This window comes from Pseudomonas tritici, from assembly GCF_014268275.3.
In the GTDB taxonomy this organism is placed as follows: domain Bacteria; phylum Pseudomonadota; class Gammaproteobacteria; order Pseudomonadales; family Pseudomonadaceae; genus Aquipseudomonas; species Aquipseudomonas tritici.
The window spans coordinates 3,735,239-3,792,725 of the sequence record NZ_CP077084.1; the positions used below are offsets into that span (position 1 = coordinate 3,735,239).

General features: G+C 59.6%; 53 protein-coding genes (2 of these 53 cut by a window edge). 24 read left to right on the forward strand and 29 right to left on the reverse strand.

The window, feature by feature from the left end:
* The 8 genes from HU722_RS16700 to HU722_RS16735 form a co-directional block, all read right to left on the reverse strand.
* Positions 1-618, reverse strand: partial view of an acyl-CoA dehydrogenase gene (locus tag HU722_RS16700; RefSeq protein ID WP_065871999.1) — the start only. It extends 1,908 nt beyond the left edge of the window; the window shows 618 of its 2,526 coding nt (coding positions 1-618); it begins with the start codon at positions 616-618; its stop codon lies off the left edge, out of view.
* Positions 619-816: 198 nt separating this feature from the next.
* Entirely contained in the window at positions 817-2,271 is a 1,455-nt protein-coding gene (locus HU722_RS16705; RefSeq protein ID WP_065890864.1) for an outer membrane protein transport protein, read from the reverse strand.
* Between the two features lie 101 nt (positions 2,272-2,372).
* Positions 2,373-2,867 (reverse strand): alkane oxidation protein activator PraB, encoded by a 495-nt coding sequence (praB, locus tag HU722_RS16710; RefSeq protein WP_065872001.1) that lies wholly within the window; start codon positions 2,865-2,867, stop codon positions 2,373-2,375.
* Between the two features lie 641 nt (positions 2,868-3,508).
* Positions 3,509-4,963 carry an outer membrane protein transport protein gene (locus HU722_RS16715; RefSeq protein WP_065872002.1) on the reverse strand — a complete coding sequence of 485 codons (1,455 nt, stop codon included), beginning with the start codon at positions 4,961-4,963 and terminating at the stop codon, positions 3,509-3,511.
* Between the two features lie 128 nt (positions 4,964-5,091).
* The gene (gene praB, locus HU722_RS16720; RefSeq protein WP_065872003.1) at positions 5,092-5,586 is read right to left on the reverse strand and encodes an alkane oxidation protein activator PraB; all 495 of its coding nucleotides are present in this window, start codon (positions 5,584-5,586) and stop codon (positions 5,092-5,094) included.
* A 131-nt stretch (positions 5,587-5,717) separates the two neighbouring features.
* A complete protein-coding gene (gene praA, locus HU722_RS16725) occupies positions 5,718-6,212 on the reverse strand; it encodes an alkane oxidation protein activator PraA (protein ID WP_065872004.1) in 495 nt (164 codons plus the stop codon).
* Between the two features lie 136 nt (positions 6,213-6,348).
* On the reverse strand, positions 6,349-7,629 hold the full coding sequence (locus HU722_RS16730) for an alkane 1-monooxygenase (protein ID WP_065890863.1): 1,281 nt from the start codon (positions 7,627-7,629) through the stop codon (positions 6,349-6,351).
* A 294-nt stretch (positions 7,630-7,923) separates the two neighbouring features.
* Entirely contained in the window at positions 7,924-8,922 is a 999-nt protein-coding gene (locus tag HU722_RS16735) for an alpha/beta fold hydrolase (RefSeq protein ID WP_065890862.1), read from the reverse strand.
* Between the two features lie 267 nt (positions 8,923-9,189).
* Here HU722_RS16735 and HU722_RS16740 point away from each other — a divergent pair, with 267 nt between their 5' ends.
* From HU722_RS16740 to HU722_RS16750, 3 genes are read left to right on the forward strand one after another with little or no spacing between them, the layout of a single operon-like run.
* Positions 9,190-10,728, forward strand: coding sequence for a flavin-containing monooxygenase (locus HU722_RS16740; RefSeq protein WP_065880702.1), 1,539 nt, complete (start codon positions 9,190-9,192; stop codon positions 10,726-10,728).
* Positions 10,725-11,615 carry an SDR family NAD(P)-dependent oxidoreductase gene (locus tag HU722_RS16745; protein ID WP_065890861.1) on the forward strand — a complete coding sequence of 297 codons (891 nt, stop codon included), beginning with the start codon at positions 10,725-10,727 and terminating at the stop codon, positions 11,613-11,615. Before HU722_RS16740 ends, HU722_RS16745 begins: the two co-directional genes overlap by 4 nt.
* Positions 11,616-11,630: 15 nt before the next feature.
* Positions 11,631-12,464 carry a metal-dependent hydrolase gene (locus HU722_RS16750; RefSeq protein WP_065890860.1) on the forward strand — a complete coding sequence of 278 codons (834 nt, stop codon included), beginning with the start codon at positions 11,631-11,633 and terminating at the stop codon, positions 12,462-12,464.
* Here the strand turns inward: HU722_RS16750 and HU722_RS16755 are convergent.
* Positions 12,461-14,536: an EAL domain-containing protein gene (locus HU722_RS16755; protein WP_065890859.1), complete on the reverse strand. Its 2,076-nt coding sequence runs from the start codon at positions 14,534-14,536 to the stop codon at positions 12,461-12,463. The genes HU722_RS16750 and HU722_RS16755 overlap by 4 nt on opposite strands.
* A gap of 308 nt (positions 14,537-14,844) precedes the next feature.
* Between HU722_RS16755 and HU722_RS16760 the strand changes: the two genes are divergently transcribed.
* Together HU722_RS16760 and HU722_RS16765 are read left to right on the forward strand one after the other, a co-directional pair.
* Positions 14,845-15,111 (forward strand): hypothetical protein, encoded by a 267-nt coding sequence (locus HU722_RS16760; RefSeq protein ID WP_065880700.1) that lies wholly within the window; start codon positions 14,845-14,847, stop codon positions 15,109-15,111.
* A 13-nt stretch (positions 15,112-15,124) separates the two neighbouring features.
* A complete protein-coding gene (locus HU722_RS16765) occupies positions 15,125-15,454 on the forward strand; it encodes a DUF6388 family protein (RefSeq protein ID WP_065872012.1) in 330 nt (109 codons plus the stop codon).
* Positions 15,455-15,458: 4 nt separating this feature from the next.
* Here the strand turns inward: HU722_RS16765 and HU722_RS16770 are convergent, their stop codons facing one another.
* From HU722_RS16770 to tssA, 7 genes are read right to left on the reverse strand one after another with little or no spacing between them, the layout of a single operon-like run.
* Positions 15,459-16,304: a serine/threonine-protein kinase gene (locus HU722_RS16770; protein ID WP_065872013.1), complete on the reverse strand. Its 846-nt coding sequence runs from the start codon at positions 16,302-16,304 to the stop codon at positions 15,459-15,461.
* Positions 16,301-17,014 (reverse strand): PP2C family protein-serine/threonine phosphatase, encoded by a 714-nt coding sequence (locus HU722_RS16775; protein ID WP_139113176.1) that lies wholly within the window; start codon positions 17,012-17,014, stop codon positions 16,301-16,303. The genes HU722_RS16770 and HU722_RS16775 overlap by 4 nt, the downstream gene beginning before the upstream one ends.
* Positions 17,011-17,511, reverse strand: a complete 501-nt coding sequence (locus HU722_RS28895; RefSeq protein WP_083213975.1) for a type VI secretion IcmF C-terminal domain-containing protein — start codon at positions 17,509-17,511, stop codon at positions 17,011-17,013. The genes HU722_RS16775 and HU722_RS28895 overlap by 4 nt, the downstream gene beginning before the upstream one ends.
* On the reverse strand, positions 17,454-17,960 hold the full coding sequence (gene tssE / locus HU722_RS16780; protein ID WP_083213974.1) for a type VI secretion system baseplate subunit TssE: 507 nt from the start codon (positions 17,958-17,960) through the stop codon (positions 17,454-17,456). The genes HU722_RS28895 and tssE overlap by 58 nt, the downstream gene beginning before the upstream one ends.
* Before the next feature lie 14 nt (positions 17,961-17,974).
* Positions 17,975-19,450 (reverse strand): type VI secretion system contractile sheath large subunit, encoded by a 1,476-nt coding sequence (gene tssC, locus HU722_RS16785; protein WP_065872016.1) that lies wholly within the window; start codon positions 19,448-19,450, stop codon positions 17,975-17,977.
* Between the two features lie 28 nt (positions 19,451-19,478).
* Entirely contained in the window at positions 19,479-19,976 is a 498-nt protein-coding gene (tssB, locus tag HU722_RS16790) for a type VI secretion system contractile sheath small subunit (protein WP_065890856.1), read from the reverse strand.
* A gap of 31 nt (positions 19,977-20,007) precedes the next feature.
* Complete coding sequence (gene tssA, locus HU722_RS16795; protein ID WP_083213973.1) at positions 20,008-21,561, reverse strand: type VI secretion system protein TssA; 1,554 nt, start codon at positions 21,559-21,561, stop codon at positions 20,008-20,010.
* 477 nt (positions 21,562-22,038) lie between these two features.
* Between tssA and HU722_RS16800 the strand changes: the two genes are divergently transcribed.
* Positions 22,039-22,554: an Hcp family type VI secretion system effector gene (locus HU722_RS16800; protein ID WP_012724698.1), complete on the forward strand. Its 516-nt coding sequence runs from the start codon at positions 22,039-22,041 to the stop codon at positions 22,552-22,554.
* A 52-nt stretch (positions 22,555-22,606) separates the two neighbouring features.
* Here the strand turns inward: HU722_RS16800 and HU722_RS16805 are convergent, their stop codons facing one another.
* Positions 22,607-23,428 carry an aldo/keto reductase gene (locus HU722_RS16805; RefSeq protein ID WP_065872019.1) on the reverse strand — a complete coding sequence of 274 codons (822 nt, stop codon included), beginning with the start codon at positions 23,426-23,428 and terminating at the stop codon, positions 22,607-22,609.
* A 106-nt stretch (positions 23,429-23,534) separates the two neighbouring features.
* Between HU722_RS16805 and HU722_RS16810 the strand changes: the two genes are divergently transcribed.
* The 12 genes from HU722_RS16810 to HU722_RS16865 all read left to right on the forward strand — a co-directional run bounded on the left by HU722_RS16810 (position 23,535) and on the right by HU722_RS16865 (position 39,165).
* On the forward strand, positions 23,535-24,029 hold the full coding sequence (locus tag HU722_RS16810; RefSeq protein WP_049712951.1) for a DUF1543 domain-containing protein: 495 nt from the start codon (positions 23,535-23,537) through the stop codon (positions 24,027-24,029).
* 149 nt (positions 24,030-24,178) lie between these two features.
* The gene (locus HU722_RS16815) at positions 24,179-24,460 is read left to right on the forward strand and encodes a peptidylprolyl isomerase (protein ID WP_010210937.1); all 282 of its coding nucleotides are present in this window, start codon (positions 24,179-24,181) and stop codon (positions 24,458-24,460) included.
* Positions 24,461-24,590: 130 nt separating this feature from the next.
* Entirely contained in the window at positions 24,591-26,450 is a 1,860-nt protein-coding gene (locus HU722_RS16820) for an extracellular solute-binding protein (protein WP_065890855.1), read from the forward strand.
* The gene (locus HU722_RS16825; RefSeq protein WP_065890854.1) at positions 26,450-27,511 is read left to right on the forward strand and encodes a microcin C ABC transporter permease YejB; all 1,062 of its coding nucleotides are present in this window, start codon (positions 26,450-26,452) and stop codon (positions 27,509-27,511) included. The genes HU722_RS16820 and HU722_RS16825 overlap by 1 nt, the downstream gene beginning before the upstream one ends.
* Positions 27,511-28,533, forward strand: a complete 1,023-nt coding sequence (locus tag HU722_RS16830) for an ABC transporter permease (RefSeq protein WP_049712947.1) — start codon at positions 27,511-27,513, stop codon at positions 28,531-28,533. Before HU722_RS16825 ends, HU722_RS16830 begins: the two co-directional genes overlap by 1 nt.
* 10 nt (positions 28,534-28,543) lie before the next feature.
* On the forward strand, positions 28,544-30,115 hold the full coding sequence (locus HU722_RS16835) for an ABC transporter ATP-binding protein (RefSeq protein WP_065890853.1): 1,572 nt from the start codon (positions 28,544-28,546) through the stop codon (positions 30,113-30,115).
* Between the two features lie 101 nt (positions 30,116-30,216).
* Entirely contained in the window at positions 30,217-31,626 is a 1,410-nt protein-coding gene (locus HU722_RS16840) for a sigma-54 interaction domain-containing protein (RefSeq protein ID WP_065872039.1), read from the forward strand.
* Between the two features lie 286 nt (positions 31,627-31,912).
* On the forward strand, positions 31,913-33,304 hold the full coding sequence (locus HU722_RS16845) for a GntP family permease (RefSeq protein ID WP_065880685.1): 1,392 nt from the start codon (positions 31,913-31,915) through the stop codon (positions 33,302-33,304).
* A gap of 7 nt (positions 33,305-33,311) precedes the next feature.
* On the forward strand, positions 33,312-34,085 hold the full coding sequence (locus HU722_RS16850; RefSeq protein ID WP_065880684.1) for a 3-hydroxybutyrate dehydrogenase: 774 nt from the start codon (positions 33,312-33,314) through the stop codon (positions 34,083-34,085).
* Between the two features lie 168 nt (positions 34,086-34,253).
* Positions 34,254-36,212 (forward strand): acetoacetate--CoA ligase, encoded by a 1,959-nt coding sequence (locus tag HU722_RS16855; protein ID WP_065890852.1) that lies wholly within the window; start codon positions 34,254-34,256, stop codon positions 36,210-36,212.
* Between the two features lie 138 nt (positions 36,213-36,350).
* The gene (locus HU722_RS16860) at positions 36,351-38,846 is read left to right on the forward strand and encodes a PAS domain-containing hybrid sensor histidine kinase/response regulator family protein (RefSeq protein WP_065872026.1); all 2,496 of its coding nucleotides are present in this window, start codon (positions 36,351-36,353) and stop codon (positions 38,844-38,846) included.
* 43 nt (positions 38,847-38,889) lie between these two features.
* Positions 38,890-39,165, forward strand: coding sequence for a peptidylprolyl isomerase (locus HU722_RS16865; protein WP_003174397.1), 276 nt, complete (start codon positions 38,890-38,892; stop codon positions 39,163-39,165).
* 120 nt (positions 39,166-39,285) lie between these two features.
* On the opposite strand, the gene HU722_RS16870 is transcribed toward HU722_RS16865, so the two are convergent.
* The 8 genes from HU722_RS16870 to HU722_RS16905 form a co-directional block, all read right to left on the reverse strand.
* Complete coding sequence (locus HU722_RS16870; RefSeq protein WP_065890851.1) at positions 39,286-40,191, reverse strand: sugar kinase; 906 nt, start codon at positions 40,189-40,191, stop codon at positions 39,286-39,288.
* Between the two features lie 116 nt (positions 40,192-40,307).
* On the reverse strand, positions 40,308-41,516 hold the full coding sequence (locus tag HU722_RS16875; RefSeq protein WP_065872028.1) for an amino acid deaminase: 1,209 nt from the start codon (positions 41,514-41,516) through the stop codon (positions 40,308-40,310).
* A 9-nt stretch (positions 41,517-41,525) separates the two neighbouring features.
* The gene (locus HU722_RS16880; protein ID WP_186755046.1) at positions 41,526-42,290 is read right to left on the reverse strand and encodes an IclR family transcriptional regulator; all 765 of its coding nucleotides are present in this window, start codon (positions 42,288-42,290) and stop codon (positions 41,526-41,528) included.
* Between the two features lie 169 nt (positions 42,291-42,459).
* Entirely contained in the window at positions 42,460-42,849 is a 390-nt protein-coding gene (locus tag HU722_RS16885; RefSeq protein WP_010210958.1) for a RidA family protein, read from the reverse strand.
* A 16-nt stretch (positions 42,850-42,865) separates the two neighbouring features.
* Positions 42,866-43,648, reverse strand: coding sequence for an amino acid ABC transporter ATP-binding protein (locus HU722_RS16890; protein ID WP_065872030.1), 783 nt, complete (start codon positions 43,646-43,648; stop codon positions 42,866-42,868).
* Positions 43,645-44,307 carry an amino acid ABC transporter permease gene (locus HU722_RS16895; protein WP_065872031.1) on the reverse strand — a complete coding sequence of 221 codons (663 nt, stop codon included), beginning with the start codon at positions 44,305-44,307 and terminating at the stop codon, positions 43,645-43,647. The genes HU722_RS16890 and HU722_RS16895 overlap by 4 nt, the downstream gene beginning before the upstream one ends.
* Before the next feature lie 11 nt (positions 44,308-44,318).
* Complete coding sequence (locus HU722_RS16900; RefSeq protein ID WP_065872032.1) at positions 44,319-44,981, reverse strand: amino acid ABC transporter permease; 663 nt, start codon at positions 44,979-44,981, stop codon at positions 44,319-44,321.
* A gap of 52 nt (positions 44,982-45,033) precedes the next feature.
* Positions 45,034-45,882: a transporter substrate-binding protein gene (locus tag HU722_RS16905; protein WP_049712935.1), complete on the reverse strand. Its 849-nt coding sequence runs from the start codon at positions 45,880-45,882 to the stop codon at positions 45,034-45,036.
* Positions 45,883-46,214: 332 nt separating this feature from the next.
* On the opposite strand from HU722_RS16905, the gene HU722_RS16910 reads away from it, so the two are divergent.
* Positions 46,215-46,463, forward strand: a complete 249-nt coding sequence (locus HU722_RS16910; RefSeq protein WP_065872033.1) for a hypothetical protein — start codon at positions 46,215-46,217, stop codon at positions 46,461-46,463.
* A gap of 72 nt (positions 46,464-46,535) precedes the next feature.
* Positions 46,536-46,895: a thioredoxin domain-containing protein gene (locus HU722_RS16915; RefSeq protein ID WP_065880679.1), complete on the forward strand. Its 360-nt coding sequence runs from the start codon at positions 46,536-46,538 to the stop codon at positions 46,893-46,895.
* On the opposite strand, the gene HU722_RS16920 is transcribed toward HU722_RS16915, so the two are convergent.
* Positions 46,852-48,420, reverse strand: coding sequence for a TerC family protein (locus HU722_RS16920; RefSeq protein WP_065872035.1), 1,569 nt, complete (start codon positions 48,418-48,420; stop codon positions 46,852-46,854). The genes HU722_RS16915 and HU722_RS16920 overlap by 44 nt on opposite strands.
* A 476-nt stretch (positions 48,421-48,896) precedes the next feature.
* On the opposite strand from HU722_RS16920, the gene HU722_RS16925 reads away from it, so the two are divergent.
* Positions 48,897-49,904: a substrate-binding domain-containing protein gene (locus HU722_RS16925; protein WP_065890849.1), complete on the forward strand. Its 1,008-nt coding sequence runs from the start codon at positions 48,897-48,899 to the stop codon at positions 49,902-49,904.
* A 69-nt stretch (positions 49,905-49,973) separates the two neighbouring features.
* Positions 49,974-51,089 (forward strand): MDR/zinc-dependent alcohol dehydrogenase-like family protein, encoded by a 1,116-nt coding sequence (locus HU722_RS16930; protein ID WP_065880677.1) that lies wholly within the window; start codon positions 49,974-49,976, stop codon positions 51,087-51,089.
* 203 nt (positions 51,090-51,292) lie between these two features.
* On the opposite strand, the gene sohB is transcribed toward HU722_RS16930, so the two are convergent.
* On the reverse strand, positions 51,293-52,318 hold the full coding sequence (gene sohB, locus HU722_RS16935; protein ID WP_049712929.1) for a protease SohB: 1,026 nt from the start codon (positions 52,316-52,318) through the stop codon (positions 51,293-51,295).
* Positions 52,319-52,511: 193 nt separating this feature from the next.
* On the opposite strand from sohB, the gene HU722_RS16940 reads away from it, so the two are divergent.
* Positions 52,512-53,222 carry a histidine phosphatase family protein gene (locus tag HU722_RS16940; RefSeq protein WP_065880675.1) on the forward strand — a complete coding sequence of 237 codons (711 nt, stop codon included), beginning with the start codon at positions 52,512-52,514 and terminating at the stop codon, positions 53,220-53,222.
* A 56-nt stretch (positions 53,223-53,278) separates the two neighbouring features.
* Positions 53,279-53,593, forward strand: a complete 315-nt coding sequence (locus HU722_RS16945; protein WP_065880674.1) for an SCP2 sterol-binding domain-containing protein — start codon at positions 53,279-53,281, stop codon at positions 53,591-53,593.
* A 130-nt stretch (positions 53,594-53,723) separates the two neighbouring features.
* Here the strand turns inward: HU722_RS16945 and HU722_RS16950 are convergent, their stop codons facing one another.
* Positions 53,724-56,360, reverse strand: a complete 2,637-nt coding sequence (locus HU722_RS16950) for an MGH1-like glycoside hydrolase domain-containing protein (protein WP_186755390.1) — start codon at positions 56,358-56,360, stop codon at positions 53,724-53,726.
* A gap of 69 nt (positions 56,361-56,429) precedes the next feature.
* Positions 56,430-57,487 carry the 3' portion of an OprD family outer membrane porin gene (locus HU722_RS16955; RefSeq protein ID WP_065890839.1) on the reverse strand. The gene runs 352 nt beyond the window's last position, so the window shows 1,058 of its 1,410 coding nt (coding positions 353-1,410); the start codon falls outside the window, past its right edge — the gene reads right to left on this strand; its stop codon occupies positions 56,430-56,432.

Genomic DNA, 57,487 nt, shown 5'->3' on the forward strand with positions numbered 1-57,487 from the left:
CACCATCACCGAAATCGCCGCCGCCGAGCAGCGCGTCGACAGCTTCATCACCACTTGCGAGTGCGCGTAGTGGGAGAACCCTTTGCCGCCGTATTGCTTGGGAATGATCATGCCGAGAAACCCGGCATCCTTGGTGTACTGCCAGCCTTCGGGTGACATGTCCTGCCACACCTGGGTGGTTTCCCAGTCATTGGCGATGTCGCACAGGGTTTCCACTTCGTTGTCGAGAAAGGCTTGTTCTTCGGCGCTCAGACTGGCTGGAGCAGCTTGCAACAGGCGCTGCCAGTTGGGCTTGCCGCTGAACAACTCGGCGTCCCACCACACAGTGCCAGACTCGATGGCGGCGCGCTCGGTGTCGGACATCGCCGGCATGATCGTACGAAACAGGCCTAGGGCCTTGCTGGTAAGCAAGGTGCGGCGCAGGGGCTTGATCGTCATCAGCAACGCGGGCAACACCACCAGCACGGCCGCGACGGTGGTACCGAATCCGGCAACCACGTTGAACAGGTAACCCGCCGCCAGCCAGACCAGGCCGGCACCCAACCACAGGGTGGCGGCAGCTTGTCGATATGCCAGGGCAATCGCTGCTGCGAAACCCACCAGTAACCAGATAACCATGGAGATACCTCTACTTGATTCAGGGTACGGCCTACGTGCGCCGGGCCGGATGACATGCGGCGTAACGTCACACTACAAAATTCGAAAACTATATTCAAATTTTGTTTTGAAATAATTATTTAACGCTAGGGCAAAAAAATGACGGCCGAGCGGGCCGCCTGGTCCATCAACACGCTGAGCGGATCACCCAGCGAAACATCAGAACGTGTAGGTCGCCGACAGGCTGATGACATCGCCGGACGCCTTGACCTTGCCATTGAGACTCGCGCCGCCCAGCCGGTCTACGTTTTGGGTCCTCAACTTCACCTGCTCAGCGAACTGATGGGAATAGGCAATATCAAGCGTCAGGCCCTCGATTGCCTTTACGTCGTACCCGGCGCCAACGGACAGAAAGGTGCGATCACCATCCGGGATCCGCGGGTCACGGGTCGAGTTACGGGTAGGCGTCTGGTCGACGGCCACGCCCGCACGCAAGGTCAGTTCATCGGTGGCACGAAAGTCTCCACCCAGGGAGTACATCCAGGTGTTCTGGTAGTTGTAGGGAATAGAGACGATCGTGAGGTCACCGGACTTGAGCGTCAGGTCCTTGAACGCCGACCACTGCGTCCAAACCACGCTTGCCCCCAGGGTGAATCGATCATTGAACCTGTGCACCCAGTCCAGGCCGGCGGTGGCAGGGATATCCAGCTGGGTACTGGCATGCGCACCGTTCGGAAACAGCTCAAGTCCCGGATAAGCCGTGCCCACCAGCGTACCGCTGCCGCCAAATGGGCTCGGTTGGGTCATAAGGTTGTAGGAAAACTGATCGGCATGAATGTTGTATTTGCCGGTCATCTTGTTCTTGATCCTGGCGTGGTAATTCAGACCCAGGGTGTCTTTCTCCGTAGGTTTCCAGACGACGCCGGTAAACCAGCCTGCTGAAATATTGTCGACTTTGACCCGTATCAACGCGCCGCCCACGTCCGATGGGAAAGGAGTGCCGCCGAGTATGGAATCGGACACCGCCGCTGCCGACAGCAAGTCGATGTTCTGGCTGACGAAGCCCTTGCTGTGCTGAACGATCACGCCGCCACCGATGGAAAACTCGTCGTTGACCTTGAACGATAATGACCCCGTCAAACCCACGGTTTCGATTTTGGTATCCACTGCAAAACCGCGCAGTTTCGAGTCTTCATCCCAGGTGGATCGCATGCCTTGGGGTACAACCTGGCTCAGCCCGAAGGCAAATTGGTCACCAAGCGGCATCACCATGAAACCCGTCGGCAGCCAAGCGGAAAAACCACCTTGGCCACCGTCGTTGTTGTTCACGGTAGTCGCTGTGGGATCAGGGAAACCGCTGTCATCCAGCGGGGTACTGGAAATTGGGTTGCCTGCGTAATCAGAGGCCGCGCCTGTGTATTTGATCTTGATGCGTGCGTAGTCGACCGTGAACTGCGCAACGTTACGGTCTGTGAACGCCATGGCAGCTGGGTTGTTGTACGCAGCGCTCGGATCGTTCTTGAACAGCGAACCACCGGCAAATGCCCTGCCCCAGCCAGGCGCACCATAAGTCGGGGTGGAGAAACCACCGGCGTGCACAGGTGCGGCAATCATCAGCCCGCCCATAAACGCCAACCCCAGGAGAACCTGTACCGGTCGTGTCTTGTCATTCATACGGTATTCCTAATGCCATCTCATATAGCTAAACCAACAGACGCCTGGTGAAAGGCGCCTGTCTTTTAACGGGCAATCAGCCCTGTGTGCTCAAGCCACCCTCAAGGCACAACGGTGAACGCTGGCGTTGGCTTGACACTCAGGCTCACTACCGTGCAGTTGCCGGCCAGCGGTTGATTGGTCGCCGTCAACACACCGCCGCTGTAGTTGCCTGTGATAGTGGAAGCACCGCAATTGGAGACCGGGTACAGAATAGAACCCGCGATGGTGTACCCGACATTTGTCACAGAACCCGCCGTGGCCCCCGTCGCCGTCAATGTCCAAGGCAAGCCGGTAATCTTGGGCAGGCTGCACAGACCACCACCGGTGATGGCTACAGCGGTAATTTTTGCAACGCCGGCGGCGTCGACATTGCCGGTAAAGGTGGCCCCGCAGTTAACAGCAGCTTGGTAGGAAGACGGGGATTTCACCGAGATCGTGCCGGGTGCAGTGAAGTTGGTGTTTACCGGGGTAATGCTGTACGCATTGGCCATGGAAGCGGTACCCATGCAAATAGCCAGGGCAGACAACGACACGAGGGTTTTAAAGTTCATCATTATATTCCTCACATATAAAGGCGAGTTATTCGCCGGGGTAATGACCAGGATCGAGAAGTTAAAGCAACATAGCGAAACCCCTTGATCCGGCCAAACTTCAAATCAATGATCTATACATAGCTAGAATCAATTCATTCGGTAATGGTGTGTGAGAGTGCAGTAGGCGCTGCCAAGCGGGCACGGCCTTGCGATAAGTGAACAGCCCCATGGGAACCTAGGCAGAGAGGGCAGAATACTTTAGGTAATTGCATCGCTAGCACTCTTCCCTCAAAATTATTTTTATTCGGACATAGCAACTTTCATACAACTAAGCATGCGCCGAAATAGGAAAAATCTGAGCGATGGAAATCAGCGTTTTATTCAGAGCGTGATTGCGTAACCCACTCCAGATACTTTGGCTTGCGTCACGGTAGGGAAGTTGTGGCGGCTCCTCAGAGCAGCGCTACGAAGGGTAATTGCGTGTCGGATTAGGATGGGCTCGGAGCAACACTGCAACAAGTTGCTAGCGATAAGATGCGAGAGGCATGGGGCAGCAGGAATGTTGATATGAGAAGAGTTCGCTGTCGCTGAATTGAGGACGAACCGCTGGTTGAAGGCAGCAAGATGCGCTTGATGCCTTCAACCAGCGGCCTCCGCAAACGTCAGAACGCGTAGGTTGCCGATAAGCTGACGACATCGCCCGACGACTCGGCTTTGCCGTTGAGGCTGGCGCCACCCAGGCGATCGACGTTCTGGGTCTTCAGCTTGACCTCCTGAACGAACTGGTGGGAGTACGCAACATCGAGACTCAAACCCTTGACCGCTTTGACATCGTACCCAGCGCCCAACGACAGAAAGGTGCGGTCCCCATCCGGGATCCGTGGGTCACGGGTGGAGTTGCGGGTGGGTGTCTGGTCGATGGCCACACCGGCACGCAGGGTCAATTCATCGGTGGCGCGGAAATCGCCGCCGACCGAGTACATCCAGGTGTCTTTATAGTTGTAGGGGATGGAGACGATCGTCGCGCCTCCCGACTTGAGCGTAAGGTCTTTAAACGACGACCACTGCGTCCAGGTCACGCTGGCGCCCAGGGTGAATCGGTCGTTGAACTGGTGCACCCAATCCAGGCCCGCAGTGGCAGGAATGTCCAGTTGGACACTGGCATGGGCACCGTCCGGCGCCAGTTCAAGGCCGGGATAAGCCGTATTAACCAGTGTGCCGCTACCGCCGAAAGGGCTCGGCTGGGTCATGAGGTTGTAGGAAAACTGATCGGCGTAAATATTGTATTTACCGGTCATTTTGTTTTTGATCTTGGCGTGGTAGTTCAAGCCCAACGTATCTCGGTCCGTGGGTTTCCACACGACGCCGGTAAACCAGCCAGCCGAGATATTGTCGACCTTGACACGCATCAATGCGCTACCGACATCCGATGGAAACGTGACCCCGCCCAGGACGGAATCCGACACGGCAGCGGCAGATAGCAAGTCGACGTTCTGGCTTACGAAGCCCTTGCTGTGCTGCACGATCACGCCACCACCGATGGAGAATTGATCATTGACCTTGAACGACAGGGACCCCGTCAAACCCACCGTTTCGATCTTGGTGTCCACGGCAAAGTCGCGCAGTTTCGAATCCTGATCCCAGGTGGAGCGCATGCCTTGGGGAACGACCTGGCTCAGGCCGAAAGCGAACCGATCCCCCAGGGGCATCACCATGAAACCGGTTGGCAACCAGGCCGTAAACCCGCCTTGCCCGCCGTCGTTGTTGTTAGCAGTGGTCGCCGCGAGGTCGGGAAACCCTCCTGCGTCCAACGGAGTACTGGAAATCGGGTTACCTGCATAATCAGAGGCATCGCCCTTGTACTTGATCTTGATACGCGCATAGTCGACGGTAAATTGCGCAACGTTATGCTCTACAAAAGCCATGGCAGCTGGGTTGTTGTACGCCGAGCTCGGGTCATTCTTGAACAGCGAGCCGCCCGCAAAAGCCCGACCCCAACCTGGCGCGCCGTAGGTCGGCGTTGAAAAACCGCCGGCTTGCACGGGTGCGATCACAATCGCCCCTCCTATCAGCGCCAGCCCCAGCAAAACCTGCACATGTTGTTTCTTATTATTCATGCGGCACTCCTTATTGTTATCTGAGCCGGTCCCGCCGGTTCGTCTTGCTGCCTGGCTATTCATGAACTGGCGCCTGGTTCAGGCGCCAGTTTTCAATGGGTGATCAACCCTGTGTGCTCAAGCGGCTCTCAAGGCACGATGGTCAGCGCAGGGCTTGGTGTCACGCTCAGGCTCACCACGGTGCAGCTGCCGCTCAGCGTCTGGTTGGCTGCCGACAGCACGCCGCCGCTGTAGCCCACGGTAATGGTGGACGGGCCGCAATTGGAGGCCGGGTACAGAATCGAGCTGGCGATGGTGTAACCGACGTTGGTCACAGAACCGGCAGCCGGGCCAGTGGCGGTCAAAGTCCAGGGCAAACCAGTGATCTTGGGCAGGGCGCACAGCCCGCCACCGGTCACCGCCACGCCCGTGATTTTTGCAACGCCCGTCGCATCAACATTGCCGGTGAACGTCGCACCGCAATTAACGGTGGCTTGGAAGGAGGATGGCGATTTCACCGAGATGGTGCCTGGCGCGGTGAAGCTGGTGTTAACCGGAGCGATGCTATAAGCGTTCGCCATGGAAGCAGCACCCATGCAAACAGCCAAAGCAGACAACGATACGAGGGTTTTCAAGCTTTTCATTGTTTTTCCTCACATGTTATGGCGAGTCATTCGCCAGGGGGTAATGGCCATGATCGAGAGGTCACGGTGAAACTGCAGAACTTCCCTTTCCAGCCAAATCTCAATTCAATTACCGCAACAACATTTAATGTTTATTCAACCACTTTGAAGTTCGGTGGCATCTTGATCGACACCGTCTTGATCGTGCAGTCTTCGCCAATCGGTACATTCGCGGCTTCCAACTTACCGGTGGCGTTATCCCATGTTCCCTCGGCGGTAGAAGGCCCGCACTTGCCGCCTAAACCAAAGGCATGAACATCCACGCTGATTTTCGACATAGAACCACTCTTGGTGTCTTTGGCAACTAATACCCAGGGCAGGTTAATGGCTTCGACTCGGCTGCATTTGAGGCCGCCATCGAATTCAACTTTGTCGACATTCACCGATGAGCCGTCGGCCGCCACTTTGCCGGCGACCTTGATGGTGCAGTCGGCGCTGATCAGCGCACCTTTGGAAAAACTGATGGGGCCCTGGGCGGTAAACGCACTGCCGGCAGGCTCAATGCGCGCAGCTTGAGCCTGGTGATAGACGATCAGGCCCAGCGCGGCCAATACGATATGGGTGGTGAACTTGGCAGGTGATTGCATAGTGTACGTCCTTCCCTTTAAATTATTTTTGTTCGGGTCAAACACTGTTTTTTTGCAACTCATTTGGAGAATCCTGGGCGATAGAGACCTGCGCGATGCACAGATCCCGAGCGCACAACACATGTTTTAATTCACCTCAGAACGGCTTGGCACTGCCGCTGTATTTCTCCAGATACTTCAAGCGTTGTGAAGGTTGAAGATTGGTCAGGGTGATATCCCCGGCATAATGGTTCAGCACTCGATGGTCCATGCGACGGCGCCACAAGTAAGGCACATAGGCCCAGACAATCATGCTCGCATAGCCGTAGGGAAGTTGCGGCGACTCATCAAAGTGGCGCAACGACTGATAACTACGGGTTGGGTTGGCATGGTGATCGGAGTGCCGCTGCAATTGGAACAGAAAGATATTGGTGACAATACGGTTGCTGTTCCATGAATGCCGTGGTGAGCAACGCTCATAACGACCATTGGGCAACTTCTGGCGTTTAAGCCCGTAATGCTCGACGTAGTTCACCACTTCCAGCAGCGAGAAGCCGTAGATGCCTTGGATGATCAGGAACGGGATCACTGACACGCCCAACCACGCGATCATCGCACCCCACAGCACCACGCTGTACATCCATGCGCTGAGTACGCCGTTCTGCCAATGCCAGGCGGGCAAGCCGAGCTTGCGCAGGCGTTCGCGCTCCAGGTTCCACGCCGAACGGGCACTGAGCCATACCGAGCGGGGCAGGAAGGCCCAGAAGCTCTCCCCCAGGCGCGAACTGGCTGGATCTTCCGGTGTAGCCACACGTACGTGATGGCCACGGTTGTGTTCGGTGTAGAAGTGGCCGTAGAAGGTCGGGGCCAGGGTGACCTTGGCCAGGAACACTTCCAACGCGTTGGGCTTGTGTCCCAGTTCGTGGGCCGTGTTGATCGCGATGCCGGTAGCGGCACCTGTCGACATGGCCATGCCCAGGTAGGTGAACCAGCTCGCTTCGCCATGCAGCTGAGTGCGCGCAGTGATGTAGCTGGCGGCGTGGGACAACCAGTTGGACGGTTCCAGGTTCGCGGCAGCTTGCAACAAACCACCCCGGATGATCCAGTCGATACCGCCGGCGGCCAGCCAACCGGTGATCACCACCGATGAAATGACGAACAGCACGCCCGTGTAGACGATCCAGCGGTAATAGCTTTGGGATTCGAGGTGGCTGACGGCGGATTCGGGCGGGTTGCTCACATCCTCACCAAGCAAGCCGTCGATCAGCGGGATCAGGCCGAAGATCACCAGCACGCCAACCCACCAGAGTTGCTGGATACCGGTGGAAATGGCCAGGGCACCGGAGAGCAATGGCGTGGCCAGGGGCATGATGCCCAGCCACCACAGGTGACGCTTGCCGTCGGTCCATACGCTTGGGGCTGCCAGAGTCTGATTCATGGCAACCTCCGTGGCAGGGAGGCAGAAAAAAGGTTCGGGGAGCGCTGAATGCTCCGAGAAATCAACCATGCGATAAAAGGCGTTTTTTTCATTTTTATTCGCTCTTAGGCATTTCAAAAATCATTTCAAAATAAACATTGAAATATTTTTTTAAAGAAATAGCGCGGAATCGATAGGTCGTCAACTACTTTTTCGAGGCCTTTTCCGCGTGACTGGGCAGTCTGTTTTTCTGCCGTTTGGTCAGGTCTCTAGGGCAAGCATTTCGGACCGTCCACCGCGCAGTGGAGGCCACGATTATTTGTTTGCCAAGGCAAATGGCGGATGCAGGATCGCGGCGGTTTCCGGCGGCCGGGCACGCTTGGCCAATTGCATTACCGCCTCGACCACCCGCGCCGTGGCGGTGATCGGCAACATATGGCCGCGCCCTTCCACCACCTGCAGCTTCAGGCCGGGGACCCTGTCAGCCAGGGCCTGCCCGTGTTTGCGAAAGTCCAGGACCTTGTCACGCGCGCCATAAATCAGGCTGATCGGCAGCGTCAGTTGCGGGTAGCGCTTGACCATGTCCGGTAGGTAATCGTTGACCAGCGCGATCTCGCTGGACGCCGCATAGAAGTTGTCGGGCCGCATGCCCAGCAGCCCGCCGCCCCGGGTAGCAAAATCCTCTGGGGCAGTGTCCGGAGCGAACACGCCCTTGACCACCGAGCGGCGTGTGAGCAGGCCCATTGGCACGGTCAGGGTGTGCGAAACCCAACGCCGCAGCAGGGCCGGTCGTACCGCCAGTGACCAGAACACCAGGGGCAATGTGGGTTGGGGATGGGTCAGGGGTGCCACCAACACCAGGCCAGACACGGCATGGGGATGGTCCAGGGCCAGCGCCAGTGAAATCGCGCCACCGAGGGAATGCCCCAGCACCAGCGGTTTGTCCAGGCCCAACGTGCCGATAAAGGCTGCCACTTGCCGCGCCTGAGCCGGCAAGTCTGCGGCGGTGCCTTTATGGCGCGTGGAATAGCCCGACCCCGGACGGTCAAGCGTGATCACTCGAAAGTGCTCGCGCAACTGGCCGGACAAGGCATAGGTGAGGTTGCGACTGCTGCCCATCAGCCCGTGAATCATCAACAGCGGTGGGCCCTTGCCCTCCTCGTAATAGTGAAAGCGCTCGCCATTCACTTCCACATAGCGCCCGTTGCTCGGAACGGCAGCTTCGATACGCCGCGTCATCCAGGCACTGAACCCCCACAAAGCAGCGCTCACGCCTATAAACACAGCCGCAGCGATAACCCATTCAACAGCCATAGCTCGGTCCTCTGCATCCCTACTGCTGGCGACCCGACCGGAATTGATCAAGGCCTCAGCCATCGTCCACACCCTGGACCTAAACTTCGTGCCTGTCCGTCGGACAACTCGCACATGAGGAACCTGGGACTAGCGTAGGCGATATTTTCAGGTAGATTATTTAAAATCTTTTTTAAAATAAGTAATTCAATTTTTCTTTGCAATGGTGTTCTATCTAAAAGACAAAACAAGAAAGCGAGCACACCCGATGCCCACGAAGGACTGCTTATGAATGCCCAGAGTGATTCAATCGACATTGCCATCATCGGCTCAGGCTTTGCCGGCCTGTGCATGGCGATCAAGCTCAAGGAGGCCGGGTTCACCGACTTCTTTATTGCCGAACAGGCCGACACCCTCGGCGGCACGTGGCGGGACAACCACTACCCAGGCTGCGCCTGCGATGTGCAGTCCCATGTGTATTCGTTTTCCTTTGCGCCCAACCCGGACTGGACGCGACAGTTCGCGCCGCAGGCAGAGATCCGCGCTTACCTGGAACAATGCGCCACGCGCTTTGGGTTGGCGCCCTACCTGCGCTTCGGCATGGGCCTCAAACGCGCGGTGTTCGACGACCAACAGCAACGCTGGCAGTTGAGCTTCAGCGATGGCCGTCAGGTCAGTGCGCGGGTGCTGGTGTCGGGTATGGGCGGCTTGTCGCGCCCGGCGCTGCCGGATATTTCAGGGCTCGACAGCTTCAAGGGCAAACGCTTTCACTCCCAACAGTGGGATCACGATTATTCCTTGAAGGGCAAACGCGTGGCGGTGATCGGCACCGGCGCCAGTGCCATTCAGTTCGTGCCGCAGATCGCGCCGCAGGTGGCTCACCTGGACCTGTTCCAACGCACCCCGCCGTGGATCATGCCCAAGCCCGACCGCGCGGTTTCGCCCTTCGAACGCTGGCTGTTCAAGCACCTGCCCTTCACTCAGCGCCTGGTGCGCGGCGCCTTCTACTGGGCGCTGGAAGGCCGCGTGGTCGGATTTGCCCTGCACCCACGGCTGATGAAGATGGTGCAGAAAATCGCCTTGCGCCACCTGCATAAACAAGTGGCTCGCCCTTCCCTGCGCAAAACGCTGACCCCGGACTACACCATCGGCTGCAAGCGCGTGCTGATTTCCAATGACTACTACCCAGCGTTGTCGCGCAGCAATGTGGAGGTGGTCACCCACAACGTGCTGCGCATTGAAGCTGACGGTGTGATCACCGCCGACGGCATCAAGCACCCGGCCGATTGCCTGATCTTCGGTACCGGCTTCCAGGCCACCGATCCCCTGCCCCGCGATTGCATCATCGGGCGCGGTGGTGTGGACCTGATGGACACCTGGCAGGACGGCGCCCACGCCTACAAGGGCACCACCGTGCCGGGCTATCCCAACCTGTTCCTGATCGTCGGGCCCAACACCGGCCTGGGGCATAACTCGATGATCCTGATGATCGAAGCCCAGGTCACCTACATCCTCGACGCACTCCAGCACATGCAGCGGCATCGCATCGCCACTGTCGACGTCAAACCCAGTGTCGAAAGCGCCTACAACCAACAGTTGCAAGACAAGCTCAAGCGCACCATCTGGAACACCGGCGGTTGCCAAAGCTGGTACCTCGACCCGCGCACAGGCAAGAACACCACCCTATGGCCCGGCTCGACCTGGCGCTTCAAGCAGGTCACCCGGCAGTTTGCGCTCAAGGACTATGTGGCCGACCTGCTACCGGTCAACGCGCCCAGCCGTCCAGTGCCGGCGCCCCACTCCACCGCAGAAGGCAGCCTGTCATGAAGTCATTCAACGGTCGCGTAGCGGCCATTACCGGCGCGGCATCCGGCATGGGTCGCGCCCTCGCCCTGGCCCTGGCTCGGGAAGGCTGCCACCTGGCGCTGGCGGACAAAAACAGCCAGGGCTTGGAACAGACCGAGGCGTTGATCAAGACCTCGACCCTGGCCCCCGTGTTGATCACCACCCAGGTGCTGGATGTTTCCGACCGCCAGGCCATGCTGGATTGGGCCGCGCGCTGCGTTGCCGAACACGGCCAGGTCAACCTGGTGTTCAACAATGCCGGGGTGGCGCTGTCGAGCACGGTGGAAGGTGTGGACTACGCCGACCTGGAATGGATTGTCGGCATCAACTTCTGGGGTGTGGTCCACGGCACCAAGGCGTTCCTGCCGTATCTGAAAGCCTCGGGTGACGGCCATATCGTCAACACCTCCAGCGTATTCGGCCTGTTTGCCCAACCCGGCATGAGTGGCTACAACGCTACCAAGTTTGCCGTGCGCGGCTTTACCGAATCCCTGCGCCAAGAGCTGGATATGCAGCGCTGCGGCGTCTCTGCCACCTGCGTACACCCGGGAGGCATTCGTACCGATATCTGTCGCAGCAGCCGTATCGACGCGAACATGACCGGTTTCCTGATCCACAGCGAACAGCAGGCCCGCGCCGACTTCGAGAAGCTGTTCATCACCGACGCCGACCAGGCCGCCAAAGTGATCCTGCAAGGCGTGCGCAAAAACAAGCGTCGTGTGCTGATCGGCCGTGACGCGTATTTCCTCGACCTGCTCGCCCGGTGCTTGCCGGCGGCCTATCAAGCCTTAGTGGTATTCGCCAGCCAGCGCATGGCCCCAAAAGCCCGCACGCCGGTGTTTGAAACCAACGACGAGCCCCGTCTCTGAACAGGAGCATGCACTATGTTACCGATCCGCCGTGACATCCATTTTGACCTGCCCGCCGAGCGCATCAAGGACTGGCATGAACAGGGTCCGTTCATCACGCATTTTTTCAACGCCTTGTCGCTGTTGTTCCCCCAGGGCGAGCTGTTTTTCATGGACAGCGTGCGCCACTACCGCCAGCACATCGATAACCCTGAACTGAAGAAAGAGGTCCAGGGTTTTATCGGCCAGGAGGCCATGCACAGCCGTGAGCACGTGGCCTACAACAACCTGCTGCAAGAGGCAGGATTGCCGGCACACACCCTGGACCGACGGCTTAAATTCATCCTCGACCTGCAGAAAAAACACCTGCCGCCGTCCTTCAACCTCGCGGTGACCATTGCGCTTGAACACTACACCGCGATGCTGGCGGAAATACTCCTGAGCGACCCGACACGTTTCGGCCATTCACTCAAAGGCTACCAGCAGATGTGGTACTGGCACGCCCTGGAGGAAACCGAACACAAGGCCGTAGCCTTCGACGTGTGGAATCGCGTGATCAAGCCCGGCCCCAAGCGTTACTTGCTACGCACCGGGACCATGCTGACCACCACGTTGCTCTTCTGGCTGGTGGTATTCGATTTCCACCTGCGCCTGCTGATTGCCGACCGCAAATCGGGGGGGCACCTGAAAGGCTTCTGGCGCATGCTGAAGTTTCTGTATGGGCCCAAGGGGGTTTTCCCACGGATGCTGGTGCCGTGGTTGCATTACTTCAAACCCGGTTTTCACCCCTGGGACCATGACAACCGGGCTCGTCTGGCTGGAATAGACAGCCTGGTCGAGGAAATCGAGCAGACCCAGCGCGGTTATTAGCCCTCGGCTAACGCGGCACGCGCTCGCACAAAGCCTTCCAACTGATCGCCCGGCAGCGCCTTGCTGAAATACCAGCCTTGGATAATCAATTCGGCGCCGGTGTTCAGGAAAGCCAACTGCTCGGCAGTCTCTACCCCTTCCACCACCACACCCAGGTTCAGCGCCTCACAGAAACGCAACATACCGGTCATGACCTGAGCGCCCTTGGGATCGTGCTGGGCCACCACGAAACTGCGGTCGATCTTGATGTAGTCCACCGGGAACTGGTGCAGGTAACTCAAGGCCGAAAACCCGGTGCCGAAGTCATCGATGTAAACCTTGGCGCCAATGGCTTGCAGCTTCTGGATGGTCTGGCGCGTGGCCTGGATATCACTGACCAACGCGTCCTCGGTGATTTCCACCGATACCTGCCCGTGGGCCTGGGCCAGAATCTCCACAAGGCGCTCACCATAGGCGGCGTCGGTCAGGGTCGCGCTGGAAATATTGATGGTCATCGGCAAGGCAAAGCCAAGTTTTTGCCACTTCTGGTATTGGCGAACCGCCTGGGAGGCCACCCACACATCCACGTCCGGCATCAACCGCGCCTGGGCCAGCCATTGCAGGAACTCCCACGGCGAATGCACCGTACCCTGGGCATCACGGGCACGCATCAGCGCTTCACAGCCGGTGCACAGGCCGGTGCGGGTCGAGACCTGCGGCTGGAATTCGAGGTAGAACTCGTAGTCGCTGATCTGCTGGATGCGGCTCAGCTCAGTGGCCTGGCGCGCCAAAGTCTTGTGCGAAGCGAGCACCGGGTCCAACTCGCGCAACCGGCCCTTTTCCTCAAGGCCACGGAAGGTCATGTCCAGGGACTTGAGGTAGACCGTGCCGCCCTCAGTGGCCTGGCGATGAATCGCGTGCACATACGGCGCATACACCAGCGTGCCCAGGGCCAGCAGTGCCAGTTGCAGCGCCACCGCCGCCAGGTCGCCGTGGGTGCTGAGATAGGCGTTGAGCAGCACAGGCGCCGTGAACGGTACGCTGACCACTGCCGGCGACACCCAGCCCATCTGCACCACGGTTAACGCCACCGTGGCGTTCAACGCCGGTACGATCAGAAACGGTATGAACAAGCGCGGGTTGAGAATGATCGGTAAACCGAACAGCAGCACTTCACTGACGTTGAACAGTGAGAGCGGCACGCTCGCCACCGCCAACAGGCGCATGGACTGGCTCTTGGAGAACAGCAGGATCGCCAGCAACAGGCACAATGCACCGCCCGAACCACCGATAAACGCAAAGCTGCCCAATAGGCCGCTGTTCAACACATACTTGATGGGCTCGCCCGCTGCCGACGCCGTGCTATTCAGCACTACGGCCTGGTCCAGCACATCGAACAACGGTTGCATGGCGTACACACCGTGGATCCCGAAAAACCACAGCAGCGAATTCATCAATGTCACAAACAGGCCGCTGCCGTAGGGCGATTCCAACGCATTGAGTACCTGCGGCCCTTGGAGTTGGGCCACATAGGGCACCTGCAACAACAAGGACAGCACTGCCACCAACGCCAAGGCAGTGATCGCCCCCGGCACCACCATGTTGATCGTACCTCGCAGGTTGTGCCCCACCAGGTCTTCGTTGACCACTCGGGTCCAGCGGTAACGGTGCAGCCAGGCAATCGCCGGCACATTCAACAGCGGCGAGGCAATCGCGATAAACAGTACGAAGGTGGCCGAGGCGCGCGGGTACTCCCGCAGGACAAACGTCGCCACTACCACATGAGCCAGGCACAGGAATGCCACCGGCAGCTGCGGCAGGCGATGTTGGATCGCCAGCATGTAGCCAATGGAAGCGGCCACCAGCAGTGGGATGACGGAGCTGATCTGATTGTGGAGGCCGGCGAGGAACGCCACCACCTGCGGGTCGAAGCCAAGCACGCGAGCACATTCAGACAGGATCAGAAAGCTCGCTGACACCAGCAGGCACGGCAGGATCCACAACAACCCTTCGCGGATCGCTCGCAGCGACTCCGTGCTGGCCAAGGCGGCCAGACGTTGGGTGAAGAAAAGCTTGAACAGCGTTTGCGCCATGACCCATCCCTCTGCCCATCGCCCACTGTCCCTGGAAGGCAGCGCCGTAAACACGGGCTAACGCTACACGTCCAGGCACAGTGAGCGAAAGCTTTTTGCCATTCCTCCGGGTGTTTTTTCAACAATGGATGACAGGAAATTCGCTGAATATTTCCAAATAATTGACTTTTCTAAGCTGGGCCCATCGCGGAGTCTGCTTCAATACTTACTGCCTGTGTGTTTATGGGTGCAGGCTCGCGGCGCCGGGGGCGCAACTGATCAAGGAAGGTTGTTGCAAAGGAAGCAGGCACCAGGGAGATAAGCTGGCTATGCAAAGTAAGCTGCCAATGAAGGGGCACCCGCTGTTTTTCAACGTGCTGCTGTGGGTGTTCGGCGTCGCGCTGCTGTTGATCAGCAGGGGCGTTATTGAACGGGCGACGGGGTCCCCCAACAATAGCTCTGTTGACTTGGCCCTCGTGCTGAGCGCGTATCTGTTATTGTTTTTACTCAACCCCATACGCGCCTGGACCCACCGCCGGCTGCGCAAACGCGCGCGTCGCCTCTGTGCATCCCACCGACCGGAATCCGGCCCTTGATTGGAGCAAGCCTTTGTCACCACCTGGCGATAACCACCAGTTAGCACTGGACAGGTTCCTCAACGAACACCCCGATGTGGCCACCGAACTCAATACCCTGAACCCGCTGGCCGCCCAGGCCAAGGGCGAAACCCTGGCGCAGTACCGCGCCGAGCGGCTGCATGAAGCCTTCGAAGCGGAAGCCGAACGCCAAGGCCTGTTTGCCTGGGAATTGACCCTCAAACTGACCTCCGAGTCCGCCGAAGCCTTCGAAGCCCAGCGCCTCGAGGTGCACAGGGAAGTGGCGCAGATGGCGGGCCTGGGCTGGAGCGAGTACTGCCAGCTGCATGACCTCCCCGGTTGACGCACTAGCTCAGGAACCAGCAACGACGCCGGCCCGCCAACGCATCGCGCAACTCGGCGACGCCTACCGTTCGCTGCTCGGGGTCCATCGCCAATGCTGAACACAACGAAGGCCAACAGTGCCTGGGCAGCTGCCTGGGCCGACGCAGTCGCTGATTCTGCTGGCGCTCGCCGGGGCGCCGGCCTTCGGCCAGTTCATAGAGCACGCAGGCAGCCCCGTACAAATCGGCACTGGCCGACGGCCCCCCTCCCGCTATCAGCTCAGGCGCCGCATACGCCGGCGTCCAGGCATTCAGGCGACTGCGGCTCAAGCTCGGCAACCCAGCTTTTGCCTGCGCCTCGGCATGGCCCAGGCCAAAATCGAACAAGCGTATCCCTTGCTCCCCCACCATGATATTCGCCGGTTTCACATCCCCATGCAGGACGCCTTGCCGATGGATATAGGCCAGTGCATCCAGCAATTGCAGGGCCATGGGTTGCAGCTCCTGCCATGCCAGTCCCTGCGGACACTCCGGGAGCATGCGATCCAGGGTCAGGCCCGGCATCACTTCCATAGTGAAAAATGCCAGTTGGTGCGTGGTGTCTACCTCGAATGAAAATGCGCGTACCACATGGTCATGGCGCAGACTTCGGGTCAGGGCGAATTCGCTGTATAGCAACACATGAGCGTCGTCGGAGGCAGAAAGGGTCTCGCCCAACAGCTTCAGCGCCACACGGCAGTCGGGCTCGCCGAACGCCTCATGCATCAGGTCCCGGGCCCGATAGACCACGCCCATGCCCCCGGTACCCAGGATTCGTTCAAGCTGATAGCGCCCCGCCAGCAGGTTAGGCGGACCTGCCGCCGCGCTCATGACTGGACCACCACGGCGGTGAGGTCATCCCGCGCCGGCCCCCGCAATACGTCGCTGAATAGCTGCTCCACCACCTGCCGTGGCGTACCTGCACTCATGGCCCTCCCCAGTTCCCTGCAGCTGAGCCCTTGGTACAGACCATCGCTGCACAACAAAAACACATCTCCGGGATGGGTACGCAGCTCCAGTATCTCGAGGCTCAGTGGCTGCCGGGCTCCAACTGCACGGGTCAACGCCCTTGCGCCTGGATGAGCCTGGGCCATTTCTGGACTCAGTTGCTGCTTATCCATGAGGTGTTGCTGTAGGGAGTGGTCACGCGAGAGCTGGTACAGGCGCTGCCCACGCCAAAGGTAGCATCGACTGTCTCCTGCCCAGATACAGGCCGCACGGTCGTGTTCGAGTAACAGCACCACCACCGTACTGCCCATGATGCCCGCCACGCCATCGGCAGGTTGCAACTGACTGTCGAGGCCTCTCAGGCAGCGTTGCACAGCCCCGATCCGTTGATCGAAGCCGCCTTGGCCCGGCAGCGCAGCAAGGCTGCTGACCACCCATTGGCTGGCGACATTGCCTGCTTGATGGCCACCCATTCCATCGGCGACCGCCCAACAACCACCTTGCGGGCAATCCAGGAACGCGTCCTCATTGCGCGCACGGCGCTTGCCTTGCGCCGTGCGCCCGGCACTTCGCCAAGGGTGCGCCCTGCTCACAGTTGCTCCGGCAGGCGGAAGGTGCGCCATGTCGCCATCTGGAACGGGCTTGGGTTGCGTTGACTGGTGAGCAGGTAATTAGCACGCAGGCCAGCCAGGTCGGCTTTGAGTATCTGCGCATTCCTTCCACTGGCAGGCTCGCTTTGCATCAGGTCGAAAAACCGGAACAACGACCAGGCGCCACTGTCTTTTTCAATCCCAAGGGGCCGCTCCGCACCGCGCTCCAGCACCAGGCTGCTGCGACCGCTTTCTGCCTCGTTCGGCCAATGAAACGCCATCGGCACGATTGGGCCGTGACGGTACTCCAGCTGCTGGTCGCCCACTCGCAGCGTCGCCCGGCTGACGGCCTGGTCCAGGCTGTAGGGCGCCAGCGTAAAACGCACGGCCCAATCACCCTGGTCCTCAGTGAAAAACCCCTGGCGAATGGTCTGTGCCTTGGTCAGTTGGTCGAGGAGCGAGCGCGCCATCGGCAGGCTGCGGCCTTCCAGGGCCCGCATGCGATAACGGGAGCCCTCGACACTGACAAATGGCCGCAGGTAACCCTCATAAAAGCGCGCCATGGCGCCCCGTGGTTTGAAGAACTCCTGGAAATCGCTAGCCGCGCGGTGAACACCACGGGCTGGCGGATGCCCTTGACCATCAGCGTGGCTTCGATAGCGAACGCCAGGGCCAATGGGTCATGATCCCGTGGCAGTGTTGTGACCCGCACATGCTTCAAGCGCGGCTCGTAGGCTCGGATAAATCGCTCGATCAACAGACGCGACTGACTCAATGATTCATGCAGGCTCTGATTCATATCATTGAGGTCGGGCAAACCGTAGTCCGGCAGCGTCTGTACGCTGCCTGCACGGATACTGAGCATTTTCCCGAGATGGATGGCGACGGATGTCACTCCACATGCGGGGGCAGCCGCGAGGCGCTCGAAAAGATTTTGGTGGTGGGGCATTCCCTGGCCTCTGCTCATTCTTTGTCGAGCTTGCCAACCAGGGACAGCGTGAAGTCTGCCCCCATGTACTTGAAGTGCGGCCGTACACTCAGGTTGACGCGATACCAGCCGGGCTCGCCGTCGACGTCACTGACAACAATGCGCGCTGCGCGCAAGGGGCGCCGCCCACGCACCTCGGCGCTGGGGTTTTCCTGGTCGGCCACGTACTGGCGAATCCATTTATTGAGTTCCAGTTCAAGGTCGGTGCGTTCCTTCCACGCCCCCAGTTGCTCGCGCTGAAGGACCTTGAGGTAGTGGGCCAGGCGATTGACCACCATCATGTAAGGCAACTGGGTACCCAAGCGGTAATTCAGCTCGGCTTCCTTGCCTTCGGGACTGAGGCCAAAATATTTCGGCTTTTGTACCGAGCTGGCGGAGAAAAACGCGGCATTGTCGCTTCCCTTGCGCATTGTCAAGGCAATGAAGCCCTCTTGTGCCAGTTCGTATTCACGACGGTCGGACACCAGTACTTCAGTCGGAATCTTGGTTTCGATTTCGCCCATGCTGTGGAAGTGATGCAAAGGCAAGTCTTCCACTGCCCCACCGCTTTGCGGGCCGATGATGTTCGGGCACCAGCGAAACCGCGCGAAACTGTCAGTCAGGCGCGTGGCAAAGGCGTAGGCAGTATTGCCCCACAGGTAGTGCTCATGGCTGTTGACCACGTTTTCATGGTAGGCGAAGGTCTTGACTGGACATTCAAGGGGATCGTAGGGCGTACGAAGCAGGAATCGCGGTACCGTCAACCCGACATAACGCGCGTCTTCGCTTTGGCGGAAGCTTTGCCATTTGGCAAATTGCGGGCCTTCGAAATGGTCTTTCAGATCCTTGAGGTCCGGTAAACCGGTGAAACTTTCCAATCCGAAGAACGCCGGCCCGGCGGCAGCGATAAAAGGCGCATGGGCCATGCAAGCCACACTGGATGCGTACTGCATCAGCTTCACATCGGGCGCGCTGGGTGACAGGAAGTAGTTGGCGATAATCGCACCCACAGGCTGGCCACCAAACTGACCGTATTCAGCACTGTAGATATGTTTGTACAACCCGGACTGAGTCACTTCCGGTGAGTCTTCGAAGTCTTCCAGCAGGTCTTGACGGGAGACGTTCAGCAGCTCGATCTTGATGTTCTCGCGAAAGTTGGTGCGGTCGACCAGCAATTGCAGCCCTTTCCAGGAGGCTTCCAGCGCCTGGAAGTCCGGGTGGTGCAAAATTTCGTCCATTTGCAGGCTGAGCTTTGTGTCGATCTCGGCAATCATGCGGTCGACCAAGCGTTTCTTGACGGGCTCGCCACGGTTTTGCGGCTTGATCAACTCTTCGATAAACGCTGAGACGCCACGTTTGGCAATGCCATACGCCTCGTCGTCCGCACTCAGTAGTGTCTGCGCAACTATGTTGTCGAGGATGCTGTACTGGTCAGCGGTTGGTGCAGGTAGCGGGTGCTGTTGTGTAGTCATGTGGTCAGTGTCCTTTTACTGAAAAATGTCAGGTGTCGGGGGTGTCCAGCCCCAGCTCCGCCAATACCCGGGTGCGGGACTCGTCATCGGCCAGGGCCTGTTCGATAGCCTTGCGAAAGCTCGGGGTGTTGCCCAATGGTCCTTTCAGCGCCATAAGTGCCTCGCGCAACGCCATCAGCTTGTGCAGCTCGGGAACCTGTTCAACCAGGTTCGCGGGATTGAAATCCTTCATGGAATTAATGCGGACCTGAATGGCCAGTTCCCCAACGTCTGCCTCCTCCTGCAGGCGGTTGGGCACGTTGAGCGTCAAGCTCAACGCCTGTTTGGCCAACACGTCATCCAAGGTGTTCTTGTCGATCGCGATAGGCTTGCGATCTTCGAGCTTGCGCACATCCTCACGCTGGGTGAAATCGCCCAGCACCAACAATTTCAATGGCAGTTCGACGTCTTCCTGCGCGCCGCCGATGGCGGGTTTGAACGTGATATTGATACGTTCCTTGGGGGCTACCGAACCTTCTTTGGCCATGGTGTATCTCCTTTTTAAGTGGCTCGAAAGCCTATTCAAGTACCGCTTCCAGATCGAAGAGGCACAGCCTGCGGTGGGTGTCTTCCTTGCGTTCGCGCACGGCGTGGTTTTGTGGCAGCAGATCGCAGCAGCGATACAAAAGCTGGGTGACTTGAAGGGCCAGCTCCGGCTCCCAGCGTTCCAGGCCCGTACGTTGCAATTCGTGGTCGAGGTGTTCGAGCTGGATCTTCGCCAGCTCATGTTTGCCGGCCTGTACACACAGGCGCGCCTGGGCCAGCCGCCAATAAAAACGCGCGCGATCACTGCGAGCGGCGTGCATGCCTTGCTTGAGTTCATGGATGGCGGCCTTGAGCCCGTCCTTTAGCAGCCGGGGCGCCACGCCTTGCAAGGCGATCTCCCAGGGCTCGGCTTCAGCATCAACCACCGCTGCAGGTGATTCGGGCATTTGTAGATGACGCGCAACCTGCAGCGTGATCCAGTCGCGCGTGACGGCATCGGCAAAAGGGGCGCCGTCGTGAAAGCGAAAGGCCGGCAGCTCAGGCAAGCGTTGCAACAACAGAGCGAAGGTCACTTCCAGCTCGGTCATGGCCTGTTCGGCCTGCAAGGCCTCCAGGCATTGCCAGAGCATGCGCAACCCATCGAACCAGAACATCGCACCGCAGAGACTGGCGTCGAGTTCAAGCACCAGGTCGGCGTGATGGCCTTGGGCAAAACGTTCGTGATAACGCTTGAGCTTGTCGGGGGCTGGCCCGCGCAAGGCGGTGACCCGCTCATTATCGGCATCCGGGTAGCTGGCGAGTGCCAGCCATGTCAATGTTCGATTCAGGCGCAGCGCGCGCAGGTCAGTAGCGTTCTGGCGCAACCACCAGGCACACAGGGAACGGGCTTGTTCCTGCAACGTACGCAGCAACTTGCTGGCGTCTTTTTCGTTGTCCACCACCCCTTCGGGTTTGAGCAATTGGCTGGTCGCCTGCTTGACCTGCGCAATGACGCCATTCAACCCCACCGCCGGGGCGTCGCCCTGCGCAGCCCGCTCCAATCGCTGGGCCAATTGCCTGCGTATCGGCAGCAGCAACGGCGCGTCATCGCCCAAGTGCTTGGTCCACAGCTCATCGAGGCATATCAGGTGCTCAAGCACGGCACGGAATAGAGGCTGCTGGTTCTGCAGCGGCGGGCCCTGCATAAACAGGGGCTCAAGGCGCAACACCAACCATCCGAATGCCGCGCCACGGGTGCGCGGTTTTTCAGGGTAGACCGCCGACCAATGATGCTCGCAGAGATAACGCAGCAACCCGAGCCCGGCCAGTAAGCCTGGGAAGGATTCACGCTGGTGCAGCGCCCAGGTCAGCCAGACGGCCACCTTCAGATCCTTGGACTGCTGGCGTAACAGGATCTCGCTGGTTTCCAGGACCTTATGCCAATCGGGCTGGCCGTTGCCATGAATCGACTGCACCTTGGCCAGCTCTGATTCCAAGACTTCATACTCACTTGAAAAGCGCATATCGCTGCCCGCAAAACGTGTTTGCGTACACGGCGAACGTGCAACTTCAAGCCAATAATCACAAAGCTCGTCCGAATAAGACATTTGGCACCGCGCGCAACTAACCGAGACAAAAAGGCCAACTAATCACATTTAAAACTGCACATCAGAAAGCCATCTGTACTTTGCAGAAACCCCTGCAAAGCTCCCAAACCTTAGCCACACCTATAACATTCAGCAAGCGACGGAATTACACTTAATCCTTTTCCTACAAAAATCCTAAATCGACGAATGCGCAGCTTTTTGCGCACTTAAACAACTGTAGATGCTCGACCTCTTCGAAAACTGTAAGTTTTACCAAGCGATCTATCTGAGCAACTAAATGCGCACCGCTGCGCAATCAAATACCGTCCAAAGCAATTAAAACTCGCCTATCTCATAGAAATTCCATGCACATATAACGCTGCCCCCCTAATTTTATTGGGCGACGTACTTTCAGGCACGCTTCTTGTTATAGGTATTTGCCCAGCCGGCACATTTATCGGTTGGGACTACCTCATTAATCAGGCAAGGAAACCCGTCATGCCAACACCCGCGTATCTCTCCATCACCGGTGTCAAACAAGGTTTGATTACGGCAGGCACGTTTACCCAGGACTCGGTAGGTAACATTTATCAGGAAGGCCATGAGGACCAGATCCTGGTCCAGGCCTTTGCTCATCAGGTGATCATTCCCCGCGATCCGCAGTCGGGCCAGCCAACGGGCCAGAGGGTCCATAAGCCCTTGATGATCAGCAAGGTCTTCGATAAGTCTTCGCCATTGCTGTTCAGCGCATTGACCAGCGGCGAAGAGGTCAAGTGTCGGCTGGAATGGTTGCGCACCTCGTCGGCCGGCACCCAGGAACACTACTTCACCATTGAGTTGGAGGGGGCGACCATCGTTGACATCCAGTCACGCATGCCCAATTGCCAGGACCCGGACAACGCCCATTTCACGCACCTGGAAGATGTGTACTTCACGTATCGCAAGATCGTGTGGACCCATGAAGTGTCCGGGACATCGGGGTCTGATGACTGGCGCAGCCCGGTTGCGGGCTAGGGAGAATTGATACAGGAACGGCGCCAAGGAAGACGCCGTTCCTGCCAGTTGGCTAAACCATCGCCAACGGGTGCTTGCGCTTGGGCGCGCCAAACACGCGATCGATAGCGTCCAAGTCGTGCTCATCCAGTACCAGCTTGGCGGCCGCTGCGTTGAGTCGCACGTGCTCGGGGGTGACGGCCTTGGGTATCGCGATAACACCGTCCTGGCGCAACACCCAGGCCAGGGAAACCTGGGCGGGCGTAACCTCGTGGCGCCGCGCTATCTGCTTGAGGGTCGGGCTGGCCAACAGCTCGCCACCCTGGGCGATCGGGCAGTACGCCATCAAGGGCAAGTGATGCTGTTGCCACCAGGGCAGCAGGTCGAATTCGATACCACGCTCCTCGATGTTGTAGAGCACTTGGTTGGTGGCGCAGGCTGGAGATGCGAGCTCCTGCAGGTCGGCCACGTCGAAATTGGAGACGCCCCAGCGGCCAATCTTGCCGGCTTCGCGCAAGCGCTCAAAGGCGTCGACGGTTTCTTCAAGAGGATATTGGCCGCGCCAGTGCAACAGATATAGATCAATGTAGTGCGTGCCCAGGCGTTGGAGGCTGGCTTCACAGGCACGGGGAACGCCTTTGTGACTGGCGTTGTGCGGGTAGACCTTGCTCACCAGGAACACCTGGTCACGCCGACCGCGAATGGCTTCGCCGACGACTGTTTCAGCACCACCCTCGCCATACATTTCGGCGGTATCGATCAGGGTCATGCCCTCATCAATGCCCAGTTGCAACGCCGCGACTTCGGCGCGGTGCTGGTCGGGGTTTTCGCCCATGCGCCAGGTTCCCTGGCCGATGACAGGGACGGGAACGCCCGCCAGATCAATGGTACGCATGACAACCTCCTGATAAGTTCGCGGATTAACAGTGTGGCATTGACCGGACAAAAGGGTTCAATCGAAGTATGGTTAGCCTTTGCCAAGTCGCCAGGAAGAACCTGCAATGCTGTTTGTCGTCATGCTCGGGGGTAAGCACCCACGCGCAAAGATTGAAGTGCACGATGTGGTATTCGCTGTGGCGGACACGCTGGAAGCGGCCTACCCGCAATTACGCGCTGACTGGTTCGGCAGCCCCAAGGGCGTGCATATCGATTCGTGGATGGCAGTGGACGGCGTCGACGGCTGGAAAGTCGAGATAAGCCACTTGGCACCGTCTGCCGGCGCGCATCACCTGTATTTCATCAACCTGGGCGGTTATGAAGCCAATAGCTTTGGCGAGGCCCACCACTATCTGCTGGTGGTCGCACGCAACAAGCAGGAAGCGATGAGCAAAGGCAAGCAACAGATGCTGCGCCACTGGTCCCAGGCCCATACTGACGCCGTGATGGACATAGACGACTGCCTCCCCATCGATCTGGTGGACGGCCGTTATGTGCATTTAGTGCAAGGCCCGCACCGGCCCATCCTCCAGCAAAACGACTATATCGTCTTGCTTTGAACGGGTATGAACGCTACGCCGAAGCAGCTTAACGATGGATAGATGCCTGCTCAGGTTTAGTGCAGTACCCAAAATCCAGTGGAACTTTGCCAGGAAATAACCGACTGAATCCGGTAGGCTCACCCTTTTTACTCAAGGAGTTACTTCCCATGGCCAAAGCCACCGCCCGTCACATCCTCGTTTCCACTGAAGACAAGTGCAACGAACTCAAGGCCCAAATCGAAGGCGGCGCCGATTTCGCAGAAATCGCCAAAGCCAACTCCAGCTGCCCGTCCAGCCGCGACGGCGGCAACCTGGGCTCGTTCGGTCCAGGCCAGATGGTAAAAGAGTTCGACACTGTCGTATTCAGCGCCCCGGTCAACACCGTGCAAGGCCCGGTGAAAACCCAGTTCGGCTACCACCTGCTGGAAGTCACCAGCCGCCAGGACTGATCCAGTCTGCGCTGATGCTATAAACAACGGCCCGCCTTTTGGTGGGCCGTTGTGCATGTGATGACTGGCGACGCTGATGCCGTTAGCGTACAAATCCCTTTTCTACTTCACACGGCGTTCAAGGCTGACAATGCGATTGGCTTTTTCCTACCTGTTTAGCTCGACCCTGGCCCTGCTGCTGGCCAGCACCGCCGTGATTGCGGCGCCCCAACCTTACCTGACGGTATACGGCGAACCGGCCAAGTACCCCGCCGGCTTTAGCCATTTCGACTACGCCAACCCGAATGCCCCCAAGGGCGGCAGCCTGCGCCGCTCGGCCATTGAGATCGGGCGTTTCGACCATGTGCTGCCGTATATCGACAAGGGCATCGGCGTTTCCCAGGTCGACGGCTGGCTATACGCGCCCCTCGCCCAGCGCTCCCTGGATGAGCCCTATACGGTCTACGGCCTGGTCGCCGAAAAAATGGAACGCGCCGAGGACGGCCTGTCGCTGCGCTTTTTCCTCAACCCCAAGGCACGTTTTGCCGACGGCAAGCCAATCACCGCCGAAGACGTGCGCTACAGCTTCGACCTGTTGATGACCCAGGGCAGCCTGCGTTTTCGCACGCTGTTCGCCGACGTCAAGCACGTCGAAGTCGAAGGCGAGCGCCAGGTGCGTTTTGACTTCTCCAGCAATGAAAACCGCACCCTGCCCCTGGACATTGCCACCCTGCCCGTCTTCCCCGAGCACTGGTGGAAAACCCGTGATTTCGCCAATGGTGGCGGTTACGAGGCCCCACTGGGCAGCGGTCCGTACACGATCACCAAGATCGACTCCGGCAGCACCATCACCTTTACCCGCGACCCGAATTGGTGGGGCAAGGACTTGCCTGTCAGCCGCGGCCTGTACAACTTCGATCACTTGAGCCTGGAATATTTCGGTGACACCGAAGTGGCCCGCCAGGTCTTGCGCGGCGGCGCCTACGATTTCAACCGCGAATTTTCCGCCACCGGTTATTCCATCGGCTACAACGGCCCGGCCCTCGATGATGGCCGCCTGCAACGCGCTCATTTGGCCAAGCAGATGCCGCAAGCGGCCCAGGGTTATGTGTTCAACGTGCAAAAGCCGATGTTCAAGGACCGCCGCGTGCGCCAGGCGCTCGCGATGCTGTGGGACTTCGAATGGGCCAATCGGCAGATGATGCGCAACATGTACATCCGCCAGCAGAGCTTCTTCTCTAATAGCCCGCTGGCTGCCAGTCAGTTACCCAGCAAAGAAGAGCTGGCGATTCTTGAGCCCTTGCGCGGCCAGATTCCCGACGAGGTCTTCACCCAGGTCTTCAAGGCACCGGTGACCGATGGCAGCGGCATGATCCGCGACAAGCAGTTGCAAGCCCTGGCCTTGCTGGAAGAAGCCGGCTGGAAACCTGAAGGCGATAAACTGGTGAACGCCGAGGGCGAGCCGCTGGAGTTCACCTTCCTCAATACGCAGAACGGCCTCGAGCGTCTGCTGCTGCCGTACAAACGCAACCTGGCCCAGATCGGCATCACCTTGAATATCCGCCGTATCGACTCCTCGCAGTATGTAAACCGAATCATGACGCGAGATTACGACATGATCGTAATCGGCTTCCCGGTTACCACGTCGCCCGGCATGGAGCTGTACAACTACTTCGGCTCGGCGGCGGCCTATGACCCCGGCGCCAATAACTACATGGTGCTCAAGGACCCGGCCGTCGACACCTTGATCAAGGGCTTGGTCAAGGCCGATACCCAGGCGCAGATGCTCACCTACGCCCACGCGCTGGACCGGGTACTGCAATGGAATTACCTGTGGATCCCCAACTACTACCCACCGGGCACCTCGGCCGCGTGGTGGAACCGCTTCGGTCGCCCGGCCATCGAGGCGAAGAACGACGAAGCCTTGGAAACCTGGTGGGAAATCAGCCCCACGCCACTGACGAATGAACAAATGACAGCCGAGCTGAAAAAACGCGGAGGTTCGCGCTGATGTTTGCCTATATCGTGCGGCGCTTGTTGCTGATCATCCCGACGCTGGTGATCATCCTGCTGGTAAATTTTGTGATCGTACAGGCCGCCCCCGGCGGTCCGGTTGAGCAAGCCATCGCCCACCTGCAAGGCATCGGCGGCGGTGGTGTCGGGGGTTCATCCGGCGAAGGCATCAGCAGCGGTTCCCGCGCCAGTCGTGGCCTGGACCCGAAGTTGATCAAGGACATCGAAAAACAATACGGTTTCGACAAGCCCGCGCCGGAACGCCTGTGGCTGATGCTCAAGAGCTATGCCCAGTTGGATTTTGGTAACAGCTTCTTTCGCGGCAAAACAGTGATCGACCTGATCCTGGAAAAAATGCCCGTGACCATTTCACTTGGTTTATGGGCAACGCTGATCACCTACCTGGTGTCGATCCCCCTGGGCATTCGCAAGGCCGTGCGCCACGGCAGCAGCTTCGATGTGTGGAGCAGCACCGCGATCGTCATCGGCTATGCCATGCCAGCCTTCTTGTTTGCGATGTTCCTGATCGTGGTTTTTGCCGGCGGCACCTCGCTGAACTGGTTCCCGGTGCGCGGGCTGGTCTCGGAAAACTTCGAAGAACTGAGCACCGTGGGCAAGATCGCCGATTATTTCTGGCACCTGGTATTGCCGGTGACGTCGTTGGTGATTGGCGGTTTCGCCACGCTGACGATCCTCACCAAAAACTCGTTCCTCAATGAAATCACGCGCCAGTACGTGGTTACCGCACGCGCCAAAGGTTTGAGCGAAAGACGCGTGCTGTACGGTCATGTATTCCGCAACGCCATGTTGCTTGTGATCTCGGGCATTCCCCAGGCGTTTATCAGTGTGTTCTTCGCCGGTTCCTTGCTGATCGAAGTGATCTTCTCCCTCGACGGCCTGGGCCGCATGAGCTACGAAGCCGCCGTATCGCGGGACTATCCGGTGGTATTCGGCTCGTTGTTTATCTTCACGTTGTTCGGCCTCTTGATAAAACTGATCGGTGACCTCTGCTACACCTTGGTGGACCCGCGTATCGACTTCGCCGCGAGGAACGCCTGATGCTTAATTTGTCTCCCGTTGCCCGTCGGCGTTTCGAGCGGTTCAAGAAGAACCGTCGCGGCTGGTGGTCGCTGTGGCTGTTTATCGGCCTGTTTATCCTGACCCTCGGCGGCGAGTTGATCGCCAATGACAAGCCTTTGGTGCTGAGCTTCAAGAACGAGCTGTATTTCCCGGTATTCAAGCGTTACACCGAGCAGCAATTCGGCGGCCAGCTGCCGTTCCAGGCCGACTATCGCAGCGATTACGTGCAAAAGCTGATCAAACAAGACGGCGGCTGGATGCTGTTCCCGCCGATCCCGTTCAGCGATGACACGCCCAACTACGAACTGACCCGCCCTGCCCCCAGCCCACCTTCAACGGTGAACTGGCTGGGCACCGATGACCAGTCGCGGGATGTGTTGGCGCGGGTGATCTTTGGCGCACGGGTGTCGATCCTGTTTGCCTTGGCGCTCACGGCGATCAGCGCCGCCATCGGCATTGCCGCGGGTGCCTTGCAGGGCTACTACGGTGGCTGGGTGGATTTGATTGGCCAGCGCGTTCTGGAGGTGTGGTCGGGGCTGCCGGTGCTGTACCTGCTGATCATCCTGTCCGGCTTTGTCGAGCCGAATTTCTGGTGGCTGCTGGGGATCATGGCGCTGTTTTCCTGGCTGGCCCTGGTGGATGTGGTGCGCGCCGAGTTCCTGCGCGGGCGCAACCTGGAATACGTCAAGGCCGCCCGAGCGTTGGGGTTGGGTGACGGCAAGATCATTCGCCGGCATATCCTGCCCAACGCGATGACCGCGACGTTGAGCTACCTGCCGTTTATCTTGACGGGGGCGATTTCGACCTTGAGCGCCCTGGACTTCCTGGGCTTTGGCATGCCGGCAGGCAGCGCCTCGCTGGGCGAACTGATCGCCCAGGGTAAACAGAACCTGCAAGCGCCGTGGCTGGGCCTGACGGCGTTTTTCACCTTGGCGCTGATCCTGTCGCTGCTGGTCTTTATCGGCGAGGCATTGCGTGATGCCTTCGACCCCCGTTCATGAGTGCTCCCGTATGAACCTGATCGAAATCCGCGACCTCAGCGTCGCGTTCACTGGCCAGACCGTGGTGCGCAACCTGAGCCTGGATGTGCGCCCCGGCGAATGCCTGGCGCTGGTCGGCGAGTCGGGCTCGGGCAAGTCGGTGACGGCCCATTCGATCCTGCAATTGCTGCCCGAAGCCGGTACGCAAACCACAGGTTCGGTGAAGTATCGAGGCCAGGAATTGATCGGTGCCTCAGCGGCTACCCTGCAAAAGCTGCGCGGCAACCGCATTGCGATGATCTTCCAGGAGCCGATGACCTCCCTCAATCCACTGCACAGCATCGAAAAGCAGATCGGCGAAACCCTGCTGCTGCACAAGGGCCTGGGCGGCAAGGCGGCGCAGGCGCGCATCCTCGAATTGCTGGAGCTGGTGGGTATCCAGAAACCCCAGGAGCGGCTTAAGGCCTACCCGCACCAGCTCTCCGGTGGCCAACGCCAGCGGGTGATGATCGCCATGGCCCTGGCCTGCGAGCCGGAGTTGCTGATCGCCGACGAACCCACCACCGCCCTGGACGTGACCGTGCAGCGCAAGATCCTGCTGCTGCTCAAGTCCTTACAGCAACGCCTGGGCATGTCGCTGCTGCTGATCAGCCATGACCTCAACCTGGTGCGCAGCATTGCCCAACGCGTGTGCGTAATGCGCGCCGGGGAGATTGTCGAACAGGCCGACTGCCAGACCCTGTTCAATTCGCCTCAGCACCCTTACAGCCGCCTGCTGCTGGATGCTGAACCGGCCGGTGATGCGCTGTGCAGCGATGAGCGCGAGACGGTGTTGCAGGTCGACGACCTGAGCGTGCAATTCCCGCTGAGCAGCGGCCTGTTTCGGAGCAAAACCTATCTGCGTGCGGTGGATGGCATCAGCCTCAGCGTGCAGCGCGGCAAGACCCTGGGGATCGTCGGCGAGTCTGGCTCGGGTAAATCCACCTTGGGCCAGGCGATCCTGCGTTTGCTCGACTCCAGCGGCAGCATCCGCTTCCAGGGTGCAGCCCTCGACCCGCTGAATAACCAGCAAATGCGCCCATGGCGCAAGCAGATGCAGGTGGTGTTCCAGGACCCTTACGGCAGCCTCAGCCCGCGCATGACCGTGGAGCAGATCATCAGCGAAGGCCTGGAAGTGCACGCACCGTGCAGCCTGGCCGATCGCGATGCACAGGTGGTTCAGGTGCTCAAGGACGTGGGCCTTGACCCTGCCAGCCGGCACCGTTATCCGCATGAGTTTTCTGGCGGTCAGCGCCAACGTATCGCCATCGCCCGCGCCCTGGTGCTCAAGCCGGCGCTGATGCTGCTGGACGAACCCACCTCGGCCCTCGATCGTACGGTGCAGAAACAAGTGGTGGCACTGCTGCGTGAACTGCAAGAGAAATACGGCCTGACTTACCTGTTTATCAGCCATGACCTGGCGGTGGTGCGCGCCATGGCCCACGACATGATCGTGATCAAGGACGGCAAGGTGGTGGAGGCCGGCGCGAGCCACCAGGTGTTTGATTCGCCGCAGCATGCCTATACCAAAGAGCTTTTAGCCGCGGCGCACATTCCCCTGTAGGCGCTGGCTGCCTGCGATAGCGATCTGAAGGGCGCCATCGCAGGCAAGCCAGCGCCCACAGGACCGCGATCCTATCTATATTTTGTGTGGGTGGCATGAGCATGAACATCACCGATAACCTCAAGGATTACCAACAGGTTCGCGGCCTGGCCATCCAGTCGCTGTTCGAGATTATCGAGCAGTCCAGCGAGGGCACGGTGATTGTCGACCGCGACGCCAATATTGTCTGGATGAACGAGCGTTACGCCAAGCGTTTCGGCCTGAAAAGCGCCGATGAAGCCATCGGCCAGCCCTGCGAACAGGTGATTTCCAACAGCCTGCTGCGCCAGGTGGTGCGCAATGATCAGCCGATCCTGCTGGATATCCAGGACACGCCCAAAGGCCCGCTGGTGGTGATGCGCCTGCCGATCCACAACGACGCAGGCGCGGTGATCGGGGCGATTGGTTTTGCCTTGTTTGATGAGCTGCGCAACCTGTCGCCATTGATCGAACGTTACCTGAGCATGCAACAGGAGCTGGCCTCCACCCGCTCATTGCTGCGTTCGCGCCAGAGCAAATACAACTTCGCGCACTTCATCGGCACCAGCGCCGCCAGCCTTGAAGTGAAACGCCGGGCGCGGCGCAGTGCGAGTGCCGAATCGCCGGTATTGTTACTGGGGGAAACCGGCACGGGTAAGGAGTTGCTCGCCCAGGCGATTCACGGCGCCTCCACGCGGGCGCACAAGGCCTTTGTCAGCGTCAACAGCGCGGCGATTCCCGCAGACCTGTTGGAAGCCGAGTTCTTCGGCACCGCACCGGGCGCGTTTACCGGTGCTGACCGCAAGGGCCGTCCCGGTAAATTCCAGATCGCCCAAGGCGGCACGCTGTTCCTCGACGAGATCGGGGACATGCCCCTGCCGCTGCAAAGCAAATTGCTGCGGGTATTGCAGGAAAAAGAATTTGAGCCAGTAGGCTCCAACGAGATGCTGCACAGCGATGTGCGGGTAATAGCCGCCACGTCGATGGACCTGGAAGCGGCAATCAAGCGCGGTGAGTTTCGTGCGGACCTGTATTACCGGCTGAATGTGCTCCCAATCCACGTGCCGCCGTTGCGTGAGCGGTTGGAGGATATCCCGGCGTTGAGTGAGGCGATCCTTGAGGAACTGCGCAGCCAGCATGAACTGGATCATGAAGCGTTAGCGTTGTTGGCGCAGCATGCGTGGCCGGGGAATATCCGTGAGCTGCGTAACGTGCTGGAGCGCGCGGCGTTGTTGAGTGATGACTTGGTGTTGGATGCCCGGGAAATTCGTGCGGCGATTGGTACGTTCACCCCGGTGCAGCGTGGCAGTGCGGTGGTGCCGGTCGAGGGGGAGAGTTTCAGTGTGGCGCGGGAGCGGTTTGATCGGCAGGTGATTGGGGCGGCGTTGGAGGCGTGTGAGGGGAATGTGGTGGAGGCGGCGAAGCGGCTGGGGCTTGGGCGGTCGACGTTGTATAAGAAAATGGTGGCGTTGGGGATCAACGAGTCTCAATAAAGAGACACCGATCTACATATAAAGACATTACACTGTGGGAGCGGGCTTGCTCGCGAATGCGGTGTACCAGTAAAGAATCCTTTGACTGACACACCGCATTCGCGAGCAAGCCCGCTCCCACATTGGATCTTCATCTGTCTCAAAATAGAGACTCAGTTCAAGATCGCCATCAAAAAAACATGAATTATCTATATATTTCAATCAGTTAAAATCTTGGCACACATCTCGCTATAGCCCTCCTCCAAAGCCTCACCCCACAAAAATAACAATCCGATGGAGACACACCATGAGTGTGATCATTGCCCTGGCAGCCCTGGCGCTGCTGATGCTGGCTGCCTACCGTGGCTATAGCGTTATCCTGTTCGCCCCCATCGCCGCGCTCGGCGCTGTCCTGCTCACCGACCCGTCCGCCGTCGCCCCTGCCTTTACCGGGGTGTTCATGGAGAAAATGGTCGGCTTTATCAAACTGTATTTCCCGGTGTTCCTGCTCGGTGCGGTGTTTGGCAAGCTGATCGAGTTGTCGGGCTTCTCGCGCTCTATTGTCGCCGCCGCGATCCGTTTGCTCGGCACGCGCCAGGCGATGCTGGTGATCGTATTGGTCTGCGCCCTGCTCACCTATGGCGGCGTGTCGCTGTTCGTGGTGGTGTTTGCGGTGTACCCGTTTGCGGCGGAGATGTTTCGCCAGAGCAATATTCCCAAGCGGCTGATCCCGGCAACCATCGCCCTAGGTGCGTTTTCGTTCACCATGGACGCCCTGCCCGGCACGCCGCAGATCCAGAACATCATCCCCAGTACTTTCTTCAACACCACAGCCTGGGCCGCGCCGTGGCTGGGGTTGATCGGCACAATCTTCGTGTTCTGCGCCGGCATGCTCTACCTGGCGCGTCAGCGCAACAAAGCCCAGCGCGCGGGCGAAGGCTATGGCACCGAGCTGCGCAACGAGCCCGAAACCGCTGAAAACCTGACCCTGCCCAACCCATGGATCGCGCTGTCGCCGCTGATTCTGGTGGGGGTGATGAACCTGTTGTTCACCCACTGGATCCCGCAGTGGTACGGCAAGACCCACAGCCTCAGCCTGCCGGGCATGAGCGCGCCGGTGACCACCGACATCGCCAAGCTGACCGCAATCTGGGCGGTGCAGGCGGCGTTGCTGGTGGGCATCATCATGGTGCTAGTGTTTGGCTGGAAGGCGATCAAAAGCAAGCTCGCCGAAGGCAGTAAAAGTGCGGTCAGCGGTGCGCTGCTGGCGGCGATGAACACCGCCTCGGAATACGGTTTTGGCGCAGTGATTGCCTCGTTGCCAGGCTTTTTGGTACTGGCAGACTGGCTCAAAGGCATTCCCAACCCGCTGGTCAACGAAGCAATTACCGTGACCCTGCTGGCCGGTATCACCGGCTCCGCGTCGGGCGGCATGAGCATTGCCTTGGCGGCAATGTCCGAGAGCTTTATTTCGGCGGCCCATGCGGCCAATATCCCCCTTGAAGTGCTGCACCGGGTGGCTGCCATGGCCAGCGGCGGCATGGACACCCTGCCCCACAACGGCGCGGTGATCACGCTGTTGGCGGTGACTGGCCTGACCCACCGCGAAGCCTACAAGGACATTTTCGGCATCACGATCATCAAGACCCTCGCGGTGTTCGTGGTGATCGGTACTTTCTACGCCACCGGCATTGTGTGAGGTTTTCATGACGACATTGAACGGCAAGACCGCCCTGGTCACCGGCTCCACCAGCGGCATCGGTCTGGGTATCGCGTTGAGCCTGGCAAAGGCCGGGGCCAATTTGATCCTCAACGGCTTTGGCGACGCCAGCGCGGTGATCGCGCAAGTGCAAGCGTTTGGCGGCAAGGTCGGCCATCACCCGGCGGACGTCAGCGACCCGGCGCAGATCGCCGACATGATCGCCTACGCCGAGCGTGAATTCGGCGGCGTGGATATCCTAGTGAATAACGCCGGCATCCAGCACGTCGCGGCGGTGGAAGACTTCCCGGCTGAGCGCTGGGACTCGATCATCGCGATCAACCTGTCCTCGGTGTTCCACAGCACGCGCTTGAGCTTGCCAGGCATGAAAGCCAAGGGCTGGGGGCGCATTGTCAATATCGCGTCGGTGCATGGGCAAGTCGGTTCAGTGGGCAAGGCGGCGTATGTGGCGGCCAAGCATGGCGTGATCGGGCTGACCAAAGTGGTCGGCCTGGAGACCGCGACCAGTAACGTCACGTGCAACGCCATCTGCCCAGGCTGGGTGCTGACGCCGCTGGTGCAGAAGCAGATTGATGATCGCGCCGCCAATGGCATCGACCCGCAGCAGGCGCAGCATGATTTGTTGGCGGAGAAGCAGCCGTCACTGGAGTTTGTCACGCCGCCGCAGCTGGGTGAGTTGGTGCTGTTTTTGTGCAGCGAGGCGGGTAGCCAGGTGCGCGGTGCGGCGTGGAATATCGACGGCGGTTGGCTGGCACAGTAGACCCCCATCGTGCACACACAGGAGATCTAAATGTGGGAGCGGGCTTGCTCGCGAATGCGGTGGGTCAGTAACAAATTTCTGGCTGACACACCGCATTCGCGAGCAAGCCCGCTCCCACATTGGGTCGATTTTGTTGGATAGATTCGTAGAAGAATAAGAGACTTGCGTATGTCCGACATCCTCTGGCAACCCTCCCCGGCACGCATCGCCAAGACGCGCATGGACCAGTTCCGCCGCTACATCAACGAACGCTACAGCGTGGAGCTCAGCGACTACCCGGCGTTGCACCAGTGGAGCATCGACCAGCGCCCGGATTTCTGGCGGGCGATCGTGGCGTTCTTCGACGTGCAATTTCGCAGCCCGCCCACGGCGGTGCTGATCGAAGACACCGAGATGCCCAGCGCCCACTGGTTTCCCGGCGCCACCCTGAATTTTTCCGAGCACCTGCTGCGCCGCCGCGACGATCACCCGGCGGTGGTCGCCATCGGCGAAGACGGCCAGCGCGAGCAATTGACCTACGCCGAACTGGCCGCCCACGTGGCCGGCCTGCAAAAAAGCCTGCGCGCTGCCGGCGTCACCCAGGGCGACCGGGTTGCCGCGTGCATGCCCAACACTTGGCAAACCCTGGTGGGCATGCTCGCGACCACCAGCCTGGGCGCGATCTGGTCGTGCTCATCGCCCGACTTTGGCACCCAGGGCGTCATCGACCGTTTCGGCCAGATCGAACCCAAAGTGCTGATCACCTGCGCCGGTTACCGCTATGCCGGTAAGGACATCGACCAGACCGCCAAGCTCAATGAAATCCTCGAGCGCCTGCCGTCCCTGGAACAGTTGATCATCGTGCCTTATGCACGGCCCCAGGCGCGAGTCGAGGACTACCGCACCCACGCCAGCATCACCCTGTGGCAGGACTTCTACCAAGCCGGTGGCGAGCCGGAATTCGTCGCCGTGCCGTTCGATCATCCGCTGTACATCCTCTATTCCAGCGGCACCACCGGCATCCCTAAATGCATCATCCATGGGACCGGCGGCGTGCTGCTCACCCACCTCAAGGAACACGGCCTGCACGCCGACCTGTCGCGCGAGGACTGCCTGTTCTACTACACCACCTGCGGCTGGATGATGTGGAACTGGCTGGTGTCGGTGCTGGCCATCGGCGCTACGGCGGTGCTGTATGACGGTTCGCCTTTTCATCCAGGCCCCGAGCGGCTGATCGACCTGATCGACGCGGAAAAGATCAGCGTGTTCGGCACCAGCCCCAAGTTTCTCGCCACGCTGGAAAAGTCCGGCCTGCAACCGCGCCTGACCCACGACCTGGGCAGCCTCAAAGGCCTGATTTCAACGGGTTCACCGTTGTCGCCGCAGAGCTACGACTACGTGTATCGCGAGATCAAGGGCGAGTTGTGCCTGTCCTCCATGTCCGGCGGCACCGATATCGTCTCCTGCTTTGTGATCGGCAACCCAGTGTTGCCTGTGCGGCGCGGCGAAATGCAGTGCAAGAGCCTGGCAATGGCCATTGAGGTGTGGAATGACCAGGGCCAGCCACTGATCGGCGAAAAAGGCGAACTGGTGTGCACCCGGCATTTCCCGGCCATGCCGATCGGCCTGTGGAACGACCCGGAGCGCCAGAAACTGCGCGCCTCGTATTTCAGCCAGTTCCCCGGCGTATGGGCCCAGGGTGACTACGCCGAACAGCGGCCCAATGGCAGCCTGCTGATTCACGGGCGTTCCGACGCCGTGCTCAACCCGGGCGGCGTACGCATCGGCACGGCAGAGATCTACCGCCAGGTGGAAAAAGTCCCACAGGTGCTGGAAAGCCTGGCGATTGGTCAACGCTGGCAGGACGACGTTCGTGTGGTGCTGTTCGTGCGCCTCAACGACGGTGTCGAACTGAACGCAGCCCTGGAGCAACACATTCGCCAGGTCATCCGCGCCAACACCACACCCCGCCATGTACCGGCGAAGATCCTCGCTGTCACCGATATCCCCCGCACCATCAGCGGAAAGATCGTCGAATTGGCGGTGCGCAATGTGGTGCACGGCGAGCCCGTGAAGAATACCGACGCCCTGGCGAACCCGCAGGCGCTGGAGCAGTTTCGCGATCGCCCTGAACTGGCTGAAGGATGAAAGGTTTCAGCCTTGGCGCACGGTTTTGAAGACAAACCCCGAATGCATGCTATTTTTCGGGGGTAGTCACTCATTCCCAAGTCACGGGATAATGGGTGTTGTCATCTTTCAAAGCGTTACGCTCAGGGCTTTTACATCATGAAGGGAACATCCACCGGTAGCGAAGCCGCCGCTTTAATTGCGCGGCTGGACTGGGCGCAAAGCCCACTCGGTGAGGCCAATGATTGGCCACAAAGCCTGCGCACTGCCGTGGATATCGTCGTGCACTCGCCGATGCCGATGCTGCTGCTGTGGGGCAGCCAACTCACGCAACTCTATAACGACGGCTTCGCGCTGCTGGCGGGTAACAAACACCCCGACGCCATGGGCAAGCCCGCGCACCAGACCTGGCCGGAGCTGGAAAGCTTTGCCGCGCCGGTCTACGACGCAGTGCTCAGCGGCGAGGTGCGCACGTTCAGCGAGCAGCGCTTCGTGCTGCAACGCAATAATCGCGACACCGAGATCTGGCTGGACCTGACCTACAGCCCGGTCCGCGATGAAAGCGCCAAGGTGGCTGGCATCCTGGTCACCGCCATCGAAACCAACGAACGCCGCCGGGCCCAGCACAACACTGAACAACGCCTGCAACTCGCCTTGGCGGCCACTGACGCCGTAGGCACCTGGGACTGGGATATCGGCGAAGACCGCTTTATTGCCGACGCGCATTTCGCCTACCTGCACGGCGTCGCCCCCAGCGATGCAGGCCTGCTGCCGATCAGCGACTACTTGCAAGGCGTGCACCCCGAAGACCGCGGCACGGTGACGCGCAGCATCAAGCATTGCATCACCTTCGGCACCGAATACGCTGAGGAATACCGCCTGCTGCAGGCCGACGGCAACGTGCGCTGGGTGTTTGCCCGGGGCCGTTGCTACAAGGACCATCAAGGCCGCCCGGCGCGGTTCCTCGGCGCCGCATTGGACCTCACCGAACGCAAGCACACCGAGCAAGCCCTGCGCCAAAGCCAGACAGAGTTGCAGCTGATCATCAACGCCATGCCGGTGCTGATCGGCTATGTCGACCACGAGCAGCGTTTCCGCCTGAACAACAGCGCGTACCTGGAGTGGTACGGCAGGACGCCCCAGGAGCTGTATGGCAAGACCATCCGCGAAGTGCTCGGCGACGAGGTATATGCCGGGCGCGCGGACAAGATTGCCGCCGCGCTCGAGGGCAAGGCCTGCAGTTTCATGACCGTCACGCCGCACCGCGACGGCCGGCCGCGGCATGCCTTAATGAAGTACCTGCCGCGCTTCAGCAATGACGGTTCGGTGAATGGTTTCTACATCTTTGTGATCGATGAGACCGAACGCAAACTCACCGAAGAAGCCCTGCGCCACCTCAACGAAAACCTCGAGGAACGCGTGGCCCAGCGCACCCAGGCGCTGGCCGAGGCCAACCAGCGCCTGCAAAACGAAATGTACGAGCGCGAGCGCGCCGAAGACGCCCTGCGCCATGCGCAGAAAATGGAAGCGGTCGGCCAACTCACCGGCGGTATCGCCCATGACTTCAACAACATGCTCACCGGCATCATCGGCAGCCTGGACCTGATGCAGCGCTATATCGCCGCCGGGCGCAGTGATGAGATCGGGCGTTTTACCGATGCCGCCGTGTCGTCCGCCCATCGTGCGGCCGCCCTCACCCACCGCTTGCTGGCGTTCTCACGCCGCCAGTCGCTGGATCGACGCCCGCTGAACCCAAACCAATTGGTGACGTCTCTGGAAGATTTGTTCCGGCGTACCAAGGGCGCGCATATCGCGCTCAAGGTGCAACTCGGCCACGACATCTGGCCGGTGAACACCGATGCCAGCCAGCTGGAAAACGCCTTGCTCAACCTGGTAATCAACGCCCGCGATGCCATGCCCGATGGCGGTGAAATCCTGATTGAAACCGCCAACAGTTACCTGGACGGCACCGACATCACCACCCTTGAACCGGTCAAGGCTGGCGACTACGTGATGCTCGGCGTGTGCGACAACGGCACCGGCATGGCGCCGAAGATCCTGGCAAAGGCATTCGACCCGTTCTTCACCACTAAGCCCATCGGCCAGGGCACCGGCCTCGGGCTGTCGATGATCTACGGGTTCGCCCAGCAGTCCGGCGGCCACGTGACCATTCAAAGCGAACCGGGCCACGGCACGTGTGTGCGCCTGTACCTGCCGCGCCTGTACGGTACGTCGCTGGAAAGCAGCCAGCCGCCGCACCTAAGCGAAGCCCCGTTGGCGCTGGAGGGTGAGGCGGTGGTGGTGGTCGAGGACGACCCGGCGGTGCGCATGCTGGTGGTCAATGTGCTCGATGAGCTGGGCTACACCGCGCACCAGGCGGCGGACGCAAGGGCGGCACTGCCGCTGCTGGAGTCGGACCTGCGCGTGGATTTGCTGGTCACCGATGTCGGCCTGCCGGGCATGAACGGCCGGCAGTTGGCGGAAATTGCCCGTCAGCAGCGGCCCGGTCTCAAGGTCCTGTTCATGACCGGGTACGCCGAGAAAGCCGCTGAGCGCCAGGGCTTTCTGGAAGACGGCATGGACATGGTTGCCAAACCGTTTTCCATCGACCTGCTGGCCACGAAAATCCGCAGCATGATCAGCGTGGACGAATGAGTTCAGGCATAATCGCGCGCCGTCGCACACTTGGTAGAGATCAATGAAAGCCCAAGCCCGTCATATCCTGGTGAAAACCAGCGAAGAAGCCGAACAACTCAAGCAACGCATTGCCAAGGGCGAGGCGTTTGACGTGCTGGCCAAGAAGTACTCCACCTGCCCGTCTGGCAAGCGTGGTGGCGATCTGGGTGAAGTGCGGCCTGGGCAGATGGTCGGGGCGATTGATGCGGTGATTTTCAAGAAGCCCGTGAAGGTGGTTCACGGGCCGATCAAGAGTAAGTTTGGGTATCACTTGGTGCAGGTGTTTTACCGGGATTGAGGGGTTGGCTTTAGACCGCTTTCGCGAGCAAGCCCGCCCCCACATTCGACTGCATTCTTTCAGTTAAAACGCTGTCAACTGTGGGAGGGGGCTTGCTCCCGAACCGCCGCAGGCGGCCATTCACCTGGGAATCAAAGCCCCCGACACCTGGATAACCCGGCTCGCCAACCGATGCCCAGCCAAGGCAGCCTCCTCGGGTGACCCACCCTTGAGCCGACCAGCCAAATACGCCGCACTGAACGAATCCCCCGCCGCCGTCGTATCCACGACCTTCTCCACCTTCAGCGCCGGCACGGCAAAGCGCTCCCCGGCACAACGGATCAAACACGCATCCGCCCCGCGCTTGAGCACCACCTCAGCAATTCCCGGATACGCCGCGAACACCTGCTCACTGTCGGCATAACCAAACAGCGCGCGCTCGTCATCCTCGGTCAACAAGGCAATATCCACCTCGGCCAACACCAAGTGATACGCCGCCCGTGCCGCCTCGACACTGGCCCACAGGCGCGGTCGGTAGTTGTTGTCGAACACCACCTTGCCCCCGCGTCGACGGGTTTCGATCAGGGTTTGCAGCAAACGCTCACGGCCGAGTTCACCCAGTACCGCCAGGGTGATGCCGCTGAAATACACCACGTCGTAGTCCGGCAAGGCGGCCAGGATCGGCTCGGCCGCAGGCGTGGTGAAGCACTCGCGCACGGCGGCTTCGTTACGCCAATAGAGGAATTTACGCTCGCCATTGGCATCGGTCTGGATGCAATACAAACCTGGCAAACGCCCGGGCAGGCGCTGGACCCTGCCCAGGCCCAGGCCTTCTTGCGCCCACTGTTGGCACATGGCGTCACTGAAGCTGTCATCGCCCAGAGCGGTGACGTAGTCGACGTGAGCGGTGTCGCCCAGCTCGCGGCGCAGGTAGACCGCCGCGTTCAGGGTGTCGCCGCCGAAGCTTTGGTGCAGGCTGCCGTCGGCGCGGTGTTGCAGTTCGATCATGCATTCGCCGATGAGGGCGATGTGGGGTTCGGGGGGCATGGCGGGTTCTCGGGTGTTGTTCAGGGCCCCATCGCAGGCAAGCCAGCGCCCACATTTGAAGGTATTCACAATTCAAAATGTGGGAGCTGGCTTGCCTGCGATGGCCGCAACTCGGTCTAAAAGCAAGTACGCAAAGACTCAATCACCTGCAACTGCTCATCCACCAGACAACCCACTTGCCACTTGTCAAAGGTCAGGCACGGGTGCGAAGTGCCGAACGAGATAATGTCGCCAATACGCAACTCCACCCCCGGCGCCACGGTCATGAATGCGTGCTGGTCCATCACCGCCGTGACCTTGCACGCCCCCACGTCATCACCTTCCGCCGGCAGGATACCGGCCTTGTAGCGCTTGAGCGGCACCGGCAAACCGGCGTCATAGGCGACGTCACGCTTGCCCAGGGCGATCACCGCAAAACCCGGCTCGGGCATCGATTGCACATGCGCCCAAACTTCCAGCGCCGGGCGCAGGCCTTCGCTGAGGTCGCTGCGACGGTCGAGCACGCAGCATTGCGCCTCTTTGTAGATGCCGTGGTCGTGGGCCACATAGCTGCCCGGGCGCAACACGCTGAGGAAGCGGCCGGCGGCGTTTTGCGCCTCGAACGACTCGGCGATCAAGTCGTACCAGGCCGACCCCGACGCGGTGACGATGGGCTTGGGCAGGTCGAAAGAGCCGTTGTTCTGCAGGTCCACCGCCAAGCGCACCAGGCTGGCGGCGAACTCACGGATGCCGCTGATGGCGTGCTCGCCATGGATCACGCCTTCATAGCCTTCGATACCGGTAAGGGCCAGGGCGGGCTGGGCCTTGATCGCCTTGGCCAGATCACGGACCTCCTGCTCACTGCGGCAACCGCAACGGCCACCGACCACGCCGTATTCGATCATTACGTTGAGGCGCAAACCACGAGCGGCGAAAAACAGGCCGAGGTCGGCGACGTTGTCCGGGTGGTCGACCATGCAGTGGAAGTCGAAATCCTTGTCGGCCAACAGGTCAGCGATCAGCGCCATGTTTGGCGCCCCCACCAGTTGGTTGGCCATCAACACACGGCGCACGCCGCCAGCGTAGGCAGCACGGACCTGTACGGCGTTGGCCAGGGTGATGCCCCAAGCACCCGCTGCGATCTGGCGTTGAAACAGTGCCGGCATCATGCTGGTCTTTCCATGGGGCGCGAGTTCGGCGCCGCTCTTGCTGACAAAGTCCTGCATCCAGCGGATGTTGTGTTCCAGGGCGTCACGGTGCAGCACCAGGGCGGGCAGGCTGACGTCGCGAACCAGGTGGGCACCGACGGCGGCGGCGCCCTTTTCAACGGCATTGATGGCAGACATGGAAAACTCCTATTCGTTGATGCGCCGGGCCAGGTGGTTGGCGCTGTCGATCAACACCCGGCGATAGTCGTTGTAGTTTTTGACCGCGTCGGCGCGTGGGGCGACGATGCACAGGGTCGCAATGCTGATGCCTTGGGCGTCCCGTACCGGGGCGGCAAAGCAATGGGTAAAGGTGTCGGCCACACTGTCGAAGGAAAAGAAGCCATCGAGGGTGGCCTGACGGATTTGCGCCAGGAAGGTCTCCAGCGGCAGGCGCTGGCCATCCGGCAGGATGAAGTCGTCGGGATCGATCAGGTCGATGATCTGCTGGTCGCTCAAGTGCCCCAGCAGCAGGCGTCCGGAGGCGGTCCAGGGGATCGGTGCGTTTTCGCCGATGTCCGAGGAAATCCGAAAATGCCGCTCACCTTCGCGCATCAGCGCCACCGTGTATTTGCGCCCGTTGAGCAGGCACATCTGCGCGGTTTCGTGGGTCTGGCTGACGATCTCCTGCAAGGCGTGGTCGGCCTCGCGGGTCAGGTCGAAATGGCGCAGGTGCGCCTGGCCAAGAAAGTACAGTTGGCGGCCGAGGTAGACGTGACCGTCCTTGCCCACCGTTTCCAAGATGCGTCGTTCAAGCAGGGACGCGACCAATTCGTAGATGGTGGATTTGGGGCTGCCGATGCCGCTGGCAATATCATTCGGGCGCAGGGGCTGGCCGATTTCCTTGAGGAAGTCGAGGATATCGAATGCACGGTCCAGGCCCTTGGCGCGGCGTTTGATGGTGTCTTCGGTCATGGCGGTTTTCGGTCCGGTCAAAATGTTGCTATCAACACATATCCCCTGTGGGAGCGGGCTTGCTCGCGAATGCGGTGGATCAGTTATAGATGCATTTACTGACACACCGCTTTCGCGAGCAAGCCCGCTCCCACATTTGATCTCGGGTGGTCTCAAGAGTGGGGGGCATTTAGCCTTTTTTCTTGTAGGCCACGCAATCAATCTCGACCTTGCAATCGACCATCATGTTCGCCTGCACACAGGCACGTGCCGGGGCGTGTTCCGGGGTGAAGTATTCGCCGAATACCTTGTTGAAACTCCAGAAGTCCCGGGGGTCCTCCAGCCATACGCCGACGCGCACGACATCTTTGAGTTCGTAGCCGGCTTCTTCGAGGATCGCCACCACGTTGCGCATCGTCTGGCGGGTTTGCTCGATGATCCCGCCCGTGATGATTTCGCCGTCCACCGCAGGCACTTGGCCTGAGACGTACAGCCAACCGTCCGCTTCCACCGCGCGGGCGAAAGGACGTGGCTGGCCACCACCGGCTGTGCTGCCGGCACCGTAACGAGTGATACTCATAAAAATAGGCTCCTGATTAAAAACGAATGTTCTTGAGAAATTCCGCCAGACGCGGCGATTGCGGACGTTCGAAAATATCCTTCGAGGTACCCTGCTCTTCAATGCGGCCCTGGTTCATGAAAACGATTTTGTCCGAGACTTCATAGGCAAAACGCATCTCGTGGGTAACCAACAACATGGTCATGCCCTCTTCCGCCAGGCCCTTGATCACGCTGAGCACTTCGCCCACCAACTCGGGGTCGAGGGCCGAGGTGACTTCGTCGAACAGCATCAGGCTCGGGTTCATGGCAATCGCACGAGCAATCGCCACACGCTGTTGCTGGCCACCGGAAAGCTGGCCGGGGAAGTGGTTGCGACGCTCTAGAAGTCCCACGCGATCCAGCCATTTTTCCGCCAGCGCGATGGCTTCGTCCTTGCCCATTTTCTTGACCTTGAGCAGGCCGAGGGTAACGTTCTGCAACGCCGTCAAATGTGGGAAAAGGTTGAATTGCTGGAACGCCATGCCGGTCATCGCACGGTGCTGGGCGATCACCCGTTCAGGATGACGCACGCGCTTGCCGGCAATCTCGCTGTAACCGATAGACTCGCCATCCAGGGTGATCTGGCCGCCCTGGAACTCTTCGAGCAGGTTGACGCAGCGCAACAGCGTGGTCTTGCCCGAGCCGCTGGAGCCGATCAAGGTCACCACATTGCCGCGCTGCATGGACAGGTCGACGCCCCTGAGCACTTCGACTTCGCCGTATTGTTTACGCAGCCCGCGAATGTTCAGCAGCGGGTGGGTTGTTTGAGGTTGGTTCATGGCAAGGCCACCCGCTTTTCAATGTAGCGACCGAATAATTCGATGGCGTAGTTGATGACAAAGAACAGAAACCCGGCGAACAGGTAGAACTCCAGGGTCATGAAAGTGCGTGCGATCACTTGCTGGGTGCTCAGCAACAGCTCGGCCACGCCGATCACCGAGAGCAAGGTCGAGGCCTTGACGATTTCTGTCGAGGAGTTGACCCAGGTCGGCAGAATCTGGCGCAACGCCTGGGGCAACAGCACGTAGGCCAGGGACTGGTAGAACGTCAGGCCAATCGCCCTGCCCGCTTCCAGTTGCCCACGGGGAATGGCTTGCAGCGCGCCGCGCACGATTTCCGAGACGTGGGAGCCGCAGAACAACGTCAGCCCGACCGCACCGGCCTGAAACGCGCTGATTTGCCAGCCGAGCGCCGGCAGCATGTAGAAACACGCCAGCACCAGTACAAATACCGGTGTGCCACGGATCAAGTCGACATACAGACGAAACGGCGCACGCATCCAGAATTTGCCGTAGGTGAGGATCAACCCGGCGACAATGCCGATCAGGGTGCCAAAGATAATGGCCAACGCCGAGACATACACGCTGGCCTGGAAGCCCGCCCAGAGCGTCTCCCGGGCGATCCACAACTCATGCAGCCAGCTTGGGGATTCGTACATGGAAACCTCGCTTAACGACGGATCGCCAGGCGCTGTTCCAGGTAACGGAGCAGCATGGCGATGAGGTAACAGGCAGCCACGTAGAGCGCAGTCGTGACCATCCAGGTTTCAATCACCCGATAGCTTTCGACGTTGATCTTGCGGGCGTAATAGGTCAGCTCCGGCACCGCGATGGCGGCGGCGAGCGAGGTGTCCTTGAACAGCGAAATGAAGTTGTTCGACAGCGCAGGCAGCACGTTGCGCAGCATCACCGGCACGGTGATGTAGGCGCGGATACGCCATTCACCCAAACCGATCGCCAACCCGGCTTCACGCAAGCCCTTGGGAATATTCAACAGCCCGGCGCGGAACACCTCGGTCAGATAGGCACCGGCGTAAAGCGACAAGGTGATGATGAACGAGGGGATCTTGTCCAGGCGGATGCCCAGGCTGGGCAAGGCGAAGTAGATCAACAGGATCAGTACCAGGATCGGTGTATTGCGCACCACCGTCACATACACCGAGGCGAAGATTCGCAGCGCACGGTGCCTGGACAGCATGGCAAACGCCATCAGCAGGCCGATCACGCAGCCGATGGCGATCGACAGCAATGCCAGTTCCAGGCCCAGGCCGAGCCCCAACAGCAAGGTGTCGAAATCGCGCCAGACGGCGGCAAAGTTCAACTGATAGTTCATGGTCGACAGTACCTGAATGGGGCGCCGTTCGCGGCGCCCCGGCTTTCACGAATTACTTGAACTCAACCGGGAAACCGATCGCCGGCTCCGGCAGATCAACGCCGAACCACTGCTTGAACGAGGCCTTGTAGGTGGGGAATTCCACACCGGTCATGGCTTCATGCAGCGCGGTGTTGACGAAGTTCAGCCAATCCTGGTCGCCACGCTTGACGGCGCACGCGTAGGTCTGCGGGCTCCAGGCGTAGGCCGGGCTGCGGTAGCGGCCGGGGTTCTGCACCATCAGGTATTTGACCGAGGACTGGTCGGTGGCGGCGGCGTCGGCGCGGCCGGAGTTCACGGCCTGGTACATCAGGTCGACGCTGTCGTACTGGTCGACCTTGGCCTTGGGCAGGGCCTGATGCACCAGCTCTTCGGCGTACACGTTTTGCAGCACCGCCACGGTCACGCCATCGCCGCCTGCCTGCAGGTCTTCAATCTCTTTGTACTTGCTGTTGTTCGGCAGCAGCAGGCCCACACCTTCGCGGTAGTACGGCAGGGTAAACGCGACTTGCTGCGCGCGGCTGGCAGTGACGGTAATGAACTGGCAACTCATGTCGACCTTGTCGGTCAGCAGGTTGGGAATGCGTGCGTCGGACGACTGCACCACAAACTCGACCTTGCTCGGGTCGTTGAATAAACCCTTGGCCACAATGCGGCCGATGTCGATATCAAACCCCTGCAACTTGCCATCCGCTCCCTGGAAGTGCCACGGCGCATTGGTACTGCCTGTACCCACGATCAGGTGCCCACGCTTGAGCACGTTATCGAGCTTGCTGTCCGCCGCTTGCACGAGGCTGGCGAGGGAAGCCGATGCGGCGAAGAGAAAAACACACGCTTTAAACACGGAAGGTCGGTGATGCATGACAAGCACTCCAGGAGTTGTGTATTCCGCTATACCGGAACTTAGTATGTAACAACGGAATAGACAGCAGAAAGTGTGCCACACGCGCTAACAGAAAAATATGCTTGGAATAAATTCGTTAGGAATCAGTTGGATGAATGTTTTCGGCGATGAGGCGTTGCGCCATCACTTGGAATGAGCGTGCTACCCAAGGCCCCACACAGCGGTGATCGGCCCCACTTGAGTGCGCCATAACAGTGTTACCGCGCACCCGTGCAGTTCACGCCCAACCTGGAAAAATCCCTGCCCTGGGCTAGCCTTGGCACATTCATGCCGATAAGGACCCCGCCCTGATGAAGCTACGTCTCAGCCTGTTTTTGCTGGCCTTCCTGGTGGCCGCCGGCGCCTCTGCCAGCAACGATCGTCGTGACTGCAAGGAAGAACTGCGCAAGCTCAACGAAGCCTTGAGCACCCACTACACGAGCCAGAATCACCACGGCTATCGCGAAGCGAAGGCCTCCAGGGACAACTTGGAATACAAGAAATGTGCGAGCCAGGCACGCAAGGCGCGGGAACGCGTGGAACGTGAGGGGGACCTGTAAAGGTTGACAGTAGACGGTAGTGACCTTCCGGCTTAGCGTTGGCCAAACACCGCCGCCGATAGGGAGATCACCATGGGAAGCGCCAAAGACGTCATCACCAGCATCGAGGACTACCAGTCGGTGCTGGCATCGAATCGGATCGTTTTCTTACTGTTTGTTATGCCGGACTGCGCGCCGTGCGCAAAGGCCGTGAAGCTTTTCGAGCCCATCGCCGACACCTATGACTCCACTATAAAAAGCATGGTGCTCGAGACAGCCAAGACCCCCAAGCTGCCACTGGAAATCAACAGCACGCCCACACTGGTCACGCACGTGGAGGGCAAAGTCATGGAAGTCTTCAAGGGGTTCGACTCCTGGGAAACCCAGGAGCAAACACTCACAGAAATCTTCAGACGTTATGCCCGGCAGCGGGCTCCAGGCGAACCTGCGTGACCCGCCGCTCCTCCACCGCCGCGACAGTCAGGCGCCAGCCCTCATGCACAAGGCTGTCGCCCACCACCGGCAAGCGGTCCAGCAGGCTGATCACCAAGCCTGCCAGGGTCTGATAATCCTCAGTTGCAACCGCGTTGAAGCCTGTGCGCTGGCGCACGTGGTTAAGGTTCAACGCGCCATTGGCGCGGAAACCCGCTCCCTCTTCGACGATATCCGGCCCCTCGATCTCGCTGGCATCCGGCAACTCACCGGCGATGGACTCGAGAATGTCGGTCATGCTCAACACCCCCATGAAGTCACCGAATTCGTTGATCACGAACGCAATGTGCGTGGACTCCTGACGCATCTGCTCCAAGGCGTTAAGGATCGAAAAACTCTCCAGCAGGTTGATCGCGCGGCGTGCCAAGTGCTCCAGGTTGGGCTCGTTGCCGGCCAGGTACTCCTTGAGCAACTCCTTCTTGTGCACAAAGCCTAAGGGCTCATCGACGGCACCGTTGCGGATCAAAGGCAGGCGCGAATAGGACGAATGCATCAGTTTCAAGCGGATAGTGTCGGGATCGTCCGCCAGATCGATACAGTCGACCTTGGCCCGCGGCGTCATCAGCGTGCGAATCGGCCGTTCGGCCAGTTGCAGCACGCCACTGATCATCACGCGTTCACGTCGGTCGAACAGCGGACCTTGTGCAGCATCCGACTCGCCAAGCAAATCGGCCACGTCTTCGCCCACCTCTTCCACTGCCAGGCTGCGGCCGCCGAGCAAACGCATCACCGCGTGAGCAGTGCGCTCACGCACCGGCAACACACCTTGCGCCGATTTTTTGCGGCGGGCGCGGGCAATCTGGTTGAACACTTCGATCAGGATCGAGAAACCAATGGCCGCGTACAAGTAGCCCTTGGGAATATGGAAGCCCAGGCCTTCGGCGGTCAGCGCGAAACCGATCATCATCAGGAAGCCCAGGCACAGCATGATCACGGTCGGGTGTGCATTGACGAAGCGGGTCAACGGCTTGCTCGCCACGATCATCAGGCCGATGGACACGATCACCGCGATCATCATCACCGCCAGCTCGTCCACCATGCCCACGGCGGTAATCACCGCATCCAGGGAGAACACCGCGTCGAGCACCACGATCTGCGCCACGATTGGCCAGAACATCGCGTAGGCCACGTTGCCGGTTCGCTGTGCGACATGGCCCTCCAGGCGCTCGTGCAATTCCATGGTGGCCTTGAACAGCAGGAACACACCACCAAACAGCATGATCAGGTCACGGCCGGAAAAGCTTTTGTCGAACACCTCGAACAGTGGCTGGGTAAGGGTCACCAACCAGGAAATACTCGCCAACAGGCCCAGGCGCATCAGCAGTGCCAGGGACAAACCGATCAAGCGCGCACGATCACGCTGCTCCGGCGGCAACTTGTCCGCCAGGATCGCAATAAACACCAGGTTGTCGATGCCCAGAACCAGTTCCAGCACAATCAAGGTCAACAGGCCGAGCCAGGCCGTTGGATCCGCTAACCATTCCATTTATAGAGTCTCTTCAATCGAATTCAGAATGCCAGACACGGCAACGCACGGTCAGGGGACCGGGACAAGACTAGCAGTCGGAATACGGGGTGCTTCAGCGGGAACAGCGGCAGCGGTTGTCTTGAGGAAAGACGACTGGGAGGCTCCGAGAGGGTGTTCATGCAAATCCTGCGATGACAAAAGGACCTGAATCGTACAGGCGAAAGCGAAATCTCCTACAACGCAAAACTATTACAAAATCTGTAAACCCCGACAAAACCAAACGATCATATGATCAATGTATGAAATTAATATCATGGCAAAAAATCACTAATAACGGGCTAATGATCGGAATAGAATCCTGAGCCTCCCTATAAAAGCTATTTTATTGTTTTATGCGAAAGGGTTTGACTGATCATATTTTCATTTGATAAACATATGATCACAACAAGGCAATGAATGAACAACTGACTACAACAATAATTGGGGTTCTCATCATGAAACTTGGTACGACCTTCGCCGCCGCTGCGGCCCTCTCCCTCCTCGCCAGCAGCATCGCCCTGGCTGCCGACGGCAAGACCTACAAGGTCGGCGCCGCGGTCTACGGCCTCAAGGGTCAATTCATGCAGAACTGGGTGCGCGAGCTCAAGGAACATCCCGCCGTCAAAGACGGTACCGTGCAACTGACCGTATTCGACGGCAACTACGACGCACTGACCCAGAACAACCAGATCGAAAACATGGTGACCCAGCACTACGACGCCATCCTGTTCGTGCCCATCGACACCAAGGCCGGTGTGGGCACAGTGAAGCAAGCCATGAGCAACGACGTGGTAGTCATCGCCTCCAATACGAAAGTAGCCGATGCCTCCGTACCCTATGTGGGCAACGACGACGTGGAAGGCGGCCGCCTGCAGGCCCAAGCCATGGTCGACAAGCTCAACGGCAAAGGCAACGTGGTGATTATCCAGGGCCCGATCGGCCAGTCGGCGCAGATCGATCGGGAAAAAGGCGAACTGGAAGTACTGGGCAAGCACCCGGACATCAAGATCATCGAGAAAAAGACCGCCAACTGGGACCGCGCCCAGGCCATGACACTCACTGAAGACTGGCTGAACGCTCACCCCAAAGGCATCAACGGCGTGATCGCGCAAAACGATGACATGGCCCTAGGCGCCATACAGGCACTGAAATCCCACGGCCTGACCGCCAAGGACGTACCGGTCACCTCCATCGACGGCATGCCGGATGCGATCCAAGCGGCGAAAAAAGACGAAGTCACCACCTTCCTGCAAGACGCCCAAGCCCAATCCCAAGGCGCGCTGGATGTAGCCCTGCGCGCACTCGCCAGCAAGGACTACAAACCGCAATCGGTGATCTGGGAGCGCTACGCCAAAGACGTGAAATGGGCCGATGGCACCGCGAAGAACTACATCCTGCCCTGGGTGCCCGTGACCAACGCCAACGCCGACGCGCTGTACAAGCAAGTCAGCGGCGCCAAATAAAACGTTGCCGGTTGATCGCTCCTGTGTGCGCACAGGAGCGATGAGCTCACCTTTGCCCCGAGGCCCGCCATGTCCACCGTTACCGAACGTTCGCAAGCACAACTATTCCCGGTCATCCCGAAAACCATGCAGGCAGTGGTCTGCTATGGCCCGGAAGATTATCGACTGGAAACCGTCGATGTACCTGTGCCCGGCCCCGACGAAATCCTCACCAAGGTCGAGCTGTGCGGCATCTGCATGGGCGATATCAAGACCTATCGCGGCGCGCCTTCGTTCTGGGGCGATGCCGAGCAACCGCGCTATGTGAAACCGCCGATGATCCCCGGCCATGAATTCGTGTGCCGCGTGGTCGCCCTGGGCCCCGACGCGGAAAAACGCGGCGTGAAGGTCGGTGACCGGGTCATTTCCGAGCAGATCGTACCGTGCTGGGGTTGCCGCTTCTGCAATCACGGCCAGTACTGGATGTGCCAGAAACACGACCTGTATGGCTTCCAGAACAATGTGCAGGGCGCCATGGCCCAGTACATGATTTTCACCAAGGAAGGCATCATCCACAAAGTCCCGGACGCCATTGCTCCGGACGAAGCCATCCTGATCGAACCCCTCGCCTGCTCGCTGCATGCTGCAGAGCGCGCCAATGTCGACTTCGATGACGTGGTGGTAGTTGCTGGCGCTGGCACGCTGGGGCTGGGCATCATCGGCGCAGTGCGCATGCGTAACCCGAAAAAACTCATCGTGCTGGACATGAAACCCGAACGCACCGCACTCGCCCTGCGCATGGGTGCAGACGAAGTGTGGAACCCGGCCGAAGTCGACGTGGTGGCGAAGATCCGTGAAATCACCGACGGCTACGGCTGCGACATCTACATCGAAGCCACCGGCCATCACAAAGCGGTCAACCAGGGCCTGGCGATGCTGCGCAAGCTGGGGCGTTTCGTTGAGTTCAGCGTGTTCAATGACGAGGCTACAGTGGATTGGTCGATCATCGGCGACCGCAAGGAGCTGGACGTGCTCGGCTCGCACCTGGGGCCCTACATGTACCCACGCGCCATCGACTTTATCGGCAACCGCAAGATCGACATGCGCGACGTGGTCACCCACAAGTTCGCCCTGGCAGACTTCAAGGAAGCGTTTGCGGTGATGGAGCGCGGCGACAAGTCCTTAAAGGTGGTACTCGAGCCTTAACCATCAACGCCAAACCAATGTGGGGCATTGGTATGTAGTGAGCGGGCTTGTCCCGCGCTGGGTGGCGAAGCCGCCCCAACTCAGGCACCGAGTTTTTTCAGCTAGAACTGAAGTGCCTGGGTTTGGGGCGGCTTCGCCACCCAGCGCGGGACAAGCCCGCTCACTACAATGCCCGCATGGGATTACCAACATTCAACGTCGGGTTACCAAAACCGCTGCTGGGTCAACCGGCTCCACCAAGTCAACAGCACCCGGTCCACCGAGCCACTCGCCGCCAAGCCAACCCGCTCCTGCAAGCTCTTACGCTCGGCATAGTGCAGGTGGAACACCTCGGCGGTCTTGGCCTTGGTGGCCAGGTATTCGTCGCTGGTTTGCAGCTCATCGACCAATTGCTTGTCGAGCGCCGCAACACCCAGCCACACTTCTCCGGTCGCGACATCATCGATTGCCAGCTGCGGGCGATAACGCGAGACGAAATTCTTGAACAACTGGTGAGTGATGTCCAAGTCTTCCTGGAACTTCTCGCGGCCCTTCTCGGTGTTTTCGCCAAACACGGTGAGGGTGCGTTTGTATTCACCCGCGGTCAGCACTTCGAAGTCGATGTCGTGTTTTTTCAGCAGGCGGTTGACGTTAGGCAACTGCGCCACCACACCAATGGAGCCGAGGATGGCAAACGGTGCGCTGATAATCTTCTCGCCAATGCACGCCATCATGTAACCGCCGCTGGCTGCGACCTTGTCGATGCACACGGTCAACGGCACGCCCGCCTGACGGATACGCGCCAGTTGCGAAGACGCCAAGCCGTAGCTGTGGACCATGCCGCCGCCGCTTTCCAGACGCAGTACCACTTCGTCCTTTGGCGTGGCCAGGCTCAGCAGTGCGGTGATTTCATGGCGCAGGCTCTCAGTGGCCGAAGCCTTGATATCGCCGTCGAAATCCAACACAAACACCCGTGGCTTGGCCTCAGCTTTCTGTTTGCCTTTCTTCTTTTCAGCCTTGCCTTCGGATTTTCGCAACGCCTTGAGCTGGTCTTTGTCGAGCAGGCTCGACTCCAGGCGCTCACGCAGGCCCTTGTAGAAATCATTGAGCTTGCTGACCTGCAACTGGCCGGCGGATTTGCGACGACCTTTGCTGCGCAACGCCGCGAAGCTGATCAATACCACCAGAATAGCGACCACCAGGGTGACGGTCTTCGCCAGAAAGCTCGCGTATTCGGCCAGAAAATCCATAGTTCTCCTTACAAGTGCAGTGCGCCAGGCGCGGATGACCCCAGCATACCGACGGGGCTTGCTGTGAGCCAGTGCTCAAACCGCCACCAGGCGCCCTCCAACGCACTTTTAAAACAAGCGTATGTTTTTTCATTGACAGCTTGAAGGCATCCTCATAACCTCGCCAGACTTTCAACGTACCGGGAAAACGGACGTGGGCAGCATCTATTTGATTCGACATGGCCAGGCCTCCTTCGGTGCAGACGACTATGACGTCTTGTCGCCCATCGGCGTGGAGCAGGCACAAGTGCTCGGTCGCCACCTGGCGGACGTGGGCCTGGTCTTCGATCGCTGCGTGGCCGGCGACCTGCGCCGCCAGCAACACACCGCCACCGCCGCCTTCGAACAATACAGCGCCCTGGGCCTGCCGGTACCGGTGTTGGAAGTCGACAGCGCTTTCAACGAATTCGATGCCGAGGCGATCATCCGCGCCCTGCTCCCCGACCTGCTCACCACCGAACCCGAAGCCCTGGAGATCCTGCGTAACGCCGCGCAGCACCGCAGCGAATTCCAGCGCATCTTCGCCTTGATCATTGAACGCTGGCTGGCCGGCACCTATGACCCGCCAGGGCTGGAAAGCTGGTTGGGTTTCGTCAAGCGTGTCCAAGGCGGCCTGCAACGTATTCTTGAAGCGGCGGAAAACACGCAGAAGATCGCGGTGTTCACCTCCGGCGGCACCATCACCGCCCTGCTCCACCTGATTACCCGAATGCCCGCCGCCCAGGCGTTCGAACTGAACTGGCAAATTGTTAACACCTCGCTCAACCAGCTGAAATTCCGCGGTCGCGAGGTGGCACTGGCTTCCTTCAACAGCCATACCCACTTGCAACTGTTGAAGGCGCCGCAGCTCATCACCTTCCGATGAACTGCGGCCAACCGTGACCCCAAGGTCACTGGACTCCACCCTAAAGGATCGAAACCATGACTGACGTAGCCAAAGCTGTAGAAGCAATGAAAGCCAAGTTCAACCCAGCCGCCGCTGACGGCCTGGACCTGGTGTTCGGTTTCCGTATCGACGACACCAAGAACTTTTCCCTGGTCGTCAAAGACAAGACCTGCGAGCTGCAGGAAGGCGAAAACCCAGACGCCCAAGTGACCCTGGTCATGGACAGCGAAACCCTGGAAGGCATCGTCGACGGCTCTACTGACGGCATGCAAGCCTTCATGGGCGGCAAGCTGCGCACCGAAGGCGACATGATGCTGGCGATGAAGCTGAGCGAGCTGTTCCCTTCCTGATTCACGGGTAACCCTGGATCCCTGTGGGAGCGGGCTTGCTCGCGAATGCGGTAGGTCAGTCAACGAATATGTGACTGACCTACCGCATTCGCGAGCAAGCCCGCTCCCACATTTTATTCTGCGGTCTGACTCAGGTTTTTGGCTGTAGCAGCAACGCCACCAACGCACTCCACCCGGTCTGGTGCGAGGCGCCCAGCCCTCTCCCGGTCTCACCATGAAAGTATTCGTGGAACAGCACCAAATCGCGACTCTCCGGGTCCGCCTTCAACTGCGCATACCCCGCCATCGACGGCCGCAGGCCATTTTCATCCCTTAGAAACAACCGGGTCAGCCGCTGACTGAGGCTGTCAGCCACGTCCTCCAGCGACGACAGATAACCACTGCCCGTCGGGTACTCCACCGAGAAGTTATCCGCGTAGTAACGGTGAAACTCGCGCAGCGACTCAATCAACATATAGTTCACCGGCATCCACAACGGCCCGCGCCAGTTGGAGTTACCGCCGTACAAACGCGAGTCGGATTCGCCTGGCTGATAGCAGGCACTCAGCGTGGTGCCATTCATCTTCAACGCCATGGGTTGCTCGGCGAAAGCCTTGGACAAGGAGCGCACGCCAAAGGGCGCCAGGAATTCGCTGTCATCGAGCATGCGCCGCAGCAGGTCTTTGGTGCGCTCACCGCGCAGTAGCGCCAGCAGCAGGCGATTGCCTTGTCCCGGCTCATTCCAGCGCGAGACCAGCTTTGCCAGGTCCGGGCGGTGATGCATGAAACCCAAGAGCCGCTCGCGCAGCCCTTCCAAACCTTCATGCTCGCGCTGTTCCAGTACCAGCACGGCAAACAGCGGCATCAGGCCAACGATTGAGCGCAGGCGCACCGGCTCGTTCTGGCCGTCGGGGCGGTGCAGCACATCGTAGAAGAACAGGTCCTGCTCATCCCACAGGCCTTCGGCGCTGTCGTCGACGCGGTTGATGGCGCCGGCGATGTACAGGAAGTGCTCGAAAAACTTCACCGCGATGTCGACGTAGACGACGTTGCGCTTGGCCAGCTCCAGGCCGATGCGCATCAAGTCCAGGGCATAGGCCGCGACCCACGCCGTGCCGTCGGCCTGATCCAGCTGGTAACCCGGCGGCAACGCGGCCGAGCGGTCGAACAAGGCGATATTGTCCAAGCCCAGGAAACCGCCCTGGAACAGGTTGCGGCCCTCGGCATCCTTGCGGTTCACCCACCAGGAAAAATTCAACAGCAACTTATGGAAAATCCTCTCAAGGAAATCCATATCGCCTACACCGTTCAGCGCTTTGTCTTGCTGATAAACCCGCCAACTGGCCCAGGCATGTACCGGCGGGTTGGCGTCGTCAAAGCGCCATTCATAGGCCGGCAACTGGCCGTTGGGGTGCATGAAACGGTCTTTCACCAGCAGCAACAGCTGTTGCTTGGCGTACCCCGGATCGATCAGCGCCATGGCCACCGCCTGGAAGCCCTGGTCCCACGAGGCATACCACGGGTATTCCCAGGTGTCCGGCATGGAGAGAATGTCAAAATTCGACAGGTGTCGCCAATGGGTGTTGCGGATATACAAGCGCTCGGGCGGTGGCGCGGGTTGCGCCGGGTCGCCGTCGAGCCATTGGTTTACGTCGAAATAGTACAGCTGCTTGGACCACAGCAGCCCGGCCAACGCCTGGCGCTGCACATTGCGCGCATCGTCGCTGGCCATGCCATGTTGCAAGGCGGCGTAGAACTCGTCGGCCTCCTGACGGCGTTGTTCGAACAGCTTACGCGCGTTGACCTGCGGCGCGTCGACGGGCGCAAAACGCAGATAGAGCGTTTTGCTTTCAAGGCCCGCCAATTCGAGGACAAAACGCGCCGCGACCTTGGTGCCGCTGTCACGGCGAATCGCCGCTTGCACACCCTCAACCACGTAATCGTTGACCCCATCCTTGAACGGCCCTGGCGCCGGCTGTCCATTTAGCCTGGGATAGTTGCTTTCGTTCTCGCAGAACAGCCACTCCACCCCATCCTTGCCCCAGGCACTGAGATGACGATCAGGCAGTTCATGATGGCGCGCCAGCACCGACTCTCCGTCCCTCTTCAACAGCGGCTTGGGCGCATCAAAGGTCCAGCTCCAGTCATTGCGCGCCCACAGTTGGGGCAGCACCTGCAAACGGGTCGGCTGGTCCGAACGGTTTTTCACGGTGACGCGCATGAAGAGGTCGTCGGGCTGGTGCTTGGCATATTCGACGCTGACGTCGCAGTAACGGTTGTCGGCGAACACCCCTGTGTCGAGGATTTCGTACTCGGCATCCTGCAGGCCACGGCGGGCGTTTTCGCTGATCAGGTCGTCGTAGGGAAAGGCTGCATGGGGGTATTTGTAGAGCATGCGCATGTAGGCATGGCTCGGCACGCCATCGACGAAAAAGTACAGTTCCTTGACGTCTTCACCGTGGTTGCCTTCGGCGTTGTTGAGGCCGAACAGGCGCTCCTTGATGATCGCGTCACGCTCGTTCCACAGGGCCAGGCCCAGGCACCAGCGTTGCGCCTTGTCGCTGAAACCGGCCAGGCCATCTTCGCCCCAGCGGTAGGCACGGCTGCGGGCATGTTCATGGGGGAAGTAAGTCCAGGCGTCGCCGTCGGCGCTGTAGTCTTCGCGCACCGTGCCCCATTGGCGTTCGCTTAAGTAAGGGCCCCACTCGCGCCAACGCTCGGCATCCGGCGTCGCCAGGCGTTGACCTTCAGTTGTATCAAGCATTCGGGTGTCGGGTGTGGCCGCCATTGGGTCCTCCATCGCCTACCAGGTGAGAGGCAGTGTAGAGCCCAATGACGCCCGGGTGCACATGAAGACTTAGAAGATGGCGTACGTGTAATTGAAGATCAGGCGGGTTTGATCCTGATCGGCGGTGCCGGTGTTTTTGCCGTGATAGGTGCCGGTACGGAAGGTGGTACCGAAGCCTTTCAGCGGACCTGCCTGCACGACGTAGTCCAGGCGGAAGTCGGCTTCGTTTTCTTTCTGGTCAGGACCGCCGGCGACTTTCGACTTGATATCCGTACCGTCCAGGTAAGCCACGGACGCTTTCAGGCCAGGTACGTAGGCCTTGAAGTCATACGAGTACTGGCCAAAGTTGACCTGCTCGCCCGCGCGGGAGAATTGGCCGACCACGGCGTCGGTGAACAGGTAGAAGTCGCTGCCACCGGCGCCTTGCGCATGCGGGTCGGCCAGGCTGCCCTGGTTGACCCACACAAAGCCGCCGTCGTCACCCACACCAATGTGGCCGAGCATCAAGCTGCTGCCGCCCAATTGGTAGGTGAAGGCCGCGCTGTAGGTTTTGTTGTCCACTTCGTTGGCATGCTTGGCAAAGCCGCCGTTGTTGTTGAACTGGTAGCCGCTCTCGCCGTTCTTGCCGTCGCTGCTGCTGTCGAAGTAACGCAGGTCGGTCTTGAACGACTGGTCATTACCCAGTGGCAATACGTGAACCAGGCCGACGTAGTTCTGTTTGTAGAAGTCTTGCAGTTGGGCGTAGTAGTACTGCAACGTCAGGTTTTTCGCGATGGCGTTGTCGGAAGAACCAAACGGCTTGTAGTCCACACCGCCAAACTTGAAGCTGTCACTGTCGCGGGTACCGCCGGCAACGCTCAGGCCGGTGGAGTTGCTGGAGGCACGGCCCTCGGCGCGGTTCAGCTCACCGCCGGTGAAGGTGACATTGGGAATGTCGTTGGAGGTGAGGACCCCGCCGTCAAAGGTTTGCGGTGCCACACGGCTGTCGTTGGAGACCAGGATCGGCAAGACCGGCGCCAAGCCACCGCCGACGTGCAATTCGGTCTGGGAAATGCGGAACTTTACATTGCCTGCCGCGCGACCAAAGGAATCGGCCGGTTCGGTACCATTATTCTTGGTTGGGAAGA

Excerpts from the sequence above, each read along its gene's own strand:
- HU722_RS16705 (WP_065890864.1), bottom strand. The coding sequence starts at position 2,271 with ATGAATGACAAGACACGACCGGTACAGGTTCTCCTGGGGTTGGCGTTT.
- praB (WP_065872001.1), bottom strand. The coding sequence starts at position 2,867 with ATGATGAACTTTAAAACCCTCGTGTCGTTGTCTGCCCTGGCTATTTGC.
- HU722_RS16715 (WP_065872002.1), bottom strand. The coding sequence starts at position 4,963 with ATGAATAATAAGAAACAACATGTGCAGGTTTTGCTGGGGCTGGCGCTG.
- praB (WP_065872003.1), bottom strand. The coding sequence starts at position 5,586 with ATGAAAAGCTTGAAAACCCTCGTATCGTTGTCTGCTTTGGCTGTTTGC.
- praA (WP_065872004.1), bottom strand. The coding sequence starts at position 6,212 with ATGCAATCACCTGCCAAGTTCACCACCCATATCGTATTGGCCGCGCTG.
- HU722_RS16730 (WP_065890863.1), bottom strand. The coding sequence starts at position 7,629 with ATGAATCAGACTCTGGCAGCCCCAAGCGTATGGACCGACGGCAAGCGT.
- HU722_RS16735 (WP_065890862.1), bottom strand. The coding sequence starts at position 8,922 with ATGGCTGTTGAATGGGTTATCGCTGCGGCTGTGTTTATAGGCGTGAGC.
- HU722_RS16740 (WP_065880702.1), top strand. The coding sequence starts at position 9,190 with ATGAATGCCCAGAGTGATTCAATCGACATTGCCATCATCGGCTCAGGC.
- HU722_RS16745 (WP_065890861.1), top strand. The coding sequence starts at position 10,725 with ATGAAGTCATTCAACGGTCGCGTAGCGGCCATTACCGGCGCGGCATCC.
- HU722_RS16750 (WP_065890860.1), top strand. The coding sequence starts at position 11,631 with ATGTTACCGATCCGCCGTGACATCCATTTTGACCTGCCCGCCGAGCGC.
- HU722_RS16755 (WP_065890859.1), bottom strand. The coding sequence starts at position 14,536 with ATGGCGCAAACGCTGTTCAAGCTTTTCTTCACCCAACGTCTGGCCGCC.
- HU722_RS16760 (WP_065880700.1), top strand. The coding sequence starts at position 14,845 with ATGCAAAGTAAGCTGCCAATGAAGGGGCACCCGCTGTTTTTCAACGTG.
- HU722_RS16770 (WP_065872013.1), bottom strand. The coding sequence starts at position 16,304 with ATGAGCGCGGCGGCAGGTCCGCCTAACCTGCTGGCGGGGCGCTATCAG.
- HU722_RS28895 (WP_083213975.1), bottom strand. The coding sequence starts at position 17,511 with ATGCGGGCCCTGGAAGGCCGCAGCCTGCCGATGGCGCGCTCGCTCCTC.
- tssE (WP_083213974.1), bottom strand. The coding sequence starts at position 17,960 with ATGCCCCACCACCAAAATCTTTTCGAGCGCCTCGCGGCTGCCCCCGCA.
- tssC (WP_065872016.1), bottom strand. The coding sequence starts at position 19,450 with ATGACTACACAACAGCACCCGCTACCTGCACCAACCGCTGACCAGTAC.
- tssB (WP_065890856.1), bottom strand. The coding sequence starts at position 19,976 with ATGGCCAAAGAAGGTTCGGTAGCCCCCAAGGAACGTATCAATATCACG.
- tssA (WP_083213973.1), bottom strand. The coding sequence starts at position 21,561 with ATGTCTTATTCGGACGAGCTTTGTGATTATTGGCTTGAAGTTGCACGT.
- HU722_RS16800 (WP_012724698.1), top strand. The coding sequence starts at position 22,039 with ATGCCAACACCCGCGTATCTCTCCATCACCGGTGTCAAACAAGGTTTG.
- HU722_RS16805 (WP_065872019.1), bottom strand. The coding sequence starts at position 23,428 with ATGCGTACCATTGATCTGGCGGGCGTTCCCGTCCCTGTCATCGGCCAG.
- HU722_RS16810 (WP_049712951.1), top strand. The coding sequence starts at position 23,535 with ATGCTGTTTGTCGTCATGCTCGGGGGTAAGCACCCACGCGCAAAGATT.
- HU722_RS16815 (WP_010210937.1), top strand. The coding sequence starts at position 24,179 with ATGGCCAAAGCCACCGCCCGTCACATCCTCGTTTCCACTGAAGACAAG.
- HU722_RS16820 (WP_065890855.1), top strand. The coding sequence starts at position 24,591 with ATGCGATTGGCTTTTTCCTACCTGTTTAGCTCGACCCTGGCCCTGCTG.
- HU722_RS16825 (WP_065890854.1), top strand. The coding sequence starts at position 26,450 with ATGTTTGCCTATATCGTGCGGCGCTTGTTGCTGATCATCCCGACGCTG.
- HU722_RS16830 (WP_049712947.1), top strand. The coding sequence starts at position 27,511 with ATGCTTAATTTGTCTCCCGTTGCCCGTCGGCGTTTCGAGCGGTTCAAG.
- HU722_RS16835 (WP_065890853.1), top strand. The coding sequence starts at position 28,544 with ATGAACCTGATCGAAATCCGCGACCTCAGCGTCGCGTTCACTGGCCAG.
- HU722_RS16840 (WP_065872039.1), top strand. The coding sequence starts at position 30,217 with ATGAACATCACCGATAACCTCAAGGATTACCAACAGGTTCGCGGCCTG.
- HU722_RS16845 (WP_065880685.1), top strand. The coding sequence starts at position 31,913 with ATGAGTGTGATCATTGCCCTGGCAGCCCTGGCGCTGCTGATGCTGGCT.
- HU722_RS16850 (WP_065880684.1), top strand. The coding sequence starts at position 33,312 with ATGACGACATTGAACGGCAAGACCGCCCTGGTCACCGGCTCCACCAGC.
- HU722_RS16855 (WP_065890852.1), top strand. The coding sequence starts at position 34,254 with ATGTCCGACATCCTCTGGCAACCCTCCCCGGCACGCATCGCCAAGACG.
- HU722_RS16860 (WP_065872026.1), top strand. The coding sequence starts at position 36,351 with ATGAAGGGAACATCCACCGGTAGCGAAGCCGCCGCTTTAATTGCGCGG.
- HU722_RS16865 (WP_003174397.1), top strand. The coding sequence starts at position 38,890 with ATGAAAGCCCAAGCCCGTCATATCCTGGTGAAAACCAGCGAAGAAGCC.
- HU722_RS16870 (WP_065890851.1), bottom strand. The coding sequence starts at position 40,191 with ATGCCCCCCGAACCCCACATCGCCCTCATCGGCGAATGCATGATCGAA.
- HU722_RS16875 (WP_065872028.1), bottom strand. The coding sequence starts at position 41,516 with ATGTCTGCCATCAATGCCGTTGAAAAGGGCGCCGCCGCCGTCGGTGCC.
- HU722_RS16880 (WP_186755046.1), bottom strand. The coding sequence starts at position 42,290 with ATGACCGAAGACACCATCAAACGCCGCGCCAAGGGCCTGGACCGTGCA.
- HU722_RS16885 (WP_010210958.1), bottom strand. The coding sequence starts at position 42,849 with ATGAGTATCACTCGTTACGGTGCCGGCAGCACAGCCGGTGGTGGCCAG.
- HU722_RS16890 (WP_065872030.1), bottom strand. The coding sequence starts at position 43,648 with ATGAACCAACCTCAAACAACCCACCCGCTGCTGAACATTCGCGGGCTG.
- HU722_RS16895 (WP_065872031.1), bottom strand. The coding sequence starts at position 44,307 with ATGTACGAATCCCCAAGCTGGCTGCATGAGTTGTGGATCGCCCGGGAG.
- HU722_RS16900 (WP_065872032.1), bottom strand. The coding sequence starts at position 44,981 with ATGAACTATCAGTTGAACTTTGCCGCCGTCTGGCGCGATTTCGACACC.
- HU722_RS16905 (WP_049712935.1), bottom strand. The coding sequence starts at position 45,882 with ATGCATCACCGACCTTCCGTGTTTAAAGCGTGTGTTTTTCTCTTCGCC.
- HU722_RS16910 (WP_065872033.1), top strand. The coding sequence starts at position 46,215 with ATGAAGCTACGTCTCAGCCTGTTTTTGCTGGCCTTCCTGGTGGCCGCC.
- HU722_RS16915 (WP_065880679.1), top strand. The coding sequence starts at position 46,536 with ATGGGAAGCGCCAAAGACGTCATCACCAGCATCGAGGACTACCAGTCG.
- HU722_RS16920 (WP_065872035.1), bottom strand. The coding sequence starts at position 48,420 with ATGGAATGGTTAGCGGATCCAACGGCCTGGCTCGGCCTGTTGACCTTG.
- HU722_RS16925 (WP_065890849.1), top strand. The coding sequence starts at position 48,897 with ATGAAACTTGGTACGACCTTCGCCGCCGCTGCGGCCCTCTCCCTCCTC.
- HU722_RS16930 (WP_065880677.1), top strand. The coding sequence starts at position 49,974 with ATGTCCACCGTTACCGAACGTTCGCAAGCACAACTATTCCCGGTCATC.
- sohB (WP_049712929.1), bottom strand. The coding sequence starts at position 52,318 with ATGGATTTTCTGGCCGAATACGCGAGCTTTCTGGCGAAGACCGTCACC.
- HU722_RS16945 (WP_065880674.1), top strand. The coding sequence starts at position 53,279 with ATGACTGACGTAGCCAAAGCTGTAGAAGCAATGAAAGCCAAGTTCAAC.
- HU722_RS16950 (WP_186755390.1), bottom strand. The coding sequence starts at position 56,360 with ATGGCGGCCACACCCGACACCCGAATGCTTGATACAACTGAAGGTCAA.